The 54,231-nt window shown below is 73.2% G+C and carries 57 protein-coding genes, 1 tRNA gene and 1 riboswitch (1 of these 59 only partly in view); of the genes, 18 read left to right on the top strand and 40 right to left on the bottom strand.

All coding sequences use genetic code 11. The features are described 5' to 3' along the window. Both VFG42_RS00285 and VFG42_RS00280 read right to left on the bottom strand, forming a co-directional pair. Positions 1-1,329, bottom strand: partial view of a polyribonucleotide nucleotidyltransferase gene (locus VFG42_RS00285; RefSeq protein ID WP_324904004.1) — the 5' portion only. Its footprint begins 972 nt before the window's first position; the window shows 1,329 of its 2,301 coding nt (coding positions 1-1,329); it begins with the start codon at positions 1,327-1,329; its stop codon lies beyond the left edge, outside the window. A 77-nt stretch (positions 1,330-1,406) separates the two neighbouring features. Continuing rightward, positions 1,407-1,868 carry a DsbA family protein gene (locus tag VFG42_RS00280; RefSeq protein ID WP_324904001.1) on the bottom strand — a complete coding sequence of 154 codons (462 nt, stop codon included), beginning with the start codon at positions 1,866-1,868 and terminating at the stop codon, positions 1,407-1,409. Between the two features lie 25 nt (positions 1,869-1,893). Here VFG42_RS00280 and VFG42_RS00275 point away from each other — a divergent pair, with 25 nt between their 5' ends. Beyond that, a complete protein-coding gene (locus VFG42_RS00275; RefSeq protein WP_324903999.1) occupies positions 1,894-2,403 on the top strand; it encodes an SRPBCC family protein in 510 nt (169 codons plus the stop codon). Here the strand turns inward: VFG42_RS00275 and VFG42_RS00270 are convergent. Genes VFG42_RS00270 through rimP form a run of 11 tightly spaced genes read right to left on the bottom strand, consistent with a single transcriptional unit; the run spans position 2,341 to position 12,145 of the window. Next, positions 2,341-2,808, bottom strand: a complete 468-nt coding sequence (locus VFG42_RS00270) for a redoxin domain-containing protein (protein ID WP_324903997.1) — start codon at positions 2,806-2,808, stop codon at positions 2,341-2,343. The two genes, VFG42_RS00275 and VFG42_RS00270, sit on opposite strands and share 63 nt — an antisense overlap. 21 nt (positions 2,809-2,829) lie before the next feature. Beyond that, positions 2,830-3,102, bottom strand: a complete 273-nt coding sequence (rpsO, locus tag VFG42_RS00265) for a 30S ribosomal protein S15 (RefSeq protein WP_324903995.1) — start codon at positions 3,100-3,102, stop codon at positions 2,830-2,832. Between the two features lie 25 nt (positions 3,103-3,127). Next, the gene (locus tag VFG42_RS00260) at positions 3,128-4,012 is read right to left on the bottom strand and encodes a bifunctional riboflavin kinase/FAD synthetase (protein ID WP_324903993.1); all 885 of its coding nucleotides are present in this window, start codon (positions 4,010-4,012) and stop codon (positions 3,128-3,130) included. A 37-nt stretch (positions 4,013-4,049) separates the two neighbouring features. Further along, entirely contained in the window at positions 4,050-4,439 is a 390-nt protein-coding gene (locus tag VFG42_RS00255) for a hypothetical protein (RefSeq protein WP_324903991.1), read from the bottom strand. Continuing rightward, positions 4,436-5,269 (bottom strand): tRNA pseudouridine(55) synthase TruB, encoded by an 834-nt coding sequence (truB, locus tag VFG42_RS00250; protein WP_324903989.1) that lies wholly within the window; start codon positions 5,267-5,269, stop codon positions 4,436-4,438. Before truB ends, VFG42_RS00255 begins: the two co-directional genes overlap by 4 nt. A gap of 19 nt (positions 5,270-5,288) precedes the next feature. Then, positions 5,289-6,311, bottom strand: a complete 1,023-nt coding sequence (locus VFG42_RS00245; protein WP_324903988.1) for a DHH family phosphoesterase — start codon at positions 6,309-6,311, stop codon at positions 5,289-5,291. Beyond that, positions 6,311-6,667, bottom strand: coding sequence for a 30S ribosome-binding factor RbfA (gene rbfA / locus VFG42_RS00240; RefSeq protein WP_324903985.1), 357 nt, complete (start codon positions 6,665-6,667; stop codon positions 6,311-6,313). The genes VFG42_RS00245 and rbfA overlap by 1 nt, the downstream gene beginning before the upstream one ends. Before the next feature lie 27 nt (positions 6,668-6,694). Next, positions 6,695-9,865 carry a translation initiation factor IF-2 gene (infB, locus tag VFG42_RS00235; RefSeq protein ID WP_324903983.1) on the bottom strand — a complete coding sequence of 1,057 codons (3,171 nt, stop codon included), beginning with the start codon at positions 9,863-9,865 and terminating at the stop codon, positions 6,695-6,697. After that, positions 9,843-10,082, bottom strand: coding sequence for a YlxR family protein (locus VFG42_RS27360; RefSeq protein ID WP_349260361.1), 240 nt, complete (start codon positions 10,080-10,082; stop codon positions 9,843-9,845). The genes infB and VFG42_RS27360 overlap by 23 nt, the downstream gene beginning before the upstream one ends. Before the next feature lie 23 nt (positions 10,083-10,105). After that, positions 10,106-11,716: a transcription termination factor NusA gene (nusA, locus tag VFG42_RS00230; RefSeq protein WP_324903981.1), complete on the bottom strand. Its 1,611-nt coding sequence runs from the start codon at positions 11,714-11,716 to the stop codon at positions 10,106-10,108. A 15-nt stretch (positions 11,717-11,731) separates the two neighbouring features. Then, positions 11,732-12,145, bottom strand: a complete 414-nt coding sequence (rimP, locus tag VFG42_RS00225) for a ribosome maturation factor RimP (protein WP_324903979.1) — start codon at positions 12,143-12,145, stop codon at positions 11,732-11,734. Positions 12,146-12,249: 104 nt separating this feature from the next. On the opposite strand from rimP, the gene VFG42_RS00220 reads away from it, so the two are divergent. Then, positions 12,250-12,663, top strand: a complete 414-nt coding sequence (locus tag VFG42_RS00220; protein ID WP_324903977.1) for a hypothetical protein — start codon at positions 12,250-12,252, stop codon at positions 12,661-12,663. Positions 12,664-12,880: 217 nt separating this feature from the next. Here VFG42_RS00220 and VFG42_RS00215 read toward each other — a convergent pair whose 3' ends face one another. The 15 genes from VFG42_RS00215 to pyrR all read right to left on the bottom strand — a co-directional run bounded on the left by VFG42_RS00215 (position 12,881) and on the right by pyrR (position 29,101). Further along, entirely contained in the window at positions 12,881-13,249 is a 369-nt protein-coding gene (locus tag VFG42_RS00215) for a tetratricopeptide repeat protein (RefSeq protein WP_324903975.1), read from the bottom strand. Between the two features lie 11 nt (positions 13,250-13,260). Next, positions 13,261-15,528, bottom strand: a complete 2,268-nt coding sequence (locus VFG42_RS00210) for a transglutaminase-like domain-containing protein (RefSeq protein ID WP_324903973.1) — start codon at positions 15,526-15,528, stop codon at positions 13,261-13,263. Next, entirely contained in the window at positions 15,525-16,646 is a 1,122-nt protein-coding gene (locus VFG42_RS00205) for a DUF58 domain-containing protein (protein WP_324903971.1), read from the bottom strand. Before VFG42_RS00205 ends, VFG42_RS00210 begins: the two co-directional genes overlap by 4 nt. Before the next feature lie 12 nt (positions 16,647-16,658). Next, complete coding sequence (locus VFG42_RS00200; RefSeq protein WP_324903969.1) at positions 16,659-17,615, bottom strand: MoxR family ATPase; 957 nt, start codon at positions 17,613-17,615, stop codon at positions 16,659-16,661. A 90-nt stretch (positions 17,616-17,705) separates the two neighbouring features. Beyond that, positions 17,706-18,959, bottom strand: coding sequence for a bifunctional phosphopantothenoylcysteine decarboxylase/phosphopantothenate--cysteine ligase CoaBC (gene coaBC / locus VFG42_RS00195; protein WP_324903967.1), 1,254 nt, complete (start codon positions 18,957-18,959; stop codon positions 17,706-17,708). Between the two features lie 9 nt (positions 18,960-18,968). After that, positions 18,969-19,196, bottom strand: coding sequence for a DNA-directed RNA polymerase subunit omega (rpoZ, locus tag VFG42_RS00190; RefSeq protein ID WP_324903965.1), 228 nt, complete (start codon positions 19,194-19,196; stop codon positions 18,969-18,971). 3 nt (positions 19,197-19,199) lie between these two features. Next, on the bottom strand, positions 19,200-19,751 hold the full coding sequence (gene gmk, locus VFG42_RS00185) for a guanylate kinase (protein ID WP_324903963.1): 552 nt from the start codon (positions 19,749-19,751) through the stop codon (positions 19,200-19,202). A 32-nt stretch (positions 19,752-19,783) separates the two neighbouring features. Then, entirely contained in the window at positions 19,784-20,125 is a 342-nt protein-coding gene (mihF, locus tag VFG42_RS00180; RefSeq protein WP_324903961.1) for an integration host factor, actinobacterial type, read from the bottom strand. A gap of 285 nt (positions 20,126-20,410) precedes the next feature. Next, a complete protein-coding gene (locus tag VFG42_RS00175) occupies positions 20,411-21,433 on the bottom strand; it encodes a quinone-dependent dihydroorotate dehydrogenase (protein ID WP_349260360.1) in 1,023 nt (340 codons plus the stop codon). Further along, a complete protein-coding gene (carB, locus tag VFG42_RS00170; RefSeq protein ID WP_324903958.1) occupies positions 21,433-24,534 on the bottom strand; it encodes a carbamoyl-phosphate synthase large subunit in 3,102 nt (1,033 codons plus the stop codon). The genes VFG42_RS00175 and carB overlap by 1 nt, the downstream gene beginning before the upstream one ends. 54 nt (positions 24,535-24,588) lie before the next feature. Beyond that, the gene (gene carA, locus VFG42_RS00165) at positions 24,589-25,725 is read right to left on the bottom strand and encodes a glutamine-hydrolyzing carbamoyl-phosphate synthase small subunit (protein WP_324903956.1); all 1,137 of its coding nucleotides are present in this window, start codon (positions 25,723-25,725) and stop codon (positions 24,589-24,591) included. Then, positions 25,722-26,267 carry an isochorismatase family protein gene (locus VFG42_RS00160; protein ID WP_324903954.1) on the bottom strand — a complete coding sequence of 182 codons (546 nt, stop codon included), beginning with the start codon at positions 26,265-26,267 and terminating at the stop codon, positions 25,722-25,724. The genes carA and VFG42_RS00160 overlap by 4 nt, the downstream gene beginning before the upstream one ends. Beyond that, positions 26,264-27,607: a dihydroorotase gene (locus tag VFG42_RS00155; protein ID WP_324903952.1), complete on the bottom strand. Its 1,344-nt coding sequence runs from the start codon at positions 27,605-27,607 to the stop codon at positions 26,264-26,266. The genes VFG42_RS00160 and VFG42_RS00155 overlap by 4 nt, the downstream gene beginning before the upstream one ends. After that, positions 27,607-28,539, bottom strand: coding sequence for an aspartate carbamoyltransferase catalytic subunit (locus VFG42_RS00150; protein WP_349260359.1), 933 nt, complete (start codon positions 28,537-28,539; stop codon positions 27,607-27,609). Before VFG42_RS00150 ends, VFG42_RS00155 begins: the two co-directional genes overlap by 1 nt. A gap of 4 nt (positions 28,540-28,543) precedes the next feature. Then, positions 28,544-29,101: a bifunctional pyr operon transcriptional regulator/uracil phosphoribosyltransferase PyrR gene (gene pyrR / locus VFG42_RS00145; RefSeq protein ID WP_324903947.1), complete on the bottom strand. Its 558-nt coding sequence runs from the start codon at positions 29,099-29,101 to the stop codon at positions 28,544-28,546. A gap of 96 nt (positions 29,102-29,197) precedes the next feature. On the opposite strand from pyrR, the gene VFG42_RS00140 reads away from it, so the two are divergent. Then, entirely contained in the window at positions 29,198-30,001 is an 804-nt protein-coding gene (locus VFG42_RS00140) for a class I SAM-dependent methyltransferase (RefSeq protein ID WP_324903945.1), read from the top strand. Here VFG42_RS00140 and rnz read toward each other — a convergent pair. Then, a complete protein-coding gene (gene rnz / locus VFG42_RS00135; RefSeq protein WP_324903943.1) occupies positions 29,982-30,950 on the bottom strand; it encodes a ribonuclease Z in 969 nt (322 codons plus the stop codon). The two genes, VFG42_RS00140 and rnz, sit on opposite strands and share 20 nt — an antisense overlap. A gap of 47 nt (positions 30,951-30,997) precedes the next feature. Here rnz and mscL point away from each other — a divergent pair, with 47 nt between their 5' ends. After that, on the top strand, positions 30,998-31,432 hold the full coding sequence (gene mscL / locus VFG42_RS00130; protein ID WP_324903941.1) for a large conductance mechanosensitive channel protein MscL: 435 nt from the start codon (positions 30,998-31,000) through the stop codon (positions 31,430-31,432). 10 nt (positions 31,433-31,442) lie between these two features. Here mscL and VFG42_RS00125 read toward each other — a convergent pair whose 3' ends face one another. After that, positions 31,443-32,147 (bottom strand): tyrosine-protein phosphatase, encoded by a 705-nt coding sequence (locus VFG42_RS00125; RefSeq protein WP_324903939.1) that lies wholly within the window; start codon positions 32,145-32,147, stop codon positions 31,443-31,445. Positions 32,148-32,173: 26 nt separating this feature from the next. On the opposite strand from VFG42_RS00125, the gene VFG42_RS00120 reads away from it, so the two are divergent. The 4 genes from VFG42_RS00120 (at position 32,174) to VFG42_RS00105 (ending at position 35,468) form a co-directional block, all read left to right on the top strand. After that, positions 32,174-33,850 (top strand): polyprenol monophosphomannose synthase, encoded by a 1,677-nt coding sequence (locus VFG42_RS00120; RefSeq protein ID WP_324903937.1) that lies wholly within the window; start codon positions 32,174-32,176, stop codon positions 33,848-33,850. Between the two features lie 137 nt (positions 33,851-33,987). Next, positions 33,988-34,060, top strand: a tRNA-Arg gene (locus VFG42_RS00115). Positions 34,061-34,547: 487 nt separating this feature from the next. Beyond that, positions 34,548-35,102, top strand: coding sequence for a hypothetical protein (locus VFG42_RS00110; RefSeq protein ID WP_324903935.1), 555 nt, complete (start codon positions 34,548-34,550; stop codon positions 35,100-35,102). 132 nt (positions 35,103-35,234) lie between these two features. Then, entirely contained in the window at positions 35,235-35,468 is a 234-nt protein-coding gene (locus VFG42_RS00105; RefSeq protein ID WP_324903933.1) for a hypothetical protein, read from the top strand. Between the two features lie 72 nt (positions 35,469-35,540). Here VFG42_RS00105 and VFG42_RS00100 read toward each other — a convergent pair whose 3' ends face one another. Beyond that, on the bottom strand, positions 35,541-36,290 hold the full coding sequence (locus VFG42_RS00100; protein ID WP_324903931.1) for a hypothetical protein: 750 nt from the start codon (positions 36,288-36,290) through the stop codon (positions 35,541-35,543). 61 nt (positions 36,291-36,351) lie between these two features. Here VFG42_RS00100 and VFG42_RS00095 point away from each other — a divergent pair, with 61 nt between their 5' ends. Beyond that, positions 36,352-37,113, top strand: coding sequence for a metallophosphoesterase family protein (locus tag VFG42_RS00095; RefSeq protein ID WP_324903929.1), 762 nt, complete (start codon positions 36,352-36,354; stop codon positions 37,111-37,113). A 10-nt stretch (positions 37,114-37,123) separates the two neighbouring features. After that, positions 37,124-37,339, top strand: coding sequence for a hypothetical protein (locus tag VFG42_RS00090; protein WP_324903927.1), 216 nt, complete (start codon positions 37,124-37,126; stop codon positions 37,337-37,339). Positions 37,340-37,343: 4 nt separating this feature from the next. Here the strand turns inward: VFG42_RS00090 and VFG42_RS00085 are convergent, their stop codons facing one another. From VFG42_RS00085 to VFG42_RS00075, 3 genes are read right to left on the bottom strand one after another with little or no spacing between them, the layout of a single operon-like run. After that, positions 37,344-37,718: a hypothetical protein gene (locus tag VFG42_RS00085; RefSeq protein WP_324903925.1), complete on the bottom strand. Its 375-nt coding sequence runs from the start codon at positions 37,716-37,718 to the stop codon at positions 37,344-37,346. Between the two features lie 50 nt (positions 37,719-37,768). Beyond that, the gene (gene ligD, locus VFG42_RS00080; RefSeq protein WP_324903923.1) at positions 37,769-40,213 is read right to left on the bottom strand and encodes a DNA ligase D; all 2,445 of its coding nucleotides are present in this window, start codon (positions 40,211-40,213) and stop codon (positions 37,769-37,771) included. Between the two features lie 12 nt (positions 40,214-40,225). Then, positions 40,226-40,576, bottom strand: a complete 351-nt coding sequence (locus VFG42_RS00075) for a response regulator transcription factor (protein ID WP_324903921.1) — start codon at positions 40,574-40,576, stop codon at positions 40,226-40,228. Positions 40,577-40,660: 84 nt separating this feature from the next. Between VFG42_RS00075 and VFG42_RS00070 the strand changes: the two genes are divergently transcribed. Further along, positions 40,661-41,815: a helix-turn-helix domain-containing protein gene (locus VFG42_RS00070; RefSeq protein WP_324903919.1), complete on the top strand. Its 1,155-nt coding sequence runs from the start codon at positions 40,661-40,663 to the stop codon at positions 41,813-41,815. Positions 41,816-41,819: 4 nt separating this feature from the next. Here VFG42_RS00070 and VFG42_RS00065 read toward each other — a convergent pair whose 3' ends face one another. Beyond that, positions 41,820-42,455, bottom strand: a complete 636-nt coding sequence (locus VFG42_RS00065) for a TetR/AcrR family transcriptional regulator (RefSeq protein WP_324903916.1) — start codon at positions 42,453-42,455, stop codon at positions 41,820-41,822. A gap of 45 nt (positions 42,456-42,500) precedes the next feature. On the opposite strand from VFG42_RS00065, the gene VFG42_RS00060 reads away from it, so the two are divergent. Next, positions 42,501-44,420, top strand: coding sequence for a hypothetical protein (locus VFG42_RS00060; protein WP_324903914.1), 1,920 nt, complete (start codon positions 42,501-42,503; stop codon positions 44,418-44,420). On the opposite strand, the gene VFG42_RS00055 is transcribed toward VFG42_RS00060, so the two are convergent. Then, positions 44,417-44,725 (bottom strand): hypothetical protein, encoded by a 309-nt coding sequence (locus VFG42_RS00055; protein ID WP_324903912.1) that lies wholly within the window; start codon positions 44,723-44,725, stop codon positions 44,417-44,419. The two genes, VFG42_RS00060 and VFG42_RS00055, sit on opposite strands and share 4 nt — an antisense overlap. A gap of 139 nt (positions 44,726-44,864) precedes the next feature. Between VFG42_RS00055 and VFG42_RS00050 the strand changes: the two genes are divergently transcribed. The 3 genes from VFG42_RS00050 to VFG42_RS00040 are packed head-to-tail and all read left to right on the top strand — an operon-like array spanning position 44,865 to position 48,510. Further along, entirely contained in the window at positions 44,865-46,085 is a 1,221-nt protein-coding gene (locus tag VFG42_RS00050; protein ID WP_324903910.1) for an MFS transporter, read from the top strand. A 12-nt stretch (positions 46,086-46,097) separates the two neighbouring features. Next, positions 46,098-47,471 (top strand): TrpB-like pyridoxal phosphate-dependent enzyme, encoded by a 1,374-nt coding sequence (locus VFG42_RS00045; protein WP_324903908.1) that lies wholly within the window; start codon positions 46,098-46,100, stop codon positions 47,469-47,471. 34 nt (positions 47,472-47,505) lie between these two features. After that, positions 47,506-48,510: a sigma-70 family RNA polymerase sigma factor gene (locus tag VFG42_RS00040; protein ID WP_324903906.1), complete on the top strand. Its 1,005-nt coding sequence runs from the start codon at positions 47,506-47,508 to the stop codon at positions 48,508-48,510. Here VFG42_RS00040 and VFG42_RS00035 read toward each other — a convergent pair. Together VFG42_RS00035 and VFG42_RS00030 are read right to left on the bottom strand one after the other, a co-directional pair. Further along, positions 48,403-48,711, bottom strand: a complete 309-nt coding sequence (locus VFG42_RS00035) for an STAS domain-containing protein (RefSeq protein ID WP_324903903.1) — start codon at positions 48,709-48,711, stop codon at positions 48,403-48,405. The genes VFG42_RS00040 and VFG42_RS00035 overlap by 108 nt on opposite strands. 61 nt (positions 48,712-48,772) lie before the next feature. Continuing rightward, positions 48,773-49,357: a hypothetical protein gene (locus VFG42_RS00030; RefSeq protein ID WP_324903901.1), complete on the bottom strand. Its 585-nt coding sequence runs from the start codon at positions 49,355-49,357 to the stop codon at positions 48,773-48,775. Between the two features lie 28 nt (positions 49,358-49,385). On the opposite strand from VFG42_RS00030, the gene VFG42_RS00025 reads away from it, so the two are divergent. Both VFG42_RS00025 and VFG42_RS00020 read left to right on the top strand, forming a co-directional pair. Beyond that, positions 49,386-49,922, top strand: coding sequence for a MarR family winged helix-turn-helix transcriptional regulator (locus VFG42_RS00025; RefSeq protein WP_324903899.1), 537 nt, complete (start codon positions 49,386-49,388; stop codon positions 49,920-49,922). A gap of 107 nt (positions 49,923-50,029) precedes the next feature. Then, positions 50,030-51,250, top strand: coding sequence for an MFS transporter (locus tag VFG42_RS00020; protein ID WP_324903897.1), 1,221 nt, complete (start codon positions 50,030-50,032; stop codon positions 51,248-51,250). 69 nt (positions 51,251-51,319) lie between these two features. Here the strand turns inward: VFG42_RS00020 and VFG42_RS00015 are convergent, their stop codons facing one another. Both VFG42_RS00015 and thrC read right to left on the bottom strand, forming a co-directional pair. After that, positions 51,320-51,595 carry a ubiquitin-like small modifier protein 1 gene (locus VFG42_RS00015; RefSeq protein WP_324903895.1) on the bottom strand — a complete coding sequence of 92 codons (276 nt, stop codon included), beginning with the start codon at positions 51,593-51,595 and terminating at the stop codon, positions 51,320-51,322. Next, positions 51,595-52,824: a threonine synthase gene (gene thrC / locus VFG42_RS00010; RefSeq protein ID WP_324903893.1), complete on the bottom strand. Its 1,230-nt coding sequence runs from the start codon at positions 52,822-52,824 to the stop codon at positions 51,595-51,597. Before thrC ends, VFG42_RS00015 begins: the two co-directional genes overlap by 1 nt. A gap of 54 nt (positions 52,825-52,878) precedes the next feature. Beyond that, positions 52,879-52,987, bottom strand: a riboswitch (SAM riboswitch). A gap of 80 nt (positions 52,988-53,067) precedes the next feature. On the opposite strand from thrC, the gene VFG42_RS00005 reads away from it, so the two are divergent. Then, entirely contained in the window at positions 53,068-54,054 is a 987-nt protein-coding gene (locus VFG42_RS00005) for a diacylglycerol/lipid kinase family protein (RefSeq protein ID WP_324903891.1), read from the top strand. The last annotated feature ends 177 nt before the right edge of the window (positions 54,055-54,231 follow it).

The raw sequence follows: 54,231 nt of genomic DNA, 5'->3' as shown, positions 1-54,231 counted from the left end.
CGAGGAGCCGTTGGACTCCAGGATGTCGGAGACCACGCGGATCGTGTAGGGGAAGTCGTCGACGTGCGGGACGACCGGCACCAGCGCGCGCTCGGCGAGGGCGCCGTGGCCGATGTCACGGCGCTTGGGGCCGCGCATGAAGCCCGCCTCGCCCACCGAGAACGGCGGGAAGTTGTAGTGGTGCCAGTAGAACTTCTTGGTCTCCAGGCCCAGCGTGTCCAGGCGCATCTCCTCCTTGAGCGTGCCGAGGGCGGCGACGCTCAGGGCCTGGGTCTGGCCGCGGGTGAACAGCGCGGAGCCGTGCGTGCGCGGCAGGACGCCGACCTCGATCGTGATCGGGCGGATCTCGGTCTCGGAGCGGCCGTCGGGGCGCTTCTTGTCGCGGGCGATGCGCTCGCGGATGATCTGCTTCTCGAGCTTGGCGAAGGCCGCGGCGGCCTTGCCGCGGTACTCGGCGTAGGTGTCGGCGCCGGGGTCGCCGGAGTACTTCTCCAGCACGGACTCCTCGACGGCCTTGGTCGCGTCCTGGCGCTCGAGCTTGTCGAAGACCTGGGTCGCGGCGTCGAGGTCGGCGCCGTGGGAGGCCTGGATCTCGCCCAGGAGGCCCGGGTCGACCTGCGGCGCCTCGATCTGCAGCTTCGGCTTGCCGACCTTCTCGGCCAGCTCGCGCTGCGCGGCGCACAGCTTCTTGATCGCGTCGTGGGCGATGTCGAGCGCGTCGAGCATCTCCGCCTCGGAGACCTCGTTGGCGCCCGCCTCGACCATCAGGATGGCCTCCTCGGTGCCGGCCACGACGAGGTCGAGGTCGGTGTTCTCGAGGAGGTCCTCCTCCGCCGGGTTGACGACGAAGTTGCCCTCGATCTTGCCGATGCGGACCGCGCCGACCGGCGTGGGCAGCGGGACCTCGGAGATCATCAGCGCGGCGGACGCGCCGTTCATCGCGAGGATGTCGTAGGGGTGCTCGTGGTCGACGCTGAGCGTGATCGTCACGAGCTGCGTCTCGAAGTGCCAGCCCTTGGGGAACAGCGGGCGGATCGGGCGGTCGATCATGCGCGCGGTGAGCGTCGCCTTCTCGCCGGAACGACCCTCGCGCTTGAAGAACGAGCCGGGGATCTTGCCCGCGGCGTACATGCGCTCCTCGACGTCGACGGTGAGCGGCAAGAAGTCGACGTCGCGCAGCGAGCCGACCGTCGCGGTGTTCAACACCATCGTGTCGCCCTGGCGGACGACGACGGCGCCGGAGGCCTGCTTGGCCATCTTCCCGGTCTCGAACGTGATCTCCGTCCCGGAGATCTCCACGGAGACCGTGGTCACGGCGTCATCTGACATATGTCTTCCTTCCTGTGGCCCACGCGTCGGACTCGGCGGGCCGGCTTCTCGTGATTCTTGTCGATCCGAAACTTCGGTCAGTCTACCGTGGGGCGCAGCAATGCAGGGGTTCCTGTCACCCCTGCACGAAGGCCTTCACGAAGCTGACTGGATACCCGTTCGGCGACCGCGGCGCAATGCCGATCGGCCTCGAAGCGTCCGACGTCGAGGCCGAGCCGCTCGCAGCGGGCCCACAGATGCGGGTCGTCGACGTGGCCCTGGTCGGCGAAGAGGCTGTCGTGGAAGGGCCAGAACGCGCCCTGCAGCGCCGCCGCCTCGGCGGCGTGGGCGAGCGCGACGCCGCGCGGGTGGCGCGTCCTCAGCGCGAAGTGGCGGAAGACGACGGGCTCGTCGTGGTCGCGCATCGCCAGCGCCTTGGCCGCGCAGCGCGGGCAGGTGAAGTCGGCGTACATCACCAGCAGCTCCGGGTCGCGCACGTCGCCGCGGACGTGGTCGCTGTCCGTGACCGGCGGGATCGGCGCGCTGGTGAGATCGGGCATCCGCCGTGGACCGTACCTGTGGGCGATGAAGGTCTTCACGCTGCGCCGGTCGCAGGTCCTCCCCGGGACGCCGGAGGAGGTGTTCCCGTTCTTCGCGCGGCCGCGCAACCTGGAGGCGATCACGCCGCCGTGGCTGGGGTTCGAGGTGGTGACGCCCGACGAGGTCGAGATGCGGGTCGGGACGCTGATCCAGTACCGGCTGCGGCTGCACGGGATCGCGCTGAGCTGGCTGACGTCGATCCAGGCGTGGGAGCCGCCGGCGCGGTTCGTGGACGTGCAGGTGCGCGGGCCCTACGCGCTGTGGCATCACACGCACGCGTTCGCGGAGCACGGCCCCGGCGAGACGCTGATGACCGACACGGTGCGGTACGCGATCGGCTGGGGCTTCGCGGGCGAGATCGCCGCGCGGGCGTTCGTGCACCGCGACGTCGCGAAGATCTTCGACTTCCGCCGCGAGGCGGTCGTCGGCGCGCTACGCGGAGGCGGCGGCCAGGCCGTCGAAGATCAGGTTCACGCCGGGCAGGTCCCCGGGTGAGTCGGCCAGGTGCGACCACGTGACCACGCCGTCGGGTCCGACGATGACCAGCGCGCGGTTGGTCATCCCGGCGGGCGCGAAGTAGGCGCCGAGCTTCTTGGACGTCTCGCCCTTGGGCTCGAAGTCCGAGAGCTGCTCGATCGCGACGCCGAGCTTCTCGCGGAAGGCGATCTGCGACGGCGTCGCGTCGGTGGAGACCGCGTACATCACCGCGCCCTCCTCGGCCAGCTCGCCCAGCGCCTCGTGGTAGATCGAGAGCTGGTCTGTGCAGACCGGCGAGAACGCGAACGGGTAGAAGACCAGGACGGTGGTCTTCCCCCGCAGGTCGTCCTGCGTGAAGTCGCTGCCGTCCTCGCGCTTGAGGACGAAGTCCGGGACCGGGGTGCCCGGCGCGATGATCGACATGGCCGGGCGGGAGCGCCGCGCTTAGCGGCGCAGGCCGAGTTCGGCGATGAGCGAGCGGTACTGCTCGAGGTCGTTCTTCTGCAGGTAGTTGAGAAGACGACGACGCTGGCCGACGAGCATCAGGAGGCCACGACGCGAGTGGTGATCCTTCTTGTGCTCGCGGAGGTGCTCGGTCAGATCGTTGATCCGCGCGGTCAGCAGGGCGACCTGAACCCGGGTCGAACCCGTGTCCTGGGTGCTCTCCCCGAACTTCGCGATGATCTCCTGCTTGCGGTCAGCGGTCAGCGTGCTCATGTGCGGCGGAGCAGGTTAGCAGCCGTCAGCCCGAGACGATCTGCCGTGCCTCGTCGACGTCCCGATGCATCTGCTCCACGAGCGCGTCGACGGACTCGAACCGGCGTTCTCCCCGCAAACGACGGAGGAACTCGACGCGGATCCGCGCGCCGTACAGATCGCCCGTCCAGTCGATGAGGAACGCCTCGATCAGCTCGCCGCGGCCGGTGACGAACTGCGGCCGGACGCCGACGTTCGTGGCCGCCGGGACGAGCGTCCCGTCCGGCAGCGCGACACGGCACGCGTAGACGCCGTGGCCCGGCACGACGTAGCCCGGGCGCGGGACGAGGTTGGCGGTCGGGAAGCCGAGCGTGCGGCCGCGCTTGTCGCCGTGCTCGACCTCGCCCTCGACCGCGAACGGCGCGCCGAGCAGCTGGTCGGCGTACTGGACGGCACCGCCGCTCACGAGCCCGCGGATGTGGCTGGAGGAGACGACCTCGCCGTCGACCTCCAGCAGCGGGACGACGCGCGTCTCGAAGCGCGGATCGGCCCGCAGCAGCTCGACGTCGCCCTGCGCCTTGTGGCCGAAGCGGAAGTTCTCGCCGACCGACACGTGCGTCGCCTGGACGCGCTGGACGAGCACGTGCTCGACGAAGTCCTGGGCGCTGCGCGCCGCGAAGTCCCCGTCGAACGGGATGACGACCAGCTCCTGCACCCCGAGCGTCTCGATCAACTCCGCCTTGCGCTCCAGCGTCGTCAACAGCTTCGGCTGGCTCCCCGGCGCGACCACCGACTGCGGATGCGGATCGAACGTCACGACCGTCTCGGCACCCGCGATCACCTCGCGATGCCCGAGATGCACGCCGTCGAACGTCCCGATCGCAACCCGGCGCGGTCGCGGCTCCACGTCGGGGAGATACGTGAGCTTCACGCGGGGAAGCCTATGACGATCGACCCTCGGACCGCGCTCAACCGCATCCGGCGAGGTCGAGGACGGTCGCCTTCTTCTGGCCGGCGGGCCGGACCGAGATGCGCGTGTAGGCCTTGGTGCCGCGGCCGGGGCAGGGCTTCAGGCGGCTGAGACGGACGCTGCCGCCCGACCGTGCGCCCATGTTCCCGACGAACGTCCCGGTGCCCGTGGCGATCGTCGCGCCCCAGCCCTTCCAACGGATCCGGGTGAGCGTCACGCGGGTGGCGCCGACGTCCTCGACGCCCTTCAGCACGAACGTGCACGCCTTCGGCTTGACGACGCGCGCGGGCGTGCCGTGCGCGTCGAGGCACGTCACCACGGCCTTCGACGAGGACGACGGCGCCGCGGCGGCGGCCAGCACGGCCGGGACGAGGATCCAGGGAATCATGCCCGGAAGCCTACGCGGGGCTTGGCGCGCCCGAAGGTGACGAGCGCGACGCAGACGGGGTCGCCGGCGGGGTCGAGCACCAGATGCTCGCCGTCGGGCGCGTCGACCGGGACGAGCCGGCCGTGGCCGGCGCGGGTGGCGGCGTCGGCGTCCAGCGTCAGCGTCGGCAGCACGGAGCGCAGGGCGTCGCCGAGGGCGATGAGCTGCGGTGCGTAGGGCTCGGGGTCCTCTCGGTCGGGCGGCGCGCTCGCGTCGGCCACGCTGAACGGCCCGATGCTCGTGCGGCGCAGCGAGAGGCAGTAGGCGTCGCCCAGGTCCATGATCAAGGACCTGATGTAGGTGCCGGAGGAGCAGGCGATGCGGAAGGCGGCGCGGTCGTCGCCGTCGCGCCAGAGCTGCTCGAAGGCGTCGACGCGGACCTCGCGCTCGGGGACCACGACGTCCTCCCCCGCCCGTGCCCGCGCATAGGCGCGGCGGCCGTCGATCTTGATCGCGCTGTAGGCCGGCGGGCGCTGGCGGACGAGGCCGGTCGGCAGCACCGCGTCGGCGGGCGGCACACGGCCCGTGCGCGCCAGCTCGCCCTCCGGGTCGCCGGTGGTCGACGTCCACCCCAGCTTCGCCTCGGTGACGTACTCCTTGGGCAACTCCATCAGGAACCGCTGGATCCGCGTCGCCCGCCCCACCAACACCAACAACAACCCGGTGGCGAACGGGTCGAGCGTGCCGCCGTGCCCGACCTTCACGCCGCGCCCCAGGGCGCGCCGCACCCGCGCGACGACGTCATGCGACGACGGCCCGGCGGGCTTGTCGACGAGGATCACGCCATCCACGGCGTCCGTCCCTCGGCGGCTACGTCGACGACAGCGCCAGCTGCGCCGCGATCTGCTCGCGCAGGAACGCGACCAGCTCGTCGTCGCCCAGCTCGGTGGTGAAGCCCGCCGCCTGGCGGTGGCCTCCGCCCCCGCCGGCCCGCGCGATCGCGCTCACGTCGACCTCGCCGTCGGTCGACCGCAGCGAGACCTTCTTGCGCACGCCGGAGCCGCCGTTGGCCCCGATCGTCTCGACCTCGCGCGACAGCGCCGCCACCTTCGTCTGCTCCACCGACCGCAGGTGGTCGATGATGCCCTCGGTGTAGGAGTCCTCGGCGCCGACGGCCTCGTAGTCCTCGCGGGTCACCCGCGCGACGGTCAGCGAGCCGCCGTCGTGGCGCTCCACCCGTGCCAGCGCACGCCCCAACAGCTCCAACTTCGCGTAGGGCATGTCCTCGTACAGCCGGCGGTAGATCGCGTGCGTGTCGACGCCCGCCTCGATCAGCTCCGCGGCCATCACGTGCGCCCGCGGCCCGGTGTTCTCGTACATGAACCGGCCGGTGTCGGTGACCAGCCCGACGTACAGCGCCTCGGCGATCTCCTGGTCGGCCTCGACGCCCAGGCGCCGCATGAGGTCCCACACGATCTCGGTCGTGCAGGCGGCCTCGGGGTCCACGAGGTTCACGGTGCCGAAGCGCGTGTTGTCGTGGTGGTGGTCCACGTTGAGGATGTGGACGTCGTCGCCCTTGACGATCCCCAGCGGATTGCGGTCGATGTTCCCGCAGTCGAGGTAGATGATCGTGCGCGACGGGAGATCGGTCGGCGGCACCGTCGAAAGCCCCGCCAGGTCGAAGAAGCGGTACTCGTAGGGCAGCGGGAACTCGTCCGCCGCCATGAGCATCACGGAGTCCTTGCCCAGCGCGGTCAGGATCCGGTGCATGGCCACGAGCGAGCCGAGGGCGTCGCCGTCGGGATGCTCGTGGGTCACCAGGCAGAACCCGGTGCCGGAGCGGATCTCCGCCAGCACCTGGTCGCGCGCCGCCATCGCCGCATCGCCCGCCATCAGCCTTCGTCCTCCGTGACGTCCTCGATCAGCGCCTCCAGCTTGGCGGCGCGCTCGGCGGTGTCGTCGAGCGTGAACTCCAGCGCCGGGGTCCGCTTCAGCCGCAGCTCCCGGGCGACGCGCGCCTGGAGGATGCCGTGCGCGGACGCGAGCCCCTCCAGCGTCGCCGTCTTCTCCTCCGGCGTGCCGAAGACGCTGACGAACACCCGCGCATGGCGCAGGTCAGGGCTCGTCCGCACCTCGGTGACTGTCACGAATCCGACCCGTGGGTCCTTGAGATCTTGGGTGACCGCATCGCCGAGCACTTCGCGGACGGCCTCGTCCACGCGACGCATGCGCGCTCCTCCAGGACTCATCCTAGACCCTTACGGAAATCGGCGAGGCTACGACGGCTGGAGCTGACGCTCCACCTGCCGCGTCTCGTAGACCTCCAGCACGTCGCCCTCCTGGATGTTCTGGAACTTGTCCAGGACGATGCCGCACTCGTACCCGGCGGCGACCTCGCGGGCGTCGTCGTTGAAGCGGCGCAGGGTGTCGATCCGGGTGTCGCCGATGACCGTGCCGTCGCGGACCACGCGGACCTTCGCCCCGCGGCGCACGACGCCGTCGGTGACGTAGGAGCCGGCGATGATGCCGATCTTCGACGCGCGGAACGTCTGGCGGACCTCGACCGTGCCGATCGTCTCCTCGACCTCCTCGGGGGCGAGCAGGCCCTGCATCGCCGCGCGCAGGTCGTCGAGCGCCGCGTAGATCACCGAGTAGTTGCGGATCTCCACGCCCTGGCGGTCGGCCAGCGCGGCGGCGTCGCCCACCGGGCGCACGTTGAAGCCGATGATGACGGCCTCCGACGCGGCGGCGAGCATGACGTCGGACTCGTTGATCCCGCCGACGCCGCTGTGCAGCACGTCGACGCGGACCTCGTCCTGCGGCAGGCGGGCGATCTCGTCCTCCAGCGCCTCGACGGAGCCGGCGACGTCGCCCTTGATGACCAGCGGCAGCTCGGCCAGCTCCTCCTCGCGGGCGCGCTTGAACACGTCCTCGAAGGAGACCTTGCGGCCCGAGCGGCGCGCCAGCGCCTCGGCCTTCTCGCGCGTCTCGCGCTCCTGGGCCAGGCGGCGGGCCTCGCGGTCGTTGGCGACCACGCGGACGACCTCGCCCGCGTCCGGGACGCCGTCGAAGCCGAGGATCTCGACCGGATCGCCCGGCACGGCCTCGGTGACGCGCTCGCCGCGGTAGTCGATCATCGCGCGGACGCGGCCCGGCTCGGCGCCGGCCACGAGCGACTCGCCGACCTTCAGCGTGCCGCGCTGGATCAGGACCGTGACGACCGGGCCGCGGCCCGGGTCGAGCTTGGACTCGATGACGACGCCCGACGCCTCGGCGTTCGGGTTGGCCTCCAGCTCCTCCAGCTCGGCGACCACGAGGATCGTGTCGAGCAGGTCCTCCAGGTTGGTCCGCGCCTTGGCGGACACGTCCACGTACTCGGTCTCGCCGCCCCACTCGGACGGCTGCAGGCCGCGCTGGGTCAGCTCGGTGCGGACGCGGGTCGGATCCGCGCCCTCCTTGTCGATCTTGTTGACCGCGACGATGATCGGGACGTCCGCGGCGTGCGCGTGGTCGATCGCCTCGTCGGTCTGCGGGCGCGCGCCGTCGTCGGCGGCGACCACGATGATCGCGATGTCCGTGACCCGGGCGCCGCGGGCACGCATGGCGGTGAACGCCTGGTGGCCCGGGGTGTCCAGGAAGGTGATGGTCTTGCCGTTGTGGTGGACCTGGTAGGCGCCGATGTGCTGCGTGATGCCACCGGCCTCGCCCGCGGCGACGTCGGTCTCGCGCATCGCGTCCAGCAGCGACGTCTTGCCGTGGTCGACGTGGCCCATGATCGTGACGACCGGCGGGCGCTCGACGAGATCCTCGTCGGCGTCGTCGAACTCCAGCTCGGTGTCGGCCTCGTCGGACAGCGAGACGATCTCGATCTTCTTGTCGAGCGCGTCGGCGATCAGCTCGATCTCGTCGTCGCCCAGCGTCTTGGTCAGCGTCGCCAGGACGCCCATCGACATCAGCTGCTTGATGACGTCCGGCACCGGGACGCCGAGGTACTCGGCGACGTCCTTGACCGTCGAGCCGGAGTTGATCCGGATCGTGTCGGTGCGCGTCAGCTGATCGGCCGCCAGGACCTGCGGCGTGTCCTCCATCGGCGTGCGACGGCGACGGCGACGGCGGCGCGGGGGACGGTTCGGCGCGGGGCCGGGAGGCCCACCGCCGGGACCGCGGCGCGCGGCCTGCGAGTCGATGACGACGCGGCGCTTGCCTGCGCCGGGGCCGCCCTCGGAGCGCATGCCGCCGCGGTTCGGGCGGCCGCCCGCGCTGGACGGGACCGACTGCGTCTCGTCGCGCTTGGGGCGCTTCGGGGGCTCGGGGACGGAGATGATCCGCGGGCCGGCGCCCTTGGCGGGCGGCTCGACGTGCGGGACGATCTTCGGGCCCGTGTCCTTCTCCTTGCCCTTGGCGCCGGGCTTGCCCTTGGCGGCCGGCGTCGCGGCGTCGGCGGGCTTGGCCTCGGCGGCGGGCTGCTCCGGCTCGACCGGGGCGGCGGGCTGCTCGGGCTGGACGATGATCGGCGCGGCGCCACGGCGCGGCGGCTTGTTCGGCGTGCGCTGCGGGACCGACGACGGCGCGCCGGACGGGCGCGGCGCGACCGGGCGCTGCGGCGCGGGACGCTGCGGGGCCTTCGCGGCGGGCTTGGCCGGGGCCGGCTTCTCCCGCCGGGGCGCGGCGGGCTGCTTCGACGCCGCGGGGGCAGGGGCCTGCGGCGCGGCGGCGGCCGGCGCGGGAGCCTGCTTGGGGGCCTCGGTGGCCGGAGCGGCCTGCTTCGGCGCGGCGGCCGGCGTCGTCTCCGGAGCCTTGGCCGCGGGCTGCTCGGCCGGCGGCTGCGCGGCGGCGGGCTGCTGCTGCTGCTCGGTCGGCTGCTGCGGCGCGGTCCGGGCCTGGCCGGGGCCGCTGCGGCCCATCTGGCGGCGCGGATCGACCGGAAGGTCGTCGAGGACGGGACGGCGCGGGACCGGGCGCTGCGGCGCGTTGGCGCCGGAGCCGCCGCGGGCCTGCTGGCCCGAGCCGCCGCCGGCGCCCTGGCCGCGCGCGGGCGCCTGGCCCGGACGCACGGGGGCGCCACGGCCCTGCGGCGGGCGTGCCGGGGTGCCACGGCCGGCGGGAGCCTGGCCGGGACGGACGGGCTGGCCGCGGCCGGCGGGCGGACGCACGGGCTGGCCGCGCCCCTCGGGCGGGCGCACGGGGGCGCCGCGACCGGACGAGGCCGCGTTCGGGCGCGCGGGCGTGCCGCGACCGGCCGGAGCCTCGGTCTCGGACGCGGCGGCCTGGGCCCCGTTGCCGGTGGCCTTCGCGGAGCCGCCGCCGATCGCGCGCAGGGCATCGGCCTCCTCCACGGTGGAGGCGGCGGCCTTCACGTCGAGGCCGGCGGCCTGGAGCTTCTCGAGGACGTCCTTGGAGGACAGCCCCTGCTCCTTGGCGATCTCATGGATGCGCTTCTTTGCCATGCAGTCGAATCGATTCTACGAAGTCTTCGGAAATCTCGGCCGGGCCCCTCAGGGCACGACTCACGGCGCGGCGCTTCACCGCCCGTTCGGCGCACTCGGGGCCGCACACGTAGGCGCCGCGCCCGGGCATTGTGGCAGCGGGGTCCACGACGACCCTGCCACCCACCGACACCAGGCGCAGCAACTCGGGTTTGGGACGGACCGTCCCGCACCCGATGCAGCGCCGGTGCGGACTAGAGGTTACGACGCCGGCTCCTCGGCCTCGTCGGTCGCGTCCGCGGAGTCGACCTCGCCGTCTGGCTCGGCCGCCTCCGGCGCGGGCTCCAGGCCCTCCTCGGCGACCTCCGCCTCGACGGCGATCTCACCGTCCTCGACGGCCACCTCGCCCTCCTCGACGGCGATCTCGCCGTCCTCGACGGCCACCTCGTCGAACTCGCCCTCCTCGGGCTCGGCGCTCTCGTCGACCGCGATCTCCTCCTGGTCGCCGTACAGCTCCTCGGCCCGGGTGACGATGTCGACGACGTCGTCCCAGGTCTTGTCGGGATCCGAGAGGTCCGCGATCTCCTCGTCGGAGAGCGGCTCCAGGATCGCGACCGCCGCGGTCGTGAACCGCGACAGCGCCTGATGCTTGGGCAGGCCGCAGAACGGCGAGCCCGGCAGCGCCTCGTTCGGGCAGCGACGCCCGCGCACGCTGATCGCCTGGCAGCGGCCGCCGACCTCCTCGACGGCGCCGTCGAAGTCCTCGTCGGTCTGCGTCGCGGTCTGCGCGAAGTCGGTCTCGGACTTGATGTCGATCCGCCAGCCGGTCAGGCGGGCGGCCAGGCGCGCGTTCTGCCCCTCGCGCCCGATGGCCAGCGAGAGCTGGTCGTCGGGGACGATGACCGTCGCCTGCTTGGACTCGTCGTCGACGAGCACCTCGCGGACGCGGGCGGGGCTCAGGGCCTTGGCGACGAACCGGGCGGGCTCGTCGTTGTAGGGGATGATGTCGATCTTCTCGCCGCGCAGCTCGGAGACGACCATCCGCACGCGGGAGCCGCGCGGGCCGACGCAGGCGCCGACCGGGTCGACCCCGTCGGCATGGCTGACGACGGCGATCTTGGAGCGGTAGCCGGGCTCGCGGGCGACGTTGGCGATCTCCACCAGCCCGTCGGCGATCTCCGGGACCTCCAGCTCGAACAGCTTCTTGATCAGCTCGCCGTCGCGGCGGGAGACGATGATCGACGGCCCCTTCGTGGAGGGCGAGACCTCCTTGATGACCGCCTTGACGCGCTGGCCGTGGTCGTAGCGCTCGCCGTCGACCTGCTCGCCCTTGGGCAGCAGCGCCTCGACGCGGTCGCGCAGCTGGACCAGCGTGTAGCGGGAGTCCGACTGCTGGACGATGCCGGTGATCAGCTCGCCGACGCGGTCGCGGAACTCCTCGAACATCATGTCGCGCTCGGCCTCGCGGATCCGCTGCAGGATGACCTGCTTGGCGGTCTGCGCGGCGATGCGGCCGAAGTCCTCGGGGGTGTCGTCGATCTCCTCGATGCGGTCCCGGTACTGCTCGAACTTCGCCGGGTCGATCTCGGGGTCCTGCGGCTCGACCTTCTCACCGGTCTCGGGGTCGTAGTACGACTCCTCCTCGATGGTCTCACCGATCAGCTCCGCCTCCAGGTCCTTCGGGATGCGGTAGCGGATGACGACGAAGTCACCGGTCTCGTGGTCGACCTCGACGCGCGCGTAGCGGGCGGCGCCGGGCAGCTTCTTGTAGGCCGAGAGGAGCGCGTCTTCCAGCGCGGTCATGAGCTTCTCGGGGGAGATGCCCTTCTCGCGCGCCAGCGCGGTCATGGCTTCCAGGATCTCGCGGGACATGAGGCTCCGATGCTCCTAGGACTCGACGAGGTTGGACCGGGAGATGTCGCTGTACGGGATCGTCACGACGCCGGTGCCGGCGGCGACCGTGACCTCCGTCTCGGAAGCTCCCACGAGCTCGCCGGTGAACGACTTGTGGCCATCGTGCTCGGCGCGCGTGCGCACCTTCGCTCGATGACCGATGAACCGCCGGAAGTGCTCCGGCTTGCTGAGGGGCCGCTCGGGTCCGGGCGAGGACACGGTCAGGCCGTGCTCCTCCAGCAGCTCCGGGAGCGCGTTCGTGACGCGCTCGCAGAGGTCGAGCGTGACCCCTTCGGGGTGGTCGATGTAGAGCTCGACCGTGTCGCCGCGCAGCTCCGCGCTGAGGACCTCGACCTCCGGCTCGCGCTCGGCGAGCTTGGCCTCGATGTCGTCCTGGATCGTGCTCATGTTCAACCCTCCCCTCTCAAATGAAAGAGCGGGCTCACGCCCGCTCCCTGTACATCATCGGCGGTCGCCCGCCGACACGGAAGTTGTCCAGCGAGAATAGCAGCATGGAGCAGCCTTCGAGGGACGTCGTCGCCGCCGTGACGGCGTTCTTGCAGCAGTCCGGCGTGGCGTTTCGCGAGGTGGCCGCGGGCGAGTGGGGACTGGCGGTCGACGGCGCGAATGTGGGGCTCCGGCTCAGCGGTGGGCTCTTGCGCGCGCAGTGCTGGGCGGCGCCTCCGGGGGTCCATGACGCCCACCGGTTGTTGCACGCCAACCGGCTGGGAGCGCTCGCGCGGTACGCGCACTCCTCGGGCGGTGACGTGTGGGTTCAGGCGGAGATCCCGGAGGCGGCGGCCGGTGACGCTGACGCCTTGGATCGGATGCTGGGCGCGGTCGTGGAGGCGCGAGCGCGGCTGGTGTCCGGCGCGGGCTCGGCGGGTGGCGCGGAGCGGTCGTGGGCAAGCCCATCGAGCGAGTGAGGCCGGGTGGGCGTGCCGGCGTCTGGTGTCGTTCGCGGCCGGGGCGCCGGGCCCAGAGGGCGCGGGACGCTGGGGCGGGACCGGCATCCAGACCTGTAGCGTCCTCAAGATCGATGGCAGCCTGGGGTCGCCAGGCGCCCTCGACGTGCCACTCGTCCGCGCAGAGCCGAGCCGGGTGTGATGTCGGGCGACAGAAGCACCACCCTCGCCCCGACCCCTACGCCGCCCGGCGCCGCGACTGGTCCCGGTACTTCGCGTAGTCCTTGCGCTGCGGCTGCAGCGTCGCCGCGAGCGCCAGCGGCTTCAGCGCCTCCGCGTGCTGCCCCAGCTGCTGCAGCGACCGGCCGAGGCAGAACAAGGCGTAGTCGTTGGTCGGCGCGTGGTCCACGACGGCCTCGAACTCCTCGGCGGCCTCCGAATAGCGCTGCGCTCCGAAGAGCGCGCGGCCGTAGGCCTCGCGGACGGAGTCCTTGTCGGGCGCCAGCTCCCGGGCGCGGCTGAGCGGCACGGTCGCCGCGTGATGGTCGCCCGCCTCCAGGAGCTGGGTGCCTTGCTGAAACAGCTCGTAGGCGCCTGGCTCGGTCATGGCGGATCATGTTAGGACGCGCGGCGGCGGGGCCTGCACGCCTCACGCAGCTCCGCGAGCCGCGGCGGCAGGGCCCACAGCGCGCGCAGCCGGCCGCCCAGGCCGAGGCCCGCGGCCAGCTCGCGGCGCAGCGCGCGACGCTGCGTCGGCGTCGGCGCCGCGTCCGGATCGGGGCCGTAGCGCGCGACCCGCAGCGCCCGCACGTAGCCCAGCGCGCCGTCGGATCCGGCGAGCATGCGCTCGACGCGCGCGAGCGTCAGATCGTCCCCCACCGTTCGCCCCGACCGGCGCAGCGCCAGCCGCAGCTCGGCGATCTCCGCGTCGCCCGTGGCCGCCAGCCGCCGCGCCCGCCGCCACGACGCCAGCCACGTCCCGAGCGCCAGGAGCAGGACCACGGCCGCCAGGACGTACCAGCCGGTCGCCCCACCGCCCGCCGCGGAGGCGACGTCGGCGTGGCCGCCGGCGGTCGGGTCCGAGCGACGGTCGCTCGTCGCCGCGGAGCGGTCCTTCGTGGTCGAGCCCGACGTCTTCACGGCCAGCGTGTCGGTCTGCTGGCCGCGGGCGGGCGAGTCGCCGGGCGTCGGGTCGAACGTCACCCAGCCGATCCGCGGGAAGTACACCTCGACCCAGGAGTGGGCGTCGAGGTCGCGGATGATGTGGTCCTTGCCGTCGCGCGAGCCCGGCGAGAAGCCCGCGACCACGCGCGCCGGGACCCCGCCCATGCGCAGCAGCAGCGCCGTGGCGCCCGCGAAGTGCTGGCAGTACCCGGCGTGGTCGCGGAACAGGAACGCGTCCAGCGGCTCGAGCTTGCCCGGCGACGGCGGCGTCTCCGTGTAGCGGGCGTCGCGCTGCACGCGGGCCATCACGTGCTGGACGAAGTCATAGGGGTCGGTCGAGCCGCCCGCGAGCTCCTGGGCCAGCTCCCACTCGCGGGCGTAGCGCGACGCCGCCATCGCCTGGTCGACGTCGTACATCCGGTAGCCCTGCCGGCCGATCGCCACCGACGGCGCGGAGCTGCCCCACGGCGCGACGTGGACCTCGAGCTTGTCGCCGTCGTCCTCCGGGATCTCCAGCGCGAGCTTCGACAGCGCGAAGTAGGGGTAGTCGGTCGGCGCCGCCTTCATCTCGATCATCGTCGGCCGCGGGTAGTAGACGAGCGCGTCGTACCCGTCGCCGCGGCGCAGCGGCTTGCCGATCGCCTGGAACGTCCCCGGCGTCGCCTCGGCCACCTTCTTGCTGGAGCGGTTGACGAACGCCGTCGTCCCCGCCGTCACGAACTGCTTGCTCTTCAGGCCCTTGACGTCGACGTGGATCGTCTGGGTCCAGCCCGGGTGCGCGTAGGCGTACTGGGTGTCGTCGGTCCCGGCCGGCCTGCTCTTGGCCTGGACCCACTCGCGCCCGTCGAAGTCCTCCAGGTTGGCGGTCTTGTAGTACAGGTCGCCCCGTGAGCGGATGCGGGCCAGCTCCAGCCCGTCGCGCGGCCAGTCCAACGGCGAGTAGCTGTGGTTCCAGTCGAAGGTGGTGGACTTCCCGCCCTGCAGCGACTCGGCGATGGCCTCGTAGTCCACCCACGGCCGCGGGGAGTCCAGGTGCGGCGCGAGGATCGCCGACGCCACGACCGCGCCGACGGCCAGCACGGCCGCGAGCGGCGCCTCCTTGCCGGAGAGGCGGTCGCCCCACAGCAGCGCCGCCAGCAGCAGCGCGAAGACCGCCCCGTCCGCGTACGGGTGGTCGGGCCGGTGCTCGACGATCGCCGTGACGTACATCATCGTCAACGTGAACGCGGCCCCGAACGGCCACGGCCGCGGCGCCAGCGCGAAGGTCGCCGAGCACAGCAGCATCACGCCGCCGCCGACCAGCAGCACGATCCGCACCCACTCGTCGCTGCCGCGGTAGGGCATCCGCAGCGCCGGCAGCGTGCCGATCGCGTTGCCGAGGTGGACGGCCAGCGTGTCCCAGCGATCGGGCCGCAGGTAGCGGCTCGACATCCCGCAGAGCACCAACATCACCAACAGCGCGACGACGACGATCGCGGCGATCGCGCCCCAGCGCTCGGTCCACGTCGGCCGCTCCAGCGCCGTGGCCACCAACACGCCGCCGACCATGGCCACCAGGTAGAGCGCGACCAGCTTGCCGGTCTCCGCGGGCCGGACGACGCCCGCCCACTGCACGGCGCAGAACAGCCCCAGCGCGCCGATCGCGCAGAGCCGCAGCATCCACGGCGAGACCCGGGCGCCGGGCGCCGGCCGGGCGGCGGCGGGTGCGGGGATCGCCGTCATGCGGCCGCCGGACGGGTCGGGCTCAGGTCCGCGCGGCGCGCCTTCGACAGCTCGTAGCCGAGGCAGTCGGCGACCGCGAAGGCCGGGCGCCGGCCCGCGATCGGCCCGGGGACGACGAGCACGCGGCCGCCGCCCGGCGCGTGGGCCAGCGCGCGCGGCGGCCGCGTGAGGCGGCGCGCGGCGACGTAGACGATCGGGCCGCGACGGGTGGCCAGGCCGGTCAGCGGCGGCGGCGTGTCGCCGTCGACGAGCGCCAGCCGCGCGTGCAGATGCGCCCATCCGACGAGGCCGGGGTCCAGCGCGGCGGGCCGGCGGTCGCCGGGGATCAGCAGCGCGCACCCGCCCGCGCGCGCGAGATGCACGGCCAGCGACGCGGCGGCGCGCACCGCCGCGTCGAGGTCCTCCTCGGCGGCCGCCGCGCGCGGGTCGAGCACGACCAGCGGGCGCGTGTCGCTGTCGTCGCGCAGCCGACGCTCCAGCGGCTCGCCGCGCTTGGCGATCGACGGCCAGTAGATCCGCGACGCCGACGTCCCCTCGCGCGCCTGGCGCAGCCCGTCCAGCTCGACCTCCGCGGCGACCGACGTGCGCCGCCCGAGCGTCAGCGCGCCCGTGCCGTCCTGCCCACCGCCGGGCGCGACGACCGGCTCGATGCGCGGCAGGATCAGCACCTCGTCGGGGTCGATCCGCGGCCCGCGCGCGATCCGCACCAACAACCCGAAGGGGTCGCGCACCGCCACGCGCGGCGGCGCGAGGACCTTGCGCCCGCGGCGCTCGAAGCGCACGTCGATCCGCACGCGCGTGACCCGCCGGCCGGTGGCCAGCGGCGCCAGCGCGGGCAGCAGCGCGTCGAGCACCCCGCCGGTCGGCAGCGGCCGCGGCGACGTCACGACGATCTCGACCGGGACGGCCTGCTCCTCCATCGCGCGCGTGACGCCGACCGTCCGCGTGGCCCGCACGCCCCGCGTGCCGACCACGACCCAGACGACCGCGCCGAACGACAGCACCAGGAACGCGGAGCCCGCGACGTACAGCGGCTCGGCGTCCAGCAGCCCGGCGCAGACGATCAGCACCACGCCCAGCGCCGCGGTGCGCAGGAGCGGGCGGACGGTCTCCTGCACGGGCGCCCTCCCCTACATCGCCGGCGTGTTGGCCAGCGCGTCGGCGACGATCTGCTCCGGCGTCGCGTCCAGCGCCTCGGGCGCCAACACGATCCGGTGCGCGAGCACGACGCGCGCGAGCGCCTGCACGTCGTCGGGCAGCGCGTGGTCGCGGCCCTGCAGCAGCGCCCGCGCCTTGGCGGCGCGCAGCAGCATCAGCCCCGCGCGCGGCGACGCCCCCAGCTCGGTGCGCGCGTCGTCGCGCGTGCGCTGGAGCAAGGCCACGATGTAGCCGCGCAGGCGGTCGGAGACCGTGATCCGCTGCGTGATCTCGATGGCATCGAGAACGTCGGCGGCCGAGGCGACCGGCTCCATCCGGTCGACGCGGTCGCCCGCCTCGTGCGAGCGCAGCATGTCGACCTCGGCGGCCGGCGTCGGGTAGCCGAGCGTCAGCCGCGCCATGAAGCGGTCGACCTGCGCCTCGGGCAGCGGGTAGGTCCCCTCGAACTCGACCGGGTTCTGCGTGGCCAGCACGACGAACGGCCGGGCCAGCTCGTGGGAGTGGACGTCGACGGTCACGCGCCGCTCCTGCATGCACTCCAACAACCCGGACTGGGTCTTGGGCGAGGCGCGGTTGACCTCGTCGACGAGCACGACGTTGGCGAAGATCGGGCCGGGCCGGAACTCGAAGCGGTCCTCGCGCTGGTTGAAGACGTTGGTGCCGACCACGTCGGCGGGCAGCAGGTCGGCCGTGCACTGCACCCGCTGGAACGCGAGGTCGGTCACGCGCGCGATGGCGCGCGCGAGCGTCGTCTTGCCCACGCCCGGCAGGTCCTCGATCAGCACGTGGCCCTCGGCCAGGACGCAGACCAGCAGGTCCTCCAGCACGTCCTGGCGCACCTCGACGGCGTCCCGGACCGCCTCGGCGATGCGGCGCGCGAGCAGCCCGGCGCGAGCGACCTCGCTGCCGTCGAGGCCCTCAGCGCTCACGCCGCGCCCCTTCCCCCGCCGCGCGAACGCGCCCCCGGCGAGCGCGTGCCGCCACGGCGAGCACTCCTGGGCGCGTCCCGCGGCCCGCTCTCATCGGGCGGCCGCTCCGGCGCGCAGGCGGTCGACGGTCGCGAGGATCGCGCGGGCGACCTCGGCCTTCGTCCCGCGCGGCACCGGCTCGTCGCCCGCCACGGTGACGATCGTCACCTCGTTGTCGGTGGCATCGAAGCCGATGCCGGGCTGGCTGACGTCGTTGACCACCACCGCATCCAACCCCTTGCGCGCGAGCTTGTCGCGGCCGTACTCCAGCGCGCCCGCGCCATGTTCGGCGGCGAAGCCGACCAGCGTCTGGTCGGGCCGCCGCCCGGCGGCCAGGCCGGTCAGCACGTCCTCGGTCTTCTCCAGCGTCAACACCATGTCGTCGCGCTCGGTCTTCTTCAGCTTGCCCTCGTGGGCGGCGGCCGGCCGGAAGTCGGCGACCGCGGCGCTCATCACGAGGACGTCGCAGCGCGCGAACGCTTCCCGGCAGGCGTCGCCGAGCTGGGCCGCCGTCTCGACGTCGACGTAGGAGATCGCCCCGCCCGCCCGGCGCGGCAGCGAGACGTTGGCCGCGACGACCGTGACCTCGGCGCCGAGCGCCGCCGCCTCCTCGGCGACCGCGAAGCCCATGCGACCCGACGAGCGGTTGCCGACGTAGCGGACCGCGTCGATCGGCTCGCGCGTGCCGCCGGCGGTGACGAGCACGCGCAGGCCGTCCCACGGACGCGCGCCCGCCGGGACCACGGCCTCGAACGCCGCGACGAGGTCGGCGACGTCGGCCAGCCGGCCCGTCCCCCACTCGTGCTTGGTCGCCAGCGCGCCGGTCGTCGGGTCGATCACGGTCACGCCGCGCTCGGCCAACAGCGACAGGTTGGCCCGCGTCGCCGGGTGCTCCCACATGTGATGGTTCATCGCGGGCGCGACGAGCACCGGGCAGGAGGCGGCGAGCGCCGCCGACGTGAGCAGGTTGTCGGCCAGCCCGTGGGCGAGCTTGGCGATGGTGTTGGCCGACGCCGGCGCGATCAGGTACGCGTCGGCGTTGCGGACCAGCTCCAGGTGCGAGGCCGGGTCGTGCGTCGGCGCGGCCTGGTCCGGGAACGCGCCGCGTGCCGGGTCGCGCTCGAACTCGTCGACCAGCACCGGGGCGCCGGTCAGCGCCGCGAAGCTCGCGGCGCCGACGAAGCGCTGGGCGGTGGGCGTCTGCACGACGCGGACCGCGTGCCCGGCCTTGGTGGCCAGGCGCACGACCTCCAGCGCCTTGTAGGCGGCGATGCCCCCGCTGACGCCGAGCAGGAGACGCGCCATGACCAGGTCCTAGCGGTACTGGTACTTGATCTTGCCCGCGGCGACTTCCTCGAGCGCGATCGTCAGGTAGTTCTTGGAGACGGTCTCCACCATCGGCGGCGGGAACTCGTCGAACGTCCCCTCACCCAAGTTGTGGTAGTACGAGTTGATCTGACGCGCGCGCTTGGCGGCGACGAGGACCGACGCGTAGTTGGAGTCGACGTGGTCGAGCAGCTTGTCGATGCGGGGGCTGATCACGCGCTAGATGGTACCGCGCACGATCGCCTCCAGGGCGTCGGCCGCGTCGGTGAGCCGGTCGTTGACCACGACGTGCTCGAACTCGTCGGCCGCGGCCAGCTCGTCCTCGGCCACCTTGAGGCGCCGCTCGATCTGCTCGGGGTCGTCGGTGCCGCGCCCGATCAGGCGCTCGCGGAGCACGTCGTCGGACGGCGGCTTGATGAAGATCTGCTTGGCGTCGGGCAGCGACTCGCGCACCTGGCGCGCGCCCTGCACCTCGATCTCCAGGACGACCGGGCGACCGCCGGAGGTGTGGCGGTCCAGCTCCTCGCGCAGCGTGCCGTAGCGACGGCCGGAGTACTCGGCCCACTCGACGAAGTCCCCGTCGGCGACGTGTCGGGCGAACTCGTCGTCGGAGATGAAGTGATAGTCCTCGCCCTGGGTCTCGCCCGGGCGCGGCAGGCGCGTCGTGGCCGACACGCTCATCGCCAGCTCGGGCACGCGCTCGCGCAGCAGGCGGATGAGCGTGCCCTTGCCGACCCCCGAGGGGCCGGTGATGACGAACACACCCGGCATTCGGATGGAACCCGCGCGCGGCGCCGGCGGGGCTACTTGCGCAGCATGCTGACCAGCTCAGCACGCTGGCGATCGGACAGGCCGCCGATCGTCTTGCTCGGCGAGATCCGGCAGGTCTGCAGGATCTTATTGGCCTTGACGCGCCCGTACTTGGGCACGGCCAGGAGCATGTCGAAGACCTTCGCGGTCTCGAGGAACTCGGGCGGCTCGAGGAGAAGTTGGTGGATCGACACTCGACCGGCCTTCAGGTCGCGCTTCAGCTGCGCGCGACGGGTGCGGATGACGTTCGCCTTCTGGAGGGCGTCCATCCGCTGGTTGAGGCTGCGTTCGGGTGCCGCCGTGTGCTTGGTGGGCGAGTTGGCGGCCGGCGACATCGGGGCGCCGATACTACACGGCCAAGACCCTCCGGCAAGGCGCGGTCGGGCAATTCGCCTGGACCTCGACCTGAGGTCGACCCTTCTTGACGGTGGTCGACGGTGCCGGGCCGTTTTGCAGGCACTTTGCGGGCCTTCAGCGACGAACGGCAATAGGGTGCCACGGACATCGCGCCGGTGTTTGCGGCATTCCTGGCGATCCGGTGTGCAAAGCGAGCGCCACCCACCCTGACAGGCCGAACGTCCTTGTTCAAACAGGCCGTTCCGGCAGGGGTTCGAGCCTACCTAGGCACGGGCTCGCGCGAGCGCCCGCTGCGCCTTCGCGGGCCAGCCCGGGCCGCCGTACACGAACGCGGTGTAGGCCTGGACCAACGTCGCGCCGGCGGCCAGCCGCGCGGCCGCGTCGGCGCCGTCGCGGACGCCCCCGACGGAGATCAGCACGAGGTCCTCCCCCACGCGCTCGCGCAACCGCCCCAGCACCTCCAGCGACCGTCGCGCGAGCGGCTCGCCGGACACCCCGCCGGCGCCCACCGCGGCCACCCGCGCGGCCGGCGTGCGCAGGCCGTCGCGCGAGATGGTGGTGTTGGTCGCGATGAGCCCGTCGAGGCCGACGCGGACCGCGAGGTCCGCCACCGCGTCGACGTCCTCGTCGGCGAGGTCGGGCGCGATCTTGACCAGGAGCGGCACCCCCGGCCCGGCCTCGCGGACGGCGGCCACGATCGGCTCCAGCTGCTCGACGGCCTGCAGGTCGCGCAGGCCGGGCGTGTTGGGCGAGGACACGTTGATCACGAGGTAGTCGGCGTGCGGCGCGAGCAGCCGGGCGGACTCGCGGTAGTCGGCCACCGCGTCGTCCGCGACCTTCGTCTTGCCGATGTTGACGCCGACGACCACGCCCGGGTCGCGCCGCCGCGCCAGCCGCGCCGCGGCCGCGACCGCGCCGGCGTTGTTGAAGCCCATGCGGTTGACCAGCGCCGCGTCGGCGGGCAGGCGGAACAGGCGCGGGCGCGGGTTGCCGGACTGCGGCTGGGCCGTGATCGTCCCGATCTCGACGAAGCCGAAGCCGAGCGCCGACAGGGCGTCGACGTGCGCGGCCTCCTTGTCGAAGCCCGCGGCCAGCCCGAGCGGGGACGGGAAGTCGAGGCCGAGCGCCCGGACGCGCAGCGCCGGGTCGGCGGGCAGCGACGCGCGCCGGACCAGCCGGCGCGCCCAGCGCGGGCGCAGCGCGATCGCCATCGCGCGCGTCCCGAGCCGGTGCGCGGTCTCCGCGTCCAGGCGCTTGAGGGCGACCGCGAAGAGCAGCCGCCAGATCACGCCTGCGCCGGGTGCGCGGGGGCCGCGCCGGCCGTGTGCAGCTCCTGCAGCGAGATGACCTCGGCCGCGCCCGACGAGCCGGACGCGATCGCGCGCGCCGCGCTCAGACCCGCGCTCAGCGTCGTCAGGCACGGGATGCCCGCGGTGACCGTCGCGCGGCGGATCTCCCAGCCGTCGGTGCGCGCGCCCGAGCCGGTGGGCGTGTTGACCACCAGGTTGACGTCGCCGCGCTCGATCCAGTCGACCACGTTGTCGGGCCCCTCGGAGACCTTGTTGATGGCCGTGGCCGGCACGCCCCAGCGCTGGATCGCCTCGGCGGTGCCGCGCGTGGCGACGATCCGGAACCCGAGGTCGTGCAACAGCTGGGCGACCGCCACCGCGCCGGGCTTGTCGGCGTCGGTGACCGTGATGAACACCGTGCCCTCCGACGGCAGCGCCGAGCCGGCCGCGGCCTGGGCCTTGGCGAACGCGCTCGGGAAGTCGCGGGCGACGCCCATGACCTCGCCGGTCGAGCGCATCTCCGGGCCGAGCACGGCGTCGGAGCCCTCGAAGCGGTCGAACGGCATCACGGCCTCCTTGACCGAGACGTGGTCCAGCGGCGCGTCCTCGGCCGGAAGCTGGAGGTCGGCGAGCTTCTCGCCGAGCATCAGCCGGCAGGCCATCTTGGCCAGCGGCACGCCGATCGCCTTGGAGACGAACGGGACCGTCCGCGACGCGCGCGGGTTGGCCTCGATCACGTACAGCTCGCCGCCGTGGACGGCGTACTGGACGTTGCAGAGCCCGACGACGCCGAGGCCGAGCGCCAGCCCGCGCGTGGTCGCGCGGATCCGCTCCAGCATCTCCGGGCCGAGCGAGTGCGGCGGCAGCACGCAGGCGCTGTCGCCGGAGTGGATGCCCGCCTCCTCGACGTGCTGCATGATCCCGCCGACCCAGACGCCCTCGCCGTCGCAGAGCGCGTCGACGTCAACCTCGATCGCGTTCTCCAGGAAGCGGTCGAGGAAGATGTCACGCCCGTCCCGCGCGTGGCGGCCGAGGTAGTCGGCCAGACCCTCGCGCGAGTAGACGATCTCCATCGCGCGGCCGCCGAGCACGTAGGACGGGCGGACCAGCAGCGGGTAGCCGACCTCGTCGCCGGCGTTCAGCGCGCCCTCGATCGAGTCCGCCGTGGCGTACGGCGGCGCCTTGTACCCGAGGCGGTTCAGCAGCTCGCCGAAGCGGCCGCGGTCCTCGGCGAGGTCGATCGAGTCGACGCTCGTGCCGAGGATCCTGACCCCGGCCTCCTGGAGGCCGTGCGCGAGGCGCAGCGGCGTCTGGCCGCCGAACTGGACGATCACGCCCTCCGGCCGCTCGACCTCGATGACGCCGAGCACATCGTCCAGCGTCAGCGGCTCGAAGTACAGGCGGTCCGACGTGTCGTAGTCGGTGGAGACCGTCTCGGGGTTGCAGTTGACCATCACCGCGTCGCGCCCGGAGTCCCGGACGGTCATCGCGGCGTGCACGCAGCAGTAGTCGAACTCGATGCCCTGGCCGATGCGGTTGGGGCCGGCCCCGAGGATCACGACCGACGGGTTGTCACCGCGCTTGATCTCGTGCTCGGCGCGGCGCTCCCAGCCGGAGTAGAAGTACGGCGTCTCGGCGGCGAACTCGGCGGCGCAGGTGTCGACGGCCTTGAACGAGCGCTCGCCCTCGAACGGCGCCTCGGGGTCGAGCGCCAGCGCCTGCAGCTCGCGCAGGTACCAGGGGTCGATCGAGGTCACGCCGTGGACGTCCTCGATCGACGCGCCCTTGCGGAACGCGGTGAGGATCACGTCGTAGCGGTCGGACGCCGGCCGCTCCAACATCGTCAGCAGCTCGGGGACGTCCAGCGCGTCGAGCTTCGGCGTCGCGTCCAGCTCGCGCGAGCGCATGGCCTTCAGGAACGCCTGGCCGAACGTGCGGCCGATCGCCATCGCCTCGCCGACCGACTTCATGTGCGTCGACAGCTCGGCGTTGGCCCCGCTGAACTTCTCGAAGGCGAAGCGCGGCCACTTGACCACCACGTAGTCGATCGTCGGCTCGAAGGACGCCGGCGTGACCTGGGTGATGTCGTTGGGGATCTCCTCCAGCGAGTAGCCGACCGCCAGGCGCGCGGCGATCTTGGCGATCGGGAAGCCGGTGGCCTTGGAGGCCAGCGCGGAGGACCGCGACACGCGCGGGTTCATCTCGATGACGAGGATCTCCTCGGTCGCCGGGTTGACGGCGAACTGGACGTTGGAGCCGCCGGTCTCGACGCCCACCGCGCGGATGCAGGCCATCGCCTGGTCGCGCAGCTTGTTGTAGAGCTTGTCGGTGAGCGTCTGCTGCGGGGCGACCGTGACGCTGTCGCCGGTGTGCACGCCCATCGGGTCGATGTTCTCGATCGAGCACACGATGACCACGTTGTCGTTGTGGTCGCGCATGACCTCCAGCTCGTACTCGCCCCAGCCCAGGACGGACTGGTCGACGAGCACCTGGCCGATCGGCGACGCCGCCAGGCCGCGCGCGACGATCTTGCGGAACTCGTCCTCGGTGCGGGCGATGCCGCCGCCGCGGCCGCCGAGCGTGAACGCCGGGCGCACGATCGCCGGGAGGCCGACCGCCGCCAGCGCGCCGTCGATCTGCGCCGGGTCGTCGACGATCGCGTTGGCGGGCATGGCGAGCCCGGCCTCGGCCATCGCCTTCTGGAACAGCTCGCGGTCCTCGGCGGTGTTGATCGCGTCGTAGTTGGCGCCGATCAGCTCCACCCCGTACTTCTCCAGCGTGCCGTCCTCGCTCAGGGCCTTGGCGAGGTTCAGCGCGGTCTGGCCGCCGAGCGTCGGCAGCAGCGCGTCGGGGCGCTCCTTGGCGATCACCTGCGCGACGGGGCCGGGCAGCAGCGGCTCGACGTAGGTCGCGTCGGCGAACTCCGGGTCGGTCATGATCGTCGCCGGGTTGGAGTTCACCAGGACGATCTCGTAGCCCTCCTCGCGCAGGACCTTGCAGGCCTGCACGCCGGAGTAGTCGAACTCGGCGGCCTGGCCGATGACGATCGGGCCCGAGCCGAGGATGAGGATCTTGTGGATATCGGACCGTCTAGGCACGGGGACACCTCTGAGGCTGGACGGGCAGGGCAAGGACGGAGTTGCGGCGGGGCATCAGGCGGCGCTCCGGACGGCGTCGAGGAAGCGGTCGAACTGGTAGAGCGCGTCGTTGGGGCCGGGGCCGGCCTCCGGGTGGTACTGCACCGTGGCGCCGTTGACCTCCAGCAGCTCCAGCCCCTCGACCGTGCGGTCGTAGAGGTTGACGTGGGTCAGCGCGGCCTCGCCGAAGTCGGTCTTCCAGCGCACGGGCTCGTCGGCCTCGACGCGGCCGCCGCCGTCCGGCGCCTTGACGGCGAAGCCGTGGTTCTGCGCGGTGATCTCGATCTTGCCCGTCCGCAGGTCCTTGACGGGGTGGTTGCCGCCGCGGTGGCCGAAGGGCAGCTTGTAGGTCTCCAGCCCGACGGCCTGGCAGAGCAGCTGGTGGCCGAGGCAGATGCCCCAGACCGGGCGCTTGCCCACCAGGTCGCGGACGGTGTCGACGACGTAGCCCAGGGCGGCCGGGTCGCCGGGCCCGTTGGCCAGGAAGAACGCGTCGGCGTCGGTGGCCAGCAGCTCCGCGCTGGTCACCGTGCAGGGGTGCAGCGTGACCTCCGCCCCGCGCGCGACGAGGTTGCGCACGATGGAGGACTTGATGCCGGTGTCGATGGCGTGGATCTTGGTGGCGTTGCCGGCGCCGACCGTGTGCGCCTCGCCGGGCGTGACGACGCGCGCGAAGTCGGCGCCGACCATGCTCGGCTCGTCGGCGACGATCTCGCGGGCCTCGCGCTCGCTCACCTCGGCGCTGAAGATGCCGCCGCGCATCGCGCCCGCGTCGCGGATGTGGCGCACGAGCGCGCGCGTGTCGACGCCGGAGATCCCCGGGATCCCGCAGTCCCTCAGCCAGTCCAGCCAGCCGCCCTCGGCCTCGGGCGCGTCCTCGCGGTTGATCGCCTCGCGCATGATCGCGGCGCGCGCCCACACGCGGTCGGACTCCATCGCGTCCTGCGAGACGCCGTAGTTGCCGATGTGCGGGTAGGTGAAGGTGATGAGCTGGCCCGCGAAGGACGGGTCGGTCATCGACTCCTGGTAGCCGGACATGCCGGTGGTGAAGACGACCTCGCCGACGGCGTGGCCTTCCGCGCCGACGGCGGTGCCGTCGAAGCGCGTGCCATCCTCCAGCAGGACATAGGCATTGGGTTGGCTGAGACTCAAAGGATCACCTTCTGGACGGCCTTGAACTCGGGGGTGCCGGCGCGCTCGCACAGCTCGAGCAGCGCGGCTTCGACGGTGGTCAGGACGGCGCCGGCGCGCTCCAGGCGCCGCAGGCCGACCTCGCGGTCGTGGGCGTGGCGCGAGCCGACGGCGTCGGTCACGACCTGGACCGCGACGCCACGGTCGAGCAGGTCGAGCGCGGTCTGCGCGACGCACACGTGGGTCTCGATGCCGCAGATCAGCACCTGGTTGCGCCCGGCGAGGTTGAAGCCGTCGGCGCGCACCGCCGAGAACACCGACTTCTCGACCGCCTCGGCGTCGTCCGGCAGCCCGACCTCCGGCGCGGTGTGCTTCAAGCCCTTCGGGTACTGCTCGGTGGCGATGATCGGCACGCCGAGGATCCGCGCGCCCTCGACCAGGCGGCCGCACGCGGCGGCGACGTCGCCGAAGGTCGAGTAGCCGCGGAAGCCCTCCTGGACGTCGACGACCACCAGCGCGGCGCCGTCGCGGTCGAAGAGCCGGGTCCTGGAGGCCTCGCTCACCGGACCACCTCCAGCTGCCGGGCGCGGAAGGCGATCGCGCCGGAGGCGACGGTCAGCAGCACCTTGCCGCTCAGCGTGCGGCCGTCGAAGCAGCAGTTCGCGCTGCGCGACTCGTAGCCGCCGTCGCCGACGACCCACTCGCGCTCCAGGTCGACGAGCGTGAGGTTGGCGGGCGCGCCGGGCTCGACGCGCGGCGTCGGGAGGTCGAAGAGCGCGGCGCCATCGGACAGGCGCTGGACGAGCAGGTCCAGCGTGAGGACCCCGGGCTTGACCAGGTACGTGTAGATGGAGGCGAACGACGTCTCCAGCCCGGTCGTCCCCATCGGCGCCTGCTCGAAGGGCACTTCCTTCTCGTCGCGCGCGTGCGGGGCGTGGTCGGTGGCGATGCAGTCGACGACGCCGGACCTCAGGCCCTCGATCAGCGCCTGGCGGTCCTGCTCGGTGCGCAGCGGCGGGTTCATCTTGCAGCGCGTGTCGAGCGTGCGGACCGCCTCGTCGGTGAGGCAGAGGTGGTGCGGCGAGGCCTCGCCGGTGATGCGCACGCCGCGCTGCTTGGCGTCCGCCAGCGCCGCGATCGACTCGCGCGCGCTGAGGTGCTGGATGTGGATCGCGCCGCCCTCGTACTCGGCGATGAGCGCGTCGCGCGCGACCATCACGGCCTCGGAGATCGACGGGATGCCGGTGATGCCGAGCTGGGCGGAGACGTCGCCCTCGTGCATCGCGCCCTGGCCCGAGAGCGTCGGGTCCTCCTCGTGCAGCGCGATCACGCCGCCGCAGAGGCGCTGGTACTGCAGGGCCTTGCGCAGCATGCCCGCGGAGACCACCGGCTTGCCGTCGTCGGTGAAGCCCGCGGCGCCCTCCTCGCGCAGCTCGGCCATCTCGGTCAGCTCGGTGCCGGCCATCCCGCGCGTGACGCAGGGGACGAAGCCGACCGGGATCCGGGCGTCGCGCGCGGCGGCGTCGCGGATCGAGCGCAGCAGCGGCGCGGAGTCGAGCGTGGGCGACGTGTTCGGCATCGCCAGCACGGCGCAGAAGCCGCCGGCGGCCGCGGAGCGCGTGCCGGTCTCCAGGTCCTCCTTGTGCTCCTGGCCGGGCGTGCGGAGGTGGACGTGCGGGTCGACGAAGGCCGGGAACAGGTGGCGTCCCTGGGCCTCCAGCACTTCGGCGTCGTCCGGCGCGGTGAGCGTTCCGGGCGCGCCGACCTCGGCGATCTCGCCGTCGCGCACGAGCACGTCGTGGGCGCCGTTGAGCGCGGTGCGCGGGTCGAGCACGTGCACCTCGCGGATCAAGATGTCCGCCTTGGGCGCGCTGTCGTTGAACACCAACAAGGGGGCGGCCATCAGGCGGGGACTCCTTCCGGGGCGCGCGCGCCGGACGGCACGTGCGCGAGGACTTCGTAGAGCACCGCCATCCGGACGACGACGCCGGCGGCGACCTGGGCGGTGATGACCGCCTGCGGCGAGTCCACCACCTCGGCGCTCAGCTCGACGCCGCGGTTGACCGGGCCGGGGTGCATGAGGATCTGCTTGGGCGACAGGCGGCGCCCGTTGACCTGGTACCAGGCCGCGTACTCGCGGATCGACGGGATCCAGGACTGCTCCATGCGCTCGTTCTGCATCCGCAGCGCGTAGACGACATCGGCCTGGCCGAGGTCGTCCAGCGTGTAGCGGACCTCGCAGCCCATCGTCTCGATGCCGCGCGGGATCAGCGTCGGCGGGCCGGCGAGCGTGACCTTGGCCCCCATCTTCTGGAAGGCCATGATGTCGCTGCGGGCGACGCGGCTGTGCAGGACGTCGCCGACGATCCAGATGTCGAGGCCGTCGAGCGCGCCGAGGCGGTCGCGGAGCGTGTGGACGTCCAGCAGCGCCTGCGTCGGGTGCTCGTGCTTGCCGTCGCCCGCGTTGACGATCGCCGCGGGCGTCCAGCGCGAGACCAGCTCGGCGGCGCCGGCCCACGGCGTGCGGATGACGATCGCGTCGGGCTTGTGGGCGCCGAGCGTCAGGATGGTGTCCTTCAGCGACTCGCCCTTCTCGACGGAGCTTCCGCTGGCGGAGAAGTTCACGACGTCGGCGGACAGGCGCTTGGCCGCCAGCTCGAAGGAGCTGCGCGTGCGGGTGGAGGCCTCGTAGAAGAGGTTGAGGACCGTGCGGCCCCGGAGCGCCGGGACCTTCTTGATCTCGCGGTCGGCGACCTCGGCGAACGACGCGGCGCGGTCGCAGATGCGCTCGATGTCGGCACGATCGAGGTCCTCGACGGACAGCATGTGCTTCATGGTGCTAGGCCACCACTTCCGCGTTCTCGGTGATCCGGACCTCGTCGACGTGGTCCAGCTCCTCGACATGGACGTTGACCCGCTCGCTGCGCGACGTCGGCAGGTTCTTGCCGACGTAGTCGGGGCGGATCGGCAGCTCGCGGTGGCCGCGGTCGGCCAGGACGGCGAGCTGGACCTTGGCGGGCCGCCCGTAGGAGAACAGCGCCTCGATCGCGGCGCGGACGGTGCGGCCGGTGTAGAGCACGTCGTCGACGAGGACGATCGTGCGGCCGTCGAGGTCGAAGTCGACGTGCGACGAGTGCACGGTCGGCTGTTCCGCGCGGCGGCCGACGTCGTCGCGGTAGAAGGCGATGTCGATCTCGCCGATCGGCACCTCGCGCTCCAGCAGGTCGGTCAGCAGCGCGTGGATGCGCCGGGCGAGGATCGCGCCGCGGCGGTGGATGCCGACGATCGCGATGTCGGATCCGTCGGCGCCGTCGTTGCGCTCGACGATCTCGTGGGCGATCCGCACCATCGTGCGGCGCATGTCGTCCTCGTCGAGGACGACCTTCTCATGGTCCATCTGGGGTTCCGTCCTTCCTGGCCTCACGGGACCGGGTTAAAGGGGCGGGCGTTATGCACCCCAACCTAGCAGCGGCGCCGGGCGTAGAGTCGCCTCATGGGCGTCGAGGACTTCAAGGCGCGCGCCCGCACGGCGTGGGCGGCGGGCGACTTCCCGCGGATCGCGCGCGAGACGGTCTCCGACGTCGGCCCGGCGATCGTCGACGCCGTCGGGATCCGAACCGGCGCCAAGGTGCTCGACGTCGCGGCGGGCTCGGGCGCGACGTCGATCCCGGCCGCGCTGGCCGGCGGCGACGTGGTCGCCTCCGACCTGACGCCGGAGCTGCTGGAGGCCGGCCGCCACGCGGCGATCGCCGCGCAGGTCGCGATCCCGTGGGTCGAGGCCGACGCCGAGGCGCTGCCGTTCGCCGACGCGTCCTTCGACGTGGTGCTGTCGACCTTCGGCGCGATGTTCGCGCCGCGCCACCGGGTCGTGGCCGACGAGCTGCTGCGCGTGACGCGGCCCGGCGGGACGATCGCGCTGACGACCTGGACGCCCGCGGGCTTCGTCGGCCAGATGTTCATGACCATGGCGCCCTACGCGCCCGCGCTGCCCGACGGCGCGTCGCCGCCGATCCTCTGGGGCGACGAGGACCACGTCCGCGCGCTGCTCGGCGACGGCGTCACGGAGTTGGCGTTCGAGCGCCGCATCCAGCACGTGACGCGCTTCGCCTCCCCGGACGAGTTGGTGGACTACTACCGCGCCCACCTCGGCCCGATGATCGCGACGTTCCACGCGCTGGAGCCCGACCCGTCGCGCGCCGCCGAGCTGGACGCCGAGCTGCGCAAGCTCGCCGAGCGCACCCGCGTCGACGGCGAGTGGACGTTCGAGTACCTGCAGATCATCGCCCGGCGGGCGTGACCTCGGGCTGGTGGCGCTTGGGGTCCCAGCGCAGCAGCTCCGGCGGGCCCTTCTCGGGGAAGGGGATGTCGATGGTGTCGAAGTCGCGCGGGACCTCGGTGTTGGGGAAGATCGCGCGGGCCTCGTCGCGGACCTCGCCGCCCGCGTAGCGCGTCGAGACGTGGGTCAGCGCGAGCAGCTTGACGCCGGCCTCGGCGGCCAGCTCGGCGGCCTGGCGGGCGGTCGAGTGGCCGGTCTCCAGGGCGCGCTCGGCCTCCTCGGAGGTGAACGTCGCCTCGTGGACGAGGACGTCGGCGCCGTCGGCGGCGACGCGGATCATGTCGCAGGGGCCGGTGTCGCCGCTGAACACCAGCTTGCGCCCGGCGCGCGTCTCCCCCATCACCTGCTCCGGCGCGACGCCGTCGACGGTCTCGCCGCGCTGGAGGCGCCCGAAGTCCGGGCCGGGCGTGACGCCGAGCCTGGTCGCCAGCTCGGCGTCGAAGCGGCCGGGACGGTCGGGCTCGACGAGCGCGTACCCGTAGGCCTCGCCGCGGTGGCGGACGCGCAGCGCGTGGATCTCGTAGCCGGGCAGGTCGACGATCGCGTCGGGCTCCAGGTCGGTGACCGTCAGGCGGTACTTCGTGCGGCCGATGACCGTCTTGCGCATCGTCTCCATCAGCGCCTGCGTGCCGGGCGGGCCGAAGACGGTCAGCGGCGTGGTGCGGTCGCGCAGGTCGAAGGACTTCAACATCGCCGGCAGCCCGAGCCAGTGGTCGAGGTGCAGGTGCGTGAGGAAGACCTCGGTGACGTCCGGCAGCCCGAGCGTGCGCATGAGCTGGCGCTGCGTGCCCTCGCCGCAGTCGATCAGCAGCTTGTCGCCGCCGCGGCGGACGAGCGTGGCGGGCAGGCCGCGGCGGGCGGTGGGCACGGACCCGGCCGTGCCGGCGAAGAAGATCGAGAGGTCGGTCATGCGGGCGCGAAGGGAGGCTATCGGCGCCCGTGGGTAGGGTGCCGCTCATGCTCAAGGAGTTCCGGCAGTTCCTTCTGCGTGGCAACCTCGTCGACCTGGCGATCGCGGTCGTCATCGGCGCGGCGTTCGGCGCGGTCGTCACCGCGCTGGTCAAGGACCTCGTCACGCCGCTGATCGCGGCGATCGGCGGCCAGCCCGACTTCGGCGATCTCGACTTCACCATCAACTCGTCGCGCTTCGCCTACGGCGACTTCCTCAACGCGGTGATCTCGTTCGTGATCATCGCGGCGGTCGTCTTCTTCCTGATCGTCAAGCCGGTCAACGCGCTGATGGAGCGCTTCCAGACCGAGAAGGCCGTCGACGAGCCCACGCGCGAGTGCCCGGCCTGCCTGAGCCAGATCCCCTACGCGGCGCGACGCTGCGCGTTCTGCACCGAGGAGGTCGGGCCGGAGCCCGCGCCCGCGGAGCTCGCGACGGCCTAGGGTCACGACACTAGGCCGAGCCCGGTGACGTGAGCCGGGCGCGCAGCGCTGCCGCGTCCCGCGCGGTGAAGCCGCCGCGGGCGAGGGCGTCGTCGATGTTGGTGGTCTTCAGCACGTCGAGGACGGCGGCCTGGGGCGTCGCGCCGTCCAGCGCGGCGAGGACCTTGGCGTCGGTCGGCTGCCGCGCCGTCCCCTCGAAGCTGCGGGCGTAGTCGGCGGCGATCGCCTCGGGCGTGACGCCGACGACCGCGAGCGCGAGCATGGAGATGAGGCCGGTGCGGTCGCGGCCGCCCTGGCAGTGGACGAGCACGCCGCCGGGCCGTGCGTGGGCGATCGCCTGGAGCACGCGCGCGGAGCGGTGCGGGAAGCGGTCCAGGTGCGGCGCGAAGTACCGCGGCGTCGCGAAGCGCGGGTCGTCCCACCAGGTCGCCCAGAAGTCCGGGTGCTCGTCGAGGCCGTCGTGGGCCAGGACGAGCGTCTCGACCGCGGCCGGACGGCCGTCGATCGACGCGCGCTCGTCGTCGTTGCGCAGGTCGATCACCGTGCGGACGCCGTGCGCGAGCAGCGCGTCCCAGCCGGTGGCGTCGAGGCGATCGGCGCTGTCGGAGCGCACGAGCGCGCCGTGGCGGGTCGCGCCGCCGGCGGCCAGCGGCAGGCCGCCGAGGTCGCGGGCGTTGACGCAGTCCGGCCAGTCGAGGAGCCCCTTGCTAACCATCGGTCAACAACGGTGTACGTGTGGACATGAGACTTCGCACGCTGCTCATGATCGCGCTCACCGCGACGCTCGGCCTCGCGGTGTGGACGCGCCGCCACGACCTTGCCGCCTTCGACTGGACGACCGATCCGGCGACGCTGCTGGGCGCCGCCGCGCTGCTGGCCGTGCCGGGGCTGGTGCAGGCCGCGACGTTCGCGATCGTCCTGCGCCGCGTCGGCGCGGACGCCGCGTGGCGGCCGGCGTTGCGCATGTGGGCGCGGTCGTGGCTGCTGCGCTACGAGCCGTCGGGCGCGGTCGGGTTCGCCTATCGCGTGGGAGCGCGCGAGCGGGTCGGCGCCTCGACGCCGCAGGTGCTGACCGCGACGGCCTACGAGCAGCTGGCCGCGGTGGCGGGCGGCGCGCTGGCCGCCCCGATCGGGTTCGCGGCGGCCGGGACGGCGCCGCCGTGGTACGCGCTCGCCGCCGCGCCGGTGGCGGTGGTGGTCGTGGCCGCGCTGCGGCCCGCGTGGCTGGGCGGGTGGCTGCGGCGGCGGTTGCGGGCGCGTGGCGTGGAGGCCGCGGCGCCGCTGCGCGGGCGCGAGGTGGCGGGGTTGGTGGCGCTGCACGCCGTCGGCTGGTGCGCGACCGCGGGCGCGCTCGCGCTGCTGGCGCCCGGGCACGGCGCGGCGCTGCTCGGCGCGGTCGCGCTCTCGTGGCTGTCCGGCGTGCTGGTGCCGATCGCGCCCGGCGGCCTGGGCGTGCGCGATGCCGTGCTGGCGGTCGGCGCCGCGCCGGTCCTCGGCGCGGGCGGCGCGGCGGCGTTCGCCATCACCTTGCGCGTGGTGGGGTTCGCGGGCGAGCTGGCGTCGGCGGGGGTGGCGGAGCTGGTGGCGGCGATGGCGGGGCGGCGGGAGCCGGCGCGGGCGCCGGCGTCGGCGTCGGCGACGGCGGCGACGTGTGGTGCTGCCGCGCCGGGGCGCGAGCGGGCGTCCGTGTCCGATCCGCGCGGCGTCATCGTCGTCGTCCCGACGTTCGACGAGGCCGAGATGCTGCCGCTCTTGGTGGAGCGCTTCGCGCGCACCGGCCTGGAGCTGCTGATCGTCGACGACGCCTCGCCCGACGGCACCGGCGACATCGCCGACGTGCTGGCGGCCGAGCGGCCGTGGATGCACGTGCTGCATCGCGCCGGCAAGGACGGCCTCGGCGCCGCCTACCGCGCCGGGTTCGGGTGGTGCCTGGAGCGCGGCTACCGCGCGGTCGGCCAGATGGACTGCGACCTCTCGCATCCGCCGGAGAAGCTCGCCGAGATGTTGGAGGTGCTGGACACGCGCGGCGCGGACCTCGTGATCGGCAACCGCTACCTGCCCGGCGGCAGCACCACCGACTGGAGCCCGACCCGCCGCGTCCTCTCCCGGGTCGGCTGCACGCTGAGCAGGGCGCTGCTCGGGTTGCCGTACGACGACCTCTCCGGCGGCTTCAAGCTCTGGCGCGCGTCCTGCCTGCACGACCTGGACCTGGACGCGACGCTCGCCGCCGGCTACGCCTTCCAGATCGAGACGACCCAGCTCGCGCACCTCCTCGGCAAGCGCATCGAGGAGATCCCCTTCGCCTTCGGCGAGCGCGTGGCGGGCGAGTCCAAGATGTCGCTGGCGATCTCGCTCGAAGGGATCGGGGTCTGCCTGAAGCTGCGTCGCCGCGCTCACCGCTGGGCACCCACGGCCTGATGCTCCGGCGGTCGCTGCTCCCGCCGGCGGTCCTTCCGCCGGCGGGAGCGACGGGTCGCCGGAGCCTGGCGTTCTGCCCCGCCGACCCGCCTGGACCACAGGATCCCCTGCTGACGCTAGGCTTCCATGACCACCCAGCGCCCGTAGCTCAGTGGATAGAGCGCTCGCCTCCGGAGCGAGAGGTCGCAGGTTCGAATCCTGCCGGGCGCGCTGGACCGGAACCCCCGCTGGCCGGGGGTTCCGCCGTTTCTGCCGCGGATCGTCGGCGGACGCGCCCCTCGGGCGTGGAAACGCGTTGGAAACGCACGGCGGCCGTGTCGTGGTCCGGGCATGGCGGCCGCGGCGTTCGCCCCGCGGCTCGACGCGGCGGAAGGGACGGCAGGGCGCCAGGTGCGCGGAGCGGCGTCGACCGCGTGCGATTCGTGGCGGATGAGCGCGGGGCGCCAGGGATCCCATGCCAGCGCGCAAGCGCCGTCACCCTCGGAGATGCGCGGACGTCTTGGCCCCGCGTTCGCGCGTGGTGCCCACCGCCGTCACGCCCACGGTCGCGACGCATCGATCCCGACCGCACCCGGTCGGTCGCCCTCACCTGTAGCATGCGGAGCTCGCGCAGCATTCCACATCGTTCGGAGGAGTTCTCATGAATCGGGTTCGACACGCGCGCGCCGCGGCGTTTGCCCTGGGGGCCACCCTCTCCATGGCGGCCCCCACGTTCGCAGCGCAGGCACCAGCGACGTTCACGCCGTTTGAGCGAGCGGCCCTCCCGGCGTTGGCGGCGCCCGCGGCGAACCCGAGCACGCTCCCCAAGCAGATCCGCGAGTTCGGGAAGCGGCCCGGCATGGGCCTCTGGTTGGGTGCCAACTCGCGAGAGGCACGAACCGTCCTGGCCCCCGACGGCACGAATCATCAGAAGTGGTACATCATCCCCGCGCGTGGGAAGATCTGCCTGCTTCGCCTCGGAGCCGCGGGGTGCGTTTCGTTCGCCGCGGCGCTCGAGGGTCGCCTGTACCTGCAGTTCATCAAGCCCTACGGCAACTCGCCGGAGTCGCCGTTGCCACCGGCCGGCGTTCCGATGCCCTCGCGGGTCGTTGGCGTCGCTCCGCGCGGCATCACCGGAGTGACCGCGTCGACCAGGTCCGGCCAGACGATCACGGGCGCCGTGCGCGACGGCATGTTCGCGATCTCCGGCGCCGACATGACGGGGATCGTTCTCACCCGCGATCCGCTGGCGGTCCCGGTCTTCAGCGGCTGAGGGAGATCTGGTGGCGCGCGGCAGCCGCGGCTCCGCGCGACGCCGCGTTCTGGACGTGGACGCTCGACCAGGCGTCCGTGTTGAGGTCCAACCTCCTTGAGGTCGGGTACCGCGGGTGGCATGGTGAAGGACATGGATGCCGACGCCGCCCGTCTGGAAGATCCGCTCGCGCGCCTGGCCGCGGAGTTGGAGCGGCTGTCGGCGGCGCACCTGAAGCTCGGCGAGGCCACGGCGTCGCTGATCCCCCACGCCGAGCCCGAGACGCGCCGAATCCTCGGCGAGGCCGCGAAGGCGTCGCGCGCCGCGGCACGCACGGCGGCCGAGGCGAGCGCGAAGACGCTGGCGCACGGCGACGACGCCCGCTAGCGCCGACGACCAAGCACCGCACGTCACCAAGCGCGGCGCACGGCGAGCAGCGGTAGCGCCCGCGCGGCGCGGCTATGTCGCCGCGCCGTCCCCGTCCCCGTGCTCGTGCACGGACTCGGCGGCTACGCCGGTCGTCACGCGGCCGGGCGCCTGCCAGCGGTCGGCGCGTTCGGTCGGTGAGGTCGGTCGGCCCTCGACGGCCACGCGGACCTTGGCCTGCGCCGCGGTCTGGCGGGGCGGGGGCTCGCCGTCGCCGACGATGCCGAGGCCCTCGACAAGCGTGAAGAACGCGCGGGCGAACGGCGAGTCGTCGGTGCGGGCGCGCACGTCGTCCCAGTCGACCTGCTCGCGAACCGCGCGGGCGATCGCGAGGATGCCCGCGAAGTCGCAGGAGTGCTCGTCGAAGGCGTGGAGCTTCATCACCATCACGTCGTCGATGTGCACGACCGGCAGGTCGAGCGCGGCGACCGGCAGCAGCTCGGCGCGGTCCAGCACCTCGCCGACGCTCGTGATCCCGCGCGGGCCGAAGATCAGGTCGACGAGCGTCTCGGAGCCGTCGTCGGCCGCGTCCCAGGCCTTCAACAACCAGCCCTCGGGCGGGCGCTCCGCGCGCATGCCGGCGGCGACGAGCGCGTCGAGCGCCTGCTCGGCGTCCTCGGGCTTGACCAGGAAGTCGAGGTCGTTGCGCGACTGCGGCGCCCCGCGCGCCCAGCACGCGACGCTGCCCGCCAGCGCGAAGTCCAGCCCCGCGTCGCGCAGCACGGCGGCCGCGGTCTTCAGGCTGCTCTCGATCTCCTCGAACGTGGAACGCACCTCGCCCATGCCCGTTGGACTACCCACACGGAACGTTCCCAGCCACGCCCAGCGGGTACTGCCTCACGCGATGCCCGACGATGCACCGCCGCCCCTGCGGATCGCCGCCGCCGGCGACATGCACTGCCAGCCCTCGCGCGCCGAGGAGGCTCGGGTCGCGTTCGGCGCGCTGGCCGGCGACGCCGACCTGCTGCTGCTGGCCGGCGACCTGACGACCCACGGCCAGCCCGAGCAGGCGCGGGTCCTCGCCGACGCCGTGCGCGACCTCGACATCCCCATCTACTCGGTCTGGGGCAACCACGACTGGCACTGCGACCAGATCGACGCGATCCAGCCGATCCTCGAGGACGCGGGCGTCACGATCCTCGAGCGCGACACCGCGATCGCGTGCGTCAGCGACGTCGAGATCGGCATCGTCGGCCTGAAGGGCTTCGTCGGCGGCTTCCCCGGCTCGCACCTGCCGGACTTCGGCGAGCCGCTGCTGCGGACCGTCTACCGCGAGACGACCAAGGACGTCGAGGCGCTCGACGAGGGCCTGAAGGCCATCGCCCATTGCCCGTTCCGGATCGTGTTGATGCACTACGCGCCGTCGACCTCCACGCTGATCGGCGAGCCCGAGACGATCTGGACGATGCTCGGCAACGACCGCATCGCCGCGCCCATCGCCCAGCACGAGCCCGACATGGTGTTGCACGGCCACGCCCACGCCGGGACCTTCGCGGGCGCGATCGGCGAGGTGCCGGTCTACAACGTCTCGGTCCCCGTGCTCGGCCAGGACTTCTGGGTCTTCGAGCTGAGCGGCCTCGAACGCGCGACCGCGCCGCTGCACTGACGGAGAGCCGATGACCGACGTCCTCGTCGACGAGCCCGAGCCCGACCGCCGCCGCCGCGCCCGCGGGTGGCGCACGCTGTGGGCCATGTCCGCGTCGGAGGTCGCGGTCCTCGTCCTCGCCGGCCTCGTCGTCGGCGGCGGCTCCGTCGCGCTCATGATGGGGATCATCGGCGTCCTCTGCGCGCTCATGGGCGCCTGGCTCTTCCACTCCTGGGCCCGCGTCTAGGGCCTCAGCGCCCCACGGCCGAGCCGACCGGCCGCTGCCGCGTGTGCGCCCGCGCCGCCGCGCTCGCCCCCGGCGCGCAGACCGCCTGGAGGATCTCCAGCGCGCCGGCCGGGTCGGTGCGCATCAGCGCGAACGCCGCCCGCGCGTGCTCGACGTCGTCGAGCGTCACGTCCGGGCGCTCCACGCAGTAGCGCCCCAGCCATCGGACCGCGGCCCGCTCGTAGCGCTCCGGCTCGCGATCGCGCAGCAGGACGCACACCTGCAGCGCGTCGTCGAGCTTGATGACCGGCAGCTCCGCGGCCGCGGCGCGGATGATCATCAGGTTGCCCGTCTTCAGGGCCCGCTTGAAGCGGCTGTACGGCGATCCGGCGTCTCCCATATGCGAACACACGTTCGCATTCGAGACAGCGGCTCGCTACGTCATATCTGTCATGAGAGCCCGGGCAGCTCCTGGGCCACCGTGAGCGCGTCGGCGAACAGGTCGCCCTGGTCGGCGACGCGGGCGAGCACGTCCTCCATGTCGAAGACCAGGTCCTCCGCCCTGCCCCGCGCCGCCGCCGCGTGGACCTCGTCCCAGTCCAGCGGCGTCGACACCGCCGGCCGCTCGCGGGCGCGCGGCGAGTACGCCGACACGGTCGTCTTGTTGACGTCGTTCTGGGACCAGTCGACCAACACCTTGCCCTTGCGCAGCGTCTTGGTCTGGCGCGCCACGACCAGGTCGGGCGCCTCGGCCTCCAGCAGCTCGGCGACGGCCTTGGCGAAGCCCTTGGTCCGCTCGTAGGTCACGCCCGGGACGTTCAGCGGCACGTAGACCTGCATCCCCTTCGCGCCCGACGTCTTGACCACCGACGCCAGCCCGAGGTGCTCGAACATCCCGTGCAGGATCGTCGCGATGTGGGCGCACTCCAGCAGCGCCGCGGGCGCGCCCGGGTCGAGGTCGAACGCGATCATCGTCGGTGCCGACAGCTTCCCGTCCGGCCCCGCGCGGTGCATCGGCGTGTGCAGCTCCAGGTCGGCGAGGTTGCCCAGCCACGCCAGCGTCGGCACGTCCTCGGCCAGCACGTAGTTGATGGTCTTGCCGCGCTCCAGCCGGACCGGCGTCGTGCGCACCCAGTCGGGGCGATGGCCGGGCGCCTGCTTCTCGTAGAAGAACTGGCCCTCGGATCCCGACGGGTAGCGCTTGAGCGTCAGCGGCCGGCCCTGCAGGTGCGCGAGCAGCACCGGCGCCAGCTCGACGTAGTAGTTGATGAGGTCGCCCTTGGTGTGCCCCGACGGCCACAGCGGCTTGTCGAGGTTGGTCAGCCGCACCTCGCGCCCGTCGACCTCCGCGAGCACCGCGGACGACCCCCGCGCCGCCCCGCGCGGCGGCGCCACCGGCTCGCGGACCACGAGCGTCGCGGGCTTGTCGTCGCGCAGGCCCTTGTAGGACGGGGCGCGCAGCACGCCCTCGCGCGTCCACTCGACGAACTCGACCTCGCAGACCAGGGACGGCTCCACCCAACACGCCTCGCGCGGGATCTTGACCGCGGACGGCACGACGTCGAACGGCGACGTGTCGCGCTCCAAGGGCCCCAACAACGCGCCCAGCCGGTCCAGCTCCCGCTCGGTGAAGCCGGTCCCGACGCGGCCCGCGAAGCGCAGCCTGCCGTCCTCGCGCACGCCGACCAGCAGCGCGCCGATCCGCTCGCGGCGCCGCCCCTCCCCCGGCAGCCAGCCGCCGATCACCAGCTCCTGGCGGTTGGTGTTCTTGACCTTGCGCCAGACGCCGCCGCGCCGCCCCGGCTCGTAGCAGGAGTCGACGCGCTTGGCGACGACGCCCTCCAGCCCCTGCTCGCGCGTGGCCTCCAGCAGCTGCGCCCCGCCGCCGACCACGTGCTCGGGGACCTGCCAGCGCTCGCCGTCGGCCAGCAGCGCCCGGAGGATCTCCCGCCGCTCCAGGTACGGGCGATCCATCAGCGACCGCCCGTCCAGCCACAGCAGGTCGAAGGCGATGAACGAGACCGGCTTCTCCTTGGCCAGCCGCCGGACCTGCGCCTCGCGGGTCAGGTGCATCCGGCCCTGCAGCGCCTCGAACGACGGGCGGCCGTCGGCGTCGAAGGCGACGACCTCGCCGTCGAGGATCGCGCGGTGCATCGACAGCGCCCGGTTCATCCGCGCCAGCTCGGGATAGCGCGCGGTGACGTCGTTGCCGTTGCGCGTGACGAACCGCATCCGCCCCGGCTCGCTGAAGACCACCGCGCGGATGCCGTCCCACTTGATCTCGTAGGCCCACTGGTCGTCCTCGCGCGCGGGCGGGACCGGCCCGGCCTTGGCGAGCATCGGCACGAGGTGGTCGGGCATCGGCTCGTGGCCGAGGACCCAGCCGCCGGAGCCGTCGGGCTCGGCCGGCTCGCCCATCCGGTGGATCATCCAGTCCTTGTCGGCGTCCCCACCCGACCCGATCGGGAACAGCGCGTAGCCGCCGGTCACCCGCTCGCCGCGCAGCTGCACCTCGACCTTGTCGTCGGCCCACTTGAGGACCTCGTAGGTCCCGCGATCCCAGATCGTCATCGTCCCTGCGCCGTAGGAGCCCTTCGGGATCTCACCGTGGAACTCCAGGTACTCGAGCGGGTGGTCCTCGGTGTGGGCGGCGAAGCGGTTGTCGCCGGCCGCCCACGGCAGCCCGTTGGGGAGCGCCCACGAGGCCAGCACGCCGTCGTGCTCCAGGCGCAGGTCCCAGTGCAGGCGCGTCGCGCTGTGCTCCTGGATGACGAAGCGCGGCGCGTCGCCGGGAGCGGCCGGAGCCACGCCGTCGCCGGACGGCTCCGGCGTGGCGCTGAAGTCGCGCTTGGCGGCGTACTCGGCGAGATCGGGCGTCGTGTCGCGGCGGGTCACTGCCCGCCGACGCTACCCGCCCGCGACCCGGAGCACCGTCTCGCGCAGCTCGGCGATCGGCGCGTCCTTCTCGACGTAGGCGGCCGCGCCGCCGCGGCGCGCCTCGCCGTACTCGCGCGGATGGCCGCTGAGCACCACGACGCGCACGCCGGGCGCCACCTGCGCCAGCTCGCCGACCGCGTCGCGCTCGGAGTCGAGCAGGTCCAGCAGGACGACGTCCGGCCGCGTCTCGGCGGCCGCGCTGACCGCGCCGTCGACCGAGCCGGCCTCGGCCACGATCTCGATGTCCGCGTCGTCCTCCAGCTCCAGCCGGATGAGCGCGCGGAACGCGGCGGAGTCGTCGCAGTGCAGGACGCGGACCATCAGGTCCGCACCTTACTGCTCCTTGGCCGTTTCTCCTGCGTTATGGGCAGGATTCTTCATCCCTGACGGCTGTAGGTTTCCTCGATGGCCGCGTTCAGCGCCGACCTGCGCGAGGTTCTCGCCGCCCACCTGGACGAGCTGGCCGACGCCGTCCTGGAGCGCTTCGCCGCCGGCGGCGGTCCCGAGGGCGCGCCGGACGCCGCGACGCTGCGCAACCTGCGCGTCGGCGCTCGCGCCGCGGCCGTGTGCTTCGTCGCGCGCCTGGGCGGCGAGCGGGTGCCGGCCGACCTCGACCTCTTCGTCGCCCACGGCCGCGCCCAGCAGGCCGCCGGCCGGACGCTCACCGAGTTGTTGTCGTTCTATCGACTCGGCGGGCTGGCGATGTGGGAGCGGTCGACCGCGCTGATGCCCGAGGGCGCCGACATGCCCGCGAGCGACATCTTCAACTACGGCCGCGCGGTGCTGGAGCTGGTCGACGAGCTGTCGGTCGCCGCCGCCGAGGGCTACGCGGCGCAGGAGGCCGAGGCGCGCCGGCGCGACCGCGCGCTGCGCGAGCGCCTGGTCTCCCTGCTGCTCAGCGATCCGCCCGCCGCGCCGGACGTCCTGCGCGCCGCGGCGGGCGCCGCGGGCTGGGCGCTGCCGGAGGCCGTGCGCGTCGCGGTCGCCGCGCTGCCCGCCGACCCGCTGGCCGCGCCCGCCGGCGCCGCGCCCGAGCGCGTGCTGACGACCACCGTCAGCGACGGTCGCCTCGCGCTCGTGGTCGCCGACGACGCCGAGGCCGAGCGCTGGCTGCGGCGCGCGGTCCGGGCGCTGGGCCTGGAGGCGCCGCTGGCCGTCGGCCCGGCGGTCGCGCCGGAGGCGGCGGCGCGCAGCGCGGCCCGCGCGGCGGCGCTGCTGGACCGCCGCGGCGCGCAGAAGGGCGCGATCCTCCGCGCCGACGACCACGAGATCGAGCTGCTGCTGGGCGCCGCGCCGGACCTCGCCCACGACGTCGCGGCGCGCCGCCTGGCGCCGCTGCGCGCGCTGGACGACGACGGCGCCCGCCGGCGCCTGACCGAGACGCTCGCCGCCTGGCTGGCCGACCCCGGCCGCCCGCAGGCGATGGCCGACCGCCTGGGCCTGCACGTGCAGACGATCCGCTACCGGCTCAAGGCGCTGCGCGAGCTGTTCGGCGACGCCTTGGACGACCCCGACGCGCGCTTCGAGCTGGCGGTCGCGCTGCGGGTCGCGGGCGACTGACGGCCTACACGTCGAGCAGCGGGCGGTTCAGGCCGGCCGTCGCGCCGATCACGAACGCGGTCGCGACCGTGGCCGCGCGCTCGGTCGTCAGCTTCGGATCGTCCTGCAGGCGGCGCGCGCCGTCGACGCAGGCGCCGACGATCATCGCCGCCACCAGGCCGGCGGTCACCGGCTCGTGCTGGTCCAGGCGCTCCATCGCGCCCTCGATCAGCGTCGTGACGCGGTCGGTCACCGTCGCGCGCAGCTCCTCGACCAGCCCGGCGGTCACGTCGCCGTGGGGCTCGGCGAGCAGCAGCCGGAAGCCGTCGGGACGGCGATCGGCGTAGTCGAACCAGCCGTGCACGGCGCGCTCGATCAGCGCGGTCACCGGCTGCCCGGCGGCCTCGCCGTAGGCGGAGAACAGCTGCTCCAGGAAGACGTCGCGCTCGCGCTCGACCGTCGTGCGGTAGAGGTCGGCCTTGGCGCCGAAGCGCGCGTAGAGCGTGGGCTTGGTCGCGCCGCCGCGCTCGGCGATCGCGTCGACGGTCGCGGCCGCGTAGCCGGCCTGCGCGAAGACCGCGGTGGCGGCGTCGAGCAGCTTGTCGTCGCTGTGCTGGGGTCGCCGGCGAGGGCGGGCGGTGTTGACTTTAGCTTTACTCATCCGTAAGACTAGGCTCGCTTCGGGTCAAGCCTACGGGGAGAGGGAATGTCGTACACGAGGTTCGTCGCGGCCGCCGCCGCGACGCTGGCCGCCGCCGTCACGGCCACCGCGGCGAGCGCGGCCACGACGCCGTTCTACGCGATCGACCACCAGGCCATCGAGACGCCCAAGGGCGTCCAGCCGTGGCTGCCGACGTACACCCCCGACGGGCGCGCGATCGTCTTCCAGAGCCAGCTCGACGGCACCACGTGGACGGTCCCCGCGCGCGGCGGCACCGCGACCTGCGTCACCTGCTCGTTCAAGGACCGCCCCGACATCCGCGGCGGGTTCACGTACGCGTTCAACGACAACAAGCGCCTGTTCGTCTCCCACGAGCTGGGCAGCACCGGCGGCGTGGACAGCGGCCAGGACGCCGACGCCTGGATCCTGGAGTGCGCGCCGAGCGTCCGGGCGTGCAAGACCCACAAGTACCTCCCGGTCGACATGTCGGCCGACAAGGGCAGCGACTTCATCGTCCAGCGCCGCACCTGGCACCTGGCGCCCGACGGCGTCCACCTCGCCTGGTCGGAGATCCGCCTGGACGGCACGGTGATGGTCGTCGCCAAGCTCAAGCGCGCCGCGGACCGGTACGTCGCGACCGACCAGCGCGTCGTCAACCCGGCCGGCCCCACCTCGCCGGCCGACACCGACCCGCAGGCCTGGGAGAACGCGTCGCAGTTGTATGAGTTGAAGTCGTTCGCCGACAACGGCCGGTCGATCCTCGCGCTGGCCGAGCGCGGGCTGAACACCGACGTCCTGAAGATCGACCTGGCGACCGGCAGGACCACGCGCTTCACCGGCAACCCGGACTGGGACGAGGACGGCGCGATCTCGCCCGACGGGGCGCTGGACGTCCTGTACTCGTGGCGCACGCGCCACCGCCTCGACGCGCTCGGCACGATCCCGCAGCTGCGCGGCTTCGACGCGATGGGGATGGCCGCGGCCGTCGCGCCGTACTACGTCTCGACCTGGACGGGCTTCCAGTGCGACCTGTCGCCCTGGCTGCTGCCCGGCGGCGGCGACGCCAACGGGACGCTGATCGGCCAGCCGCTCAACACCTATGGGAACGGGCTGACGCCGGGCAACAACCTCTCCGGCCAGCAGTTCTGGAGCCCGGACAGCACGAGCGTCCTGCTGCAGGAGCGCACGACGACCAGGCCGCCCAAGGGCGTCAACGAGCACGTCGCGCAGAAGGGCCTGACGCCGCAGCGCGTGCTCGTCGCGCACATCCGCCGCCCGGCGGCCAAGGCCCGTCGCGCCGCGACGACGGTCGTCGGCGCCTGGGCGCCCGCGCCGACCGCCTACCACGGCACGACGGCGTCCAACCAGACCGTGGTCCTGCCGGGCCGCGGCGGCGGCACCGCGACGCTGAGCTACCAGGGCACGCTCGCCGACGGCGCCTGGTCGACGACCTACGCGGGCTACAGCGAGGACGGCCGCACGTTCCTGGACGGCTCGCTCGGCGCGTCGCGCACCAGCGCGGGCGTGTGGCGGATCGTCGGCACGGTGACCGTGCGCGGCGAGCACACCGGCCGGCTGGCGGCCGACCTGACGATCGGGCCCGCCGACGCGGCGACCGGCCTGCCGACCAAGGCCGGCGGCGTCACCACCACCTACGACGGCAGGACCGCCGCGCCGCTGCCGGCGCTGGCCGCGTGCCCGTCGCGGCTGCCGCGCCGCTCGCCGGTGGCGGTGACCGCGCGCCGTGGCGGCGGTGGGAGCGTCCGCGTGACGGTGACCGCGACGATCGCGGGCGAGCGGCGGCCGGTGGCCGGCGCGACCGTGCGCCTGCGCGGGCGGCGCGCGACGACCGGCGCGGCGGGGACGGCGACGCTGCGGGGCGCCGCGCGCGGCGGCGCGGCGGGCACCGTCACGGTCGACGCGGGCGACACGTTCCGCCCGGGCCGCGCGCGGGTGAGGGGTTAGCCCTCCAGGTCGAGCAGCGCATCGCAGACGCGCATGGACGTCTCGGCGACCCTGGCCGCCAGGGCGTCCATGTCGCGACCCTCGGTCGCGGACACGAACACGCGCCCGTCGCGGGCGACGTTCAGGCCGTCCTCGGCGACGATCCGCTCGGCGAGCGCGTGCCAGCCGCGCGGGCGCCCGGCGATCTTCACCGCGCGGCCGCCGTCGCCGAGGTCGTAGCGGATGCCGCGGCGCTTGACGAGCACCCGGACCGGCTCGCCCGGCACGTAGTCCAGACCCGTGTCGACCGTCTGGCGCTCGGTCATGGCGCGATGCTAGACCGTCTCACGGCACGGCGTGCGCGGACGTCCTACCCACGAATCCCGCCACCACGGTTCGACAGCCATCGAACCCCTGCTACGGTGGTTCGACAAGTTTCGAACGACCCGCTCCTCTCCCCTCCCCATGCTGCTCGCCGACACCGCCGCCACCATCCCCGCCGTCCGGCGCCTGCCCCACACGGCCGCCTTCTGGGCGGTCACCGCCACGCTCGCGTTCCTGCTCTTCGCGTCCAGCGCGCCGTCGCCGCTGTACGTCGTCTACCAGCAGCGGTGGCACTTCTCGCCGCTCACGCTGACCAGCGTCTTCGCGGTCTACGTGCTCGCGCTGCTGGTGGCGCTGGTCTTCGCCGGCTCGCTGTCGGACCGCGTCGGGCGCCGCCCGGTGCTGCTCGGTGCGCTCTCGGTGCAGTTGGTGGCGATGGTCCTGTTCGGCGTCGCGCACGGCGTCGGCATGCTGTTCGCCGCGCGGATCGTCCAGGGCTTCGCGACCGGCGTGGCCACCGGCGCGCTGAGCGCGACGCTGATCGACCTCGCGCCGGAGCGGCGCCCGCACCTCGGCGCGCTGCTCAGCGCGGCGGCGCCGCCGATGGGCCTGGCGCTCGGCGCCCTGGGCTCCGGCCTGTTGGTGCAGTACGGCCCCGACCCCCTGCGGTTGGTCTACTGGCTGCTGGTCGTCGTCTTCGCGCTGGCGATCGCCGTCGTCTACGCGATGCCGGAGACCGTCCGCGCGACGCACGGCTGGACGAGCGCGCTGATGCCGCGGATCGGCGTCCCGCCGGAGGCGCGCACGGCGTTCCTGGCGGTCACGCCGGTGCTGATCGCGACGTGGGCGCTCGGCGGCCTGTACCTGTCGCTCGGGCCGTCGCTGGCGATCGCGCTGCTGCACACGACCAGCCACGTGACCGGCGGCCTGGTCATCGTCGCGCTGACCGCGACCGGCTCGGCGACCGCGATCCTCACCCGCGCCGGCCACCCCGAGCGCGTGCTGCTCGGCGGCGCGGCGATGCTCGCGCTCGGCGTCGGCGTGACGCTGCTGGGGCTCAACACCGAGACCACCGCGCTGTTCTTCCTCGGCAGCGTCGTGGCCGGCGTCGGCTTCGGCGCCGGGTTCTCGGGCGCGTTCAAGACGGTGGTGGCGCTCGCGCCGCCGACCGAGCGCGCGTCGCTGATCGCCGCGATCTACGTGTTGTCCTACCTGGGCTTCGCGCTGCCGGCGGTCGCCGCGGGCGTCGCGGTCAGCCACGCGGGCCTGCTGCCGACGACCAACGTGTACGGGTCGGTCGTGGCCGCGCTCGCGCTGGCCGCGATGGGGCTGACGCTGGCGCGGCGCATCCGCGCCGAGTAGGTTCGTCGACCTATGGCCGACGAGACCACCAAGTACCTGCTCGACGAGTCCCGGATCCCGACGCACTGGGTCAACCTGGTGGCCGACCTGCCGGGCGACCCGCTGCCGCCGCTGTCGCCCGCGACGCTGCAGCCCGCCGGCCCCGCGGACCTCAGCGCGATCTTCCCGGAGGCCCTGATCCTGCAGGAGGTCAGCACCGAGCCGGAGGTCGAGATCCCCGAGCCGGTGCGCGAGGCCTACAAGATCTGGCGCCCGACGCCGCTGATCCGGGCGCGGCGGCTGGAGCGGCTGCTGGGCACGCCGGCGCACATCTACTACAAGTACGAGGGCGTCTCGCCGGCCGGGTCGCACAAGCCCAACAGCGCGATCCCGCAGGCCTATGAGAACGCGCGGGCGGGCGTCAAGAAGCTCGTCACCGAGACCGGCGCCGGGCAGTGGGGCTCGTCGCTGTCGTTCGCGTGCTCGCTGTTCGGCCTGGAATGCGAGGTGTTCATGGTGGGGTCGTCGTACGACCAGAAGCCCTACCGGCGCTCGATGATGCAGACCTGGGGCGGGACCGTGCACCGCTCGCCGTCGAACCTGACCGAGGCGGGCCGCTCGCAGGCCTCGCACCCGACCGGCTCGCTGGGCATCGCGATCTCCGAGGCGGTCGAGGTCGCGGCCTCGTCGGAGGACGCCAACTACGCGCTGGGCTCGGTGCTCTCGCACGTCTGCCTGCACCAGACCGTGATCGGCCAGGAGACGATCGCGCAGATGGAGATGGCCGGCGAGGAGCCCGACGTCGTGATCGGCTGCGTCGGCGGCGGCTCGAACTTCGCGGGGCTGGCGTTCCCGTGGCTGCGGCGCAAGCTGCGCGGCGACGGCAAGTCCGGGATGCGCTTCGTCGGCGCCGAGCCCGCGGCCTGCCCGACGCTGACCGAGGGCGTCTACGCCTATGACTTCGGCGACACGGTCGGGCTGACGCCGCTGATGCCGATGTACACGCTCGGCCACGACTTCGTCCCGCCGCCCGTGCACGCCGGCGGCCTGCGCTACCACGGCGACGCGCCGCTGCTGTGCGCCACGGTCAAGGCCGGCCTGGTCGACGCGGTCGCCGTCCCGCAGAACCCGACGTTCGAGGCCGCGCTGCAGTTCTCGCGCACCGAGGGCATCATCCCCGCGCCCGAGTCCGCCCACGCGATCCGCGCGGCGATCGACGAGGCCCTGGCGGCCCGCGAGGCCGGCGAGGAGCGCGTGATCCTCTTCGGCCTGAGCGGCCACGGCCACTTCGACCTCGCCGCCTACGACGCCTACCTGGCCGGGACGCTGGAGGACCCGCGGTTCGACGCGGCCGACGCGGAGGCGGCGATCGCCCGGTTGCCCTCCGGCACCCCGGCGATCGCTTGAGGTCGGCCGCGGATAGCTCTTACGATGCTCTTCGATGCCGATCGGAGCTGACGCAGGCCTGGACGTCGAACGCGAGCTGGAGGCCCATCGCAGGGCGCTGACGGGCTACTGCTACCGGATGCTCGGGGCCGGGTCGGAGGCCGAGGACGCCGTGCAGGAGACGATGGTCCGGGCCTGGAAGGCGCAGGACAAGCTCCAGGAGCGCGCGGCGCTGAAGGCGTGGCTGTACCGGATCGCGTCCAACGTGTGCTTCGACATGCTCCAGGGGCCGCAGCGCCGCGCGGTGCCGATGGACCTCGGGCCGGCGTCGGCGGCGGACGCGTCGCTCGGCGACCCGCTGGGCGAGCGCGCGTGGGTGCAGCCGATCGCCGACGCGAAGGTGTCGGTCGACGCGGGCGGCGACCCGGCCGAGCGCGCCGCGGACCGCGAGACGCTGCGGCTCGCCTTCGTCGCCGCGCTGCAGCACCTGCCGCCCAAGCAGCGCGCGGTGCTGATCCTGCGCGAGGTGCTGCGCTGGCAGGCGACCGAGGTCGCCGACCTGCTGGACACGTCGGTGGCGTCGGTCAACAGCGCGCTGCAGCGGGCGCGCGCGACGCTGGAGTCGCTGGACCTGGACGAGGCCTCGGGCGCGGTCGCCGTCCAGGACGCCGAGCAGCAGGACCTGCTCCGGCGCTACGTCGCGGCCTTCGAGGCCTATGACATGGGCGAGCTGGTCAAGCTCCTGCAGCGCGACGCGGCGTTCTCGATGCCGCCGTTCCCGCTCTGGATCACCGGGCCCGACGACATCGTGACGTTCATGACCACGACCGGCGCCAAGTGCGAGGGGTCGAAGGTCCTGACGACGGCGGCCAACGGCGGTCCGGCGTTCGCGATCTACAACCCGGCCGACGACGGCGGGTACGACGGCTGGGCGCTCGTCGTGATGGAGACCTCAGACGGGCGGGTCACCGCGCTGCACCACTACATCTTCCCCGAGCTGTTCGCCCAGTTCGGGCTGCCGCGGCGGCTCGAGCCCGAGGACGTCGGCCAGCCCGCATAGGGCCGCCAGCTCGCGCAGCGCGCGCGGCGCGTCGTCGATCCGCAGCGACCAGCCGCGGCGGCGCGCGGCGAGCTGCAGGCGCGCGAGGGCGTCGAGGGAGCGGGCGTCGACGCGGCGCGTGTCGAGCCGACCGAGCGGCAGCTCGGTCGCCTCGTCCACGACCACCACGATGGTGGCCGGCCGATCGCGCGCGCCGTCCATCGAGCGCTGAGACGGCGTGAGCGGGCCGAACTCATCGGCGGGGCGTGGGGTCCGGTGCGGGCTAGGACACGCGCGAGCGGTAGGTGGTCTCGCAGTCGGCGGCGCGGCCGTAGAGCGTGTCCTCCAGGAGCTTGACGAACGGGCGCGCGTCGCTGGGCATCGTGTCGTCGGTGAACGACGTGTCGTGGCGGCCGGCGACGAGCGTGTAGCGGGCGGGGCCGTTGGCGTAGATCGAGACGTACTCGCGCTCGGGCGCGCGGTGCCGGGGGCCGAGCGGGAGGCCGTCGAGGTGGCGGCGCAGCTTCGAGAGGACGCCGGCGCGCAGCGTGCACTCGCGGATCCGCTCGCCGCCTCCGCCGTAGGCCTGGACGATCACGGCCGAGCCGTCGGAGCCGTACTTGAGCAGGTCGTGGGCGCCGGGCTCGGGGCCGGTGCGCTGGAGGCGCAGCAGCTCGCGGCCGGTGACCGCGGGGTCGAGGTCGACGACGAGATGGGCGGTGGTGGTGGTCGTCGGCGGCGCGGGCGTGGGTGTGGGCGCCGCGGTCGCGCGGGGGTGGGTGGCGTCTCCCCCGCATCCCGCCAGCGCCAGCGCCGCCGTGGCCACCAGCGCGGGCGTCGCCGCCCACCGTCCCGTTGCATTTGCCATGAATGTAGTCTTCCAGACCCCACCGCCCATGGCCGGCGCTCCCGATCCCCGTCTCGTCAACCGCCTCGGCGCCGCCGCGCTGCTGATCGACGACGCCGTGCGCCGTCGCACGGCCGACGTGGCCGTCGACGCCGAGGCGCTCACCGCGCTGGTCAACTTCGGCCACGGGCGGCGGATCGAGGAGCTGCGCGCCGCCCTGTCGCTGTCGCAACCGGGCGGCGCGCACCTCGTCACGCGCCTGGAGCGCGCGGGCCTGGCGGTCCGCGCGCCGGATCCGAGCGACGGGCGCGGCACGCTCGTCCGGCTCACGCCGCGCGGGCGGGCGGCGGCGCGGCGCGCGATCGCCGCGCGCGAGGACGCGATCCGCGCGGTCGTCGGCCCGTTGGACGCCGCGGAGCAGGAGGTCCTGCTGCGCGTGCTCGACGGGCTGCTGGCCCGGGCGTCGGCGTCCCGTCGGGACGCGCGGCGGGTGTGCCGGCAGTGCGACGGCGCCGCGTGCGGCCATCCCGGCGACTGCCCGGTCACGCGGGCCGCCGACGCGGTCGACGGGCCGTTTGACCGCTGACGCAGATCCACAGCCGAACTGTCTGTCGGGCTCATGACACCCGCAAACGCGGGGTTGAGTTCGATTGGTAACGAACTTCGGCCTCCGACGCGCTATGTCTAGGAGTCATGGCCCGCTTCTCCCATCAGCCGGCCGCCGTCTGGGCGGTCCTCCTCGCGTGCGTCGTCGCCTTCATGGGCATCGGGCTCGTCGATCCGATCCTGCCGATCATCGCCGACGGCCTCCACGCGAGCCCGAGCCAGGTGGAGCTGCTGTTCACCTCGTACTTCGCGATCATCGGCGTGTCGAACCTCGCGGCGGGCTGGGTCTCGTCGCGGATCGGCGCCAAGAACACCATGTTGCTGGGCCTGGCGCTGGTGATCGTCTGCAGCGCCGCGGCGGGCGCGTCGTCGAGCGTCGGCACGGTCGTGGCGTTCCGCGCCGGCTGGGGCCTGGGCATCGCGCTGTTCGTGTCGACGTCGATGTCGACGATCGTCGGGAGCGCCCGCGGCGGCGTCGCGACCGCGGTGATCCTGTTCGAGTCCGCGCTGGGCATCGGCATCGCCTCCGGCCCGCTGGTCGGCGGCCTGCTCGGCGGCATCGGCTGGCGGATCCCGTTCTTCGGCGTCGCGGTGCTGATGGCGCTGTCGTTCGTCAGCGTCGCGACGGGCGTCGGCAGGACCGCTCCGGCGGCGCGGTCGGAGCGGATCTCGCTGGGCGCGCCGCTGCGCGCGCTGGCCGAGCGCCGCCTGCTCGCCGGCGCCGTGATCGCGCTCCTCTACAACTTCGGCTTCTTCATGCTCCTGGCCTACACGCCGCTGCCGCTGGACCTCGGCGTCCACGAGCTCGGCGCGGTCTTCTTCGGCTGGGGCGTGCTGGTGGCCCTGGGCGCGATCTTCTGCGCGCCCGCGCTGACCGCGCGCCTGCCGCTGCTGCCGCTCCTGGCCGCCGCCTTCGCGATGCTCGCGGTCGACCTGCTGATCATCGGCCTCGGCATCCACGACAAGGGCGTCATGATCGTGGCGATCATCGCCTCCGGCCTGGTGCTGGGCATCGCCAACGCGGTGCTGTCGAACCTGTTGTTGGGGCTGTCGAGTGCCGACACCTCGATCGCCGCGTCGGGCACGAACTTCGTGCGCTTCGCCGGCGGCGCGATCGCGCCGTTCCTGGCCGGGAAGCTGTCGGAGCACGTCAGCGCCGAGGCGCCGCTCTACGTCGGCGCCGCCTCGGTGGCGATCGGCGTGGTGCTGATCGGGGCCTGCGCGCCGCTGCTGTCGGGCGCGCGCGCCGTGCGGCCGACCGAGGACGCGGAGACCGCGGAGGCGTGGGAGCTGGAGCTGGTGGGCTGACCCACCCGGCCCGTGTCGTCTCGCGGTGACATGGTCACCACGAGACGACATGCGTTCCGTGGCCGCGGCCTAGCCGCCGGCGACGGCCGGCAGCACCTGGATCTCGCCGCCGTCCTTGACCGGCGTCGCGAGGCCGTCGCCGAAGCGGACGTCCTCGCCGTCGACGTAGACGTTGACGAAGCGGCGCAGGCCGCCGTCGCCGTCGGAGAGCGAGTCCTTCAGCTCGGGGTGCTGGGCGTAGAGCGACTCGAGCGCGGCGCCGACCGTCTCCCCCGCGACCTCGATCTTCGACGCGCCGCCCGCGGCGGCGCGCAGCTGCGTCGGGAGCTTCACCGTGACGGCCATCAGGCGGCCGCTCCGGACAGGACGGAGTCCTCGAAGGCCGAGAACTTCGGCTCGATCTCGTGGGCCTCGAACGTGCCGCGGACCGCGTCCAGCGTCTTCAGGCCCTCGCCGGTGATGACGATCACGACGCGCTCCTCGGGGTCGATGTCGCCGCGGGCGGCGAGCTTGGCGAGCGTCGCGGTGGTCACGCCGCCGGCGGTCTCGGTGAAGATGCCGGTCGTCTCGGCCAGCAGGCGGATGCCCGCCTTGATCTCGTCGTCGGTGACGCTGTCCACGCCGCCGCCGGACCTGTTGGCCAGCTCGACCGCGTAGGGGCCGTCGGCCGGGTTGCCGATGGCCAGCGACTTGGCGATCGTGTTCGGCTTGACCGGGCGGCAGAAGTCCTGGCCGTCCCGGAATGCCGTGGCCACGGGCGAGCAGCCGTCGGCCTGGGCGCCGTTGAACACCGGGGTCTGACCGCTGAGCAGGCCGGCCTCGATCCACTCGTCGAAGCCCCGGGCGATCTTCGTGAACAGCGACCCCGAGGCGATCGGGGCGACGATCCGGTCGGGCAGCTCGAAGTTCAGCTGCTCGGCGATCTCGAAGGCCAGCGTCTTCGAGCCCTCGGCGTAGTAGGGGCGCATGTTGATGTTCACGAACGCCCACTCGTGCTCGGCGGAGAGCTCGGTGCACAGGCGGTTGACGTCGTCGTAGTTGCCCCGGACGGCCACCAGGTTGGTGCCGTAGATGCCGGTGGCGAGGATCTTCTGCTCCTCGAGGTCGTGCGGGATGAACACGTAGGACTCGAGGCCGACCGCGGCGGCGTGGGCGGCGACGGCGTTGGCCAGGTTGCCCGTCGAGGCGCAGGCGATCGTCTGAAAGCCGAGCTCCCGGGCGCGGGCCAGGGCGATCGAGACGACCCGATCCTTGAAGGAATGGGTGGGGTTGGCGGCGTCGTTCTTGATCCACAGCTCGCCGAGGCCGAGCTGCTCGGCCAGGCGGTCGGCTCTCAGCAGCGGGGTGAAGCCGGCCTGGAGGGCCTGCTTGGGCGGGGCCACGGGGAGGAAGTCGCTGTAGCGCCACAGCGAGTAGGGGCCGGCCTGGATACGGCGCTTGAGGCTGTCCGGGTCGGCGTCGGCGCGCGAGGCGTAGGCCACTTCAAGGGGACCGAAGCACTGCTCGCAGACGTAGCGCGCGTCGAGCGGGTACTCGGTCCTACATTCCTTGCACCGGAGCGATTCTGGCGGCATATGAAAAAACCTCCGCCGGGATTTAGTGGTCGGAGGTCATGGGTAACCGCCCTTTCCACATCTCCCAGGCTTGTCGTTGGAGCCTGATGGAATTGGCACCTTTCCCTTGCGGGAGGTTGCCGGGGCTTCGTAGGGCCAGTCCCTCCACCCCTCTGGATGCGTACTGCTATGTGGGCCGGAGTATACCCGCCCGGGGGGCATCTCCCACGTCCGTTGCCCACCGCCCGTTAAGCTCTCGCCCACATGAGCACAGCGGCCACGGATCCGGAGCTGCGCTTGGAGACTCGGTTTGGCTTGGAGGCAGGCGCGCCGAGCCGGCGCATGCTGGTGATCGTCAACCCCTACGCCACCACCGTCTCCGACCGCCTGAAGAACCTCGTCGTGTACGCGCTGCGGGGCAGCTACCAGGTCGACGCGATCGACACCGAACGCCGCGAGCACGCCACCGACCTGTGCCGCGAGGCCGCCCGGGAGGGCTATGACGTGGTGGTGGCCTTCGGGGGTGATGGGACCGTCAACGAGGCCGCCAACGGGCTGGCCGGCTCGGGCACGGCGCTCACCTGCCTGCCGGGCGGGCGGACCAACGTGTACTGCCGGATCCTGGGGATTCCCGTCGATGTCGTCGACGCCACCGAGCATCTGCTGCGCCTGGCCGACGACTGGCGCCCGCGGCCGGTGGATCTGGGCCTGGCCGGCTCGCGCTACTTCACCTTCTCGGCCGGAGTCGGGCTGGACGCCAGCGTGGTGCAGAAGGTCGACGCGCATCCGCGGCTGAAGGCGCGGCTGGGTGAGTACTACTACGCGTGGGTGGCCACCCGGACGCTGAACGGACGCTATCTGCGCCGACCGCCGCACCTGGAGGCGGAGCTGGGAGACGAGCGCGTGCAGGGCGTGACCGCGCTGATCCAGAACGCCAATCCGTACACCTACTTCGGCAGCCGGCCGATCGAGGCCCAGACGGGCGCGACACTGGAGAGCGGCGATCTGGCCGGGGTGATCATGAAGCGGGCGCTTCCGGTCGACATCCCGGGCGTGACCTTCCGGGCGCTGTCGCGGCGCTTCGCGGTCTCGCGCCACCGCCAGATGCACTCGTTCACCGGCCTGAGCGCGCTGCGCGTGCACTCGACCGACGGGCGGCCACTGCCCGTCCAGGTGGACGGCGACTACATCGGCGAGATGGCGGAGATCGAGTTCTCGGTGCGCCGTCACGGGCTGCTGGTGGTGGGCTAGACCGTGGCCGGCCGGCCGCGGGTCGGCGGGCGCGTGGGTCGCAGGGGTCGCGTGGGTCGCAGGGGTCGCGTGGGTCGCGTGGGTCGCGGGGGTCGCGGGGTTCTGGCCGGGGCGGCAGCGCTCGTGGGTGTGGGCGCGGCCGCGCTGCTGCCCGGGCTGAGCGGCGCGCATCCGCTG

The sequence above is a fragment of the Baekduia sp. genome (genome assembly GCF_035685985.1).
GTDB lineage: Bacteria > Actinomycetota > Thermoleophilia > Solirubrobacterales > Solirubrobacteraceae > Baekduia.
The sequence above is the reverse complement of the archived record's forward strand: the minus strand, read 5'-3'. Positions and strand labels throughout refer to the sequence as shown.

Bases quoted from the DNA above. Each gene is read 5' to 3' on its own strand.
- VFG42_RS00280 (WP_324904001.1), bottom strand. From the start codon at position 1,868: ATGCCCGATCTCACCAGCGCGCCGATCCCGCCGGTCACGGACAGCGAC.
- VFG42_RS00275 (WP_324903999.1), top strand. From the start codon at position 1,894: ATGAAGGTCTTCACGCTGCGCCGGTCGCAGGTCCTCCCCGGGACGCCG.
- VFG42_RS00270 (WP_324903997.1), bottom strand. From the start codon at position 2,808: ATGTCGATCATCGCGCCGGGCACCCCGGTCCCGGACTTCGTCCTCAAG.
- rpsO (WP_324903995.1), bottom strand. From the start codon at position 3,102: ATGAGCACGCTGACCGCTGACCGCAAGCAGGAGATCATCGCGAAGTTC.
- VFG42_RS00255 (WP_324903991.1), bottom strand. From the start codon at position 4,439: ATGATTCCCTGGATCCTCGTCCCGGCCGTGCTGGCCGCCGCCGCGGCG.
- VFG42_RS00245 (WP_324903988.1), bottom strand. From the start codon at position 6,311: ATGGCGGGCGATGCGGCGATGGCGGCGCGCGACCAGGTGCTGGCGGAG.
- rbfA (WP_324903985.1), bottom strand. From the start codon at position 6,667: ATGAGTCCTGGAGGAGCGCGCATGCGTCGCGTGGACGAGGCCGTCCGC.
- infB (WP_324903983.1), bottom strand. From the start codon at position 9,865: ATGGCAAAGAAGCGCATCCATGAGATCGCCAAGGAGCAGGGGCTGTCC.
- nusA (WP_324903981.1), bottom strand. From the start codon at position 11,716: ATGTCCCGCGAGATCCTGGAAGCCATGACCGCGCTGGCGCGCGAGAAG.
- rimP (WP_324903979.1), bottom strand. From the start codon at position 12,145: ATGAGCACGATCCAGGACGACATCGAGGCCAAGCTCGCCGAGCGCGAG.
- VFG42_RS00220 (WP_324903977.1), top strand. From the start codon at position 12,250: ATGGAGCAGCCTTCGAGGGACGTCGTCGCCGCCGTGACGGCGTTCTTG.
- VFG42_RS00215 (WP_324903975.1), bottom strand. From the start codon at position 13,249: ATGACCGAGCCAGGCGCCTACGAGCTGTTTCAGCAAGGCACCCAGCTC.
- VFG42_RS00210 (WP_324903973.1), bottom strand. From the start codon at position 15,528: ATGACGGCGATCCCCGCACCCGCCGCCGCCCGGCCGGCGCCCGGCGCC.
- coaBC (WP_324903967.1), bottom strand. From the start codon at position 18,959: ATGGCGCGTCTCCTGCTCGGCGTCAGCGGGGGCATCGCCGCCTACAAG.
- gmk (WP_324903963.1), bottom strand. From the start codon at position 19,751: ATGCCGGGTGTGTTCGTCATCACCGGCCCCTCGGGGGTCGGCAAGGGC.
- mihF (WP_324903961.1), bottom strand. From the start codon at position 20,125: ATGTCGCCGGCCGCCAACTCGCCCACCAAGCACACGGCGGCACCCGAA.
- VFG42_RS00155 (WP_324903952.1), bottom strand. From the start codon at position 27,607: ATGGCCGCCCCCTTGTTGGTGTTCAACGACAGCGCGCCCAAGGCGGAC.
- VFG42_RS00150 (WP_349260359.1), bottom strand. From the start codon at position 28,539: ATGAAGCACATGCTGTCCGTCGAGGACCTCGATCGTGCCGACATCGAG.
- pyrR (WP_324903947.1), bottom strand. From the start codon at position 29,101: ATGGACCATGAGAAGGTCGTCCTCGACGAGGACGACATGCGCCGCACG.
- VFG42_RS00140 (WP_324903945.1), top strand. From the start codon at position 29,198: ATGGGCGTCGAGGACTTCAAGGCGCGCGCCCGCACGGCGTGGGCGGCG.
- rnz (WP_324903943.1), bottom strand. From the start codon at position 30,950: ATGACCGACCTCTCGATCTTCTTCGCCGGCACGGCCGGGTCCGTGCCC.
- mscL (WP_324903941.1), top strand. From the start codon at position 30,998: ATGCTCAAGGAGTTCCGGCAGTTCCTTCTGCGTGGCAACCTCGTCGAC.
- VFG42_RS00125 (WP_324903939.1), bottom strand. From the start codon at position 32,147: ATGGTTAGCAAGGGGCTCCTCGACTGGCCGGACTGCGTCAACGCCCGC.
- VFG42_RS00120 (WP_324903937.1), top strand. From the start codon at position 32,174: ATGAGACTTCGCACGCTGCTCATGATCGCGCTCACCGCGACGCTCGGC.
- VFG42_RS00110 (WP_324903935.1), top strand. From the start codon at position 34,548: ATGGCGGCCCCCACGTTCGCAGCGCAGGCACCAGCGACGTTCACGCCG.
- VFG42_RS00105 (WP_324903933.1), top strand. From the start codon at position 35,235: ATGGATGCCGACGCCGCCCGTCTGGAAGATCCGCTCGCGCGCCTGGCC.
- VFG42_RS00100 (WP_324903931.1), bottom strand. From the start codon at position 36,290: ATGGGCGAGGTGCGTTCCACGTTCGAGGAGATCGAGAGCAGCCTGAAG.
- VFG42_RS00095 (WP_324903929.1), top strand. From the start codon at position 36,352: ATGCCCGACGATGCACCGCCGCCCCTGCGGATCGCCGCCGCCGGCGAC.
- VFG42_RS00090 (WP_324903927.1), top strand. From the start codon at position 37,124: ATGACCGACGTCCTCGTCGACGAGCCCGAGCCCGACCGCCGCCGCCGC.
- VFG42_RS00085 (WP_324903925.1), bottom strand. From the start codon at position 37,718: ATGGGAGACGCCGGATCGCCGTACAGCCGCTTCAAGCGGGCCCTGAAG.
- VFG42_RS00075 (WP_324903921.1), bottom strand. From the start codon at position 40,576: ATGGTCCGCGTCCTGCACTGCGACGACTCCGCCGCGTTCCGCGCGCTC.
- VFG42_RS00070 (WP_324903919.1), top strand. From the start codon at position 40,661: ATGGCCGCGTTCAGCGCCGACCTGCGCGAGGTTCTCGCCGCCCACCTG.
- VFG42_RS00065 (WP_324903916.1), bottom strand. From the start codon at position 42,455: ATGAGTAAAGCTAAAGTCAACACCGCCCGCCCTCGCCGGCGACCCCAG.
- VFG42_RS00060 (WP_324903914.1), top strand. From the start codon at position 42,501: ATGTCGTACACGAGGTTCGTCGCGGCCGCCGCCGCGACGCTGGCCGCC.
- VFG42_RS00055 (WP_324903912.1), bottom strand. From the start codon at position 44,725: ATGACCGAGCGCCAGACGGTCGACACGGGTCTGGACTACGTGCCGGGC.
- VFG42_RS00050 (WP_324903910.1), top strand. From the start codon at position 44,865: ATGCTGCTCGCCGACACCGCCGCCACCATCCCCGCCGTCCGGCGCCTG.
- VFG42_RS00045 (WP_324903908.1), top strand. From the start codon at position 46,098: ATGGCCGACGAGACCACCAAGTACCTGCTCGACGAGTCCCGGATCCCG.
- VFG42_RS00040 (WP_324903906.1), top strand. From the start codon at position 47,506: ATGCCGATCGGAGCTGACGCAGGCCTGGACGTCGAACGCGAGCTGGAG.
- VFG42_RS00035 (WP_324903903.1), bottom strand. From the start codon at position 48,711: ATGGACGGCGCGCGCGATCGGCCGGCCACCATCGTGGTGGTCGTGGAC.
- VFG42_RS00030 (WP_324903901.1), bottom strand. From the start codon at position 49,357: ATGGCAAATGCAACGGGACGGTGGGCGGCGACGCCCGCGCTGGTGGCC.
- VFG42_RS00025 (WP_324903899.1), top strand. From the start codon at position 49,386: ATGGCCGGCGCTCCCGATCCCCGTCTCGTCAACCGCCTCGGCGCCGCC.
- VFG42_RS00020 (WP_324903897.1), top strand. From the start codon at position 50,030: ATGGCCCGCTTCTCCCATCAGCCGGCCGCCGTCTGGGCGGTCCTCCTC.
- VFG42_RS00015 (WP_324903895.1), bottom strand. From the start codon at position 51,595: ATGGCCGTCACGGTGAAGCTCCCGACGCAGCTGCGCGCCGCCGCGGGC.
- thrC (WP_324903893.1), bottom strand. From the start codon at position 52,824: ATGCCGCCAGAATCGCTCCGGTGCAAGGAATGTAGGACCGAGTACCCG.
- VFG42_RS00005 (WP_324903891.1), top strand. From the start codon at position 53,068: ATGAGCACAGCGGCCACGGATCCGGAGCTGCGCTTGGAGACTCGGTTT.